We start from the raw sequence: 46735 nt of genomic DNA, 5'->3' as shown, positions 1-46735 counted from the left end.
CTAAAGCCAGTAAGCCGGTTAACCCTACAATTAAATGTTTCATCATTATAGTTTCCCGTGAGTTTGTGGCTAATACCAATTGTATTAAATAACTGATCTAAATTTTGCGCCGGAAAAATGGCTTAGTTAGAGGCGTAAGTTGATGTAAATGGTTGTTCCCTATACGAAACTTACAACGAAAAAATAAGTTGTTTTAACAAGTAAAATAGATCAGTTACTTACTATGATTGGTATCATTATAGCCAGAGCGACATAAGCCAACTGTTTTTTGTCTAGCTTAATTGCCTTGTTATATTTTCTGTACCATAATCCAATATATATTGGTACAAACTAAAAGAGTAAATTATGGCTAAAAATACTAGCGTAACCTTAGGTGATCACTTTGATCAATTCATAAACCAACAGCTACACTCTGGACGCTATGGTTCTGCGAGTGAAGTTATTCGCGCTGGCTTGCGTGCTCTAGAAGACCAGGAAGCTAAACTACATAACTTACGTAACATGCTTGCTCAAGGAGAACAAAGTGACACAGTCGATTACAGTTACGACTCTCTTATCGCTGAACTTGATAAAGATAACCATTAATGAATAAGTTTGTATTATCTGCTAAAGCAAAATCAGACTTAATCAACATTGCAAAATATACCCAAACGACTTGGGGACAGGCTCAACGAAATGACTACTTAAAAATATTAGATAGTTCATTCCAATTGTTGTCTGAAGATCCTGAAATTGGACTGCGTTGCGATTATATAAAAGAAGGATATAGTAAATATCCTCAAGCCAGTCATGTAATCTACTATAAGGGTCACAAAGAAAACCAAATATTGATTGTTCGTGTTTTACATAAAAGCATGGATGTAAATCGTGCACTATGAGAAAAATATAGCGGCCAATTCAGCTGCATCGAAGGCTTCAGCTGAAATCATGGTAATGCTGACCCCTCATTCATTTTGACCAGAACGAACCTAACCAACACCCTGTTTAAGTTTGCTAAAAGCAATGTATGATTTGGGAAGACTCTACGACGAGGAATTATAGCCGCATTGAGCATCAAATTACTCACTAACTCTTTGATATAAATAATTTTAATATCAAGGTACCCAGCACTTTAGCACTGCGCTAAAAAGAAGATACTCACCGCTTTTAAAGTTTGCAATTAATGGTTAAATTATAAAAGCAGTGAGTCTCAGGACATGTTGTTATGTTTCTGTACGACGGAGCCCATAAATTGCATGATCGACAATTCGTCCATTTAGGTTTTCTGCATTAGAAATCACTCCCTCTAACTTCATTCCTAAGCGCTCACAAACAGCCCTGCTAGCGAAGTTTTCAGTAGCTGCTGATATTTCGATTTTATGTATTTCTAAATCACTAAATGCAATATCTATGAGTTTTTTACAAACTCGGGTCATTATTCCATTGCCTTGAACTGATTCTATCAGCCAATAACCAATCTCGACTTTTTTCAATTCATGATTAATTGTATTGAAGCTGACATTACCCACTAATTTTTCATTGAACCAAATTCCACAGACCATTGATTTGCCATCTGCATAATCATGTAGAGATTTACGAATAAATGAAATAAAGTCCTGCTTATTCTCACAATGCGGAGGCCAAGCTAGCCACTTTTCAAGATAGGTAAAATTCTCCTTAACCAATTCCAAATACATTGGAGCAAAAGATTCTTGTAACAATGACAATTTAATTTCTTCATCTATTATTGTGCTGAACAATGAACACTCCTTGAAACATAACGAAGCTGTAGAATTTCTCATTTCCAGCCTGATTATTTAAAATAAAAACCACATTAATTTATATTTAATTGATATGCCAATAGATTATTCGGTTTTCAATAAATGATTGCTCATGGTGAAGCTGGGCCCCATTCATTTTAACCAGAACGAACCTAACCAACACCCTGTTTAAGTTTGTTAAAAGCAATGTATGATTTGAGAAAGCCCTATTGCCGCATTGAGTAGTGAATTATTCATTAACCCTTTGATATACAAAGTTTCAATGTATGTGCGTCCAGTATTTGGTATTTGAAACGATTGATTTGTTGGCTAGCATCATTAAGTAAAACCATTCTGCTCGATGGGCAGAGTCATTGGATATAGTTGGCGAAAATATAAAATAATAAAAACGCTCCTTTCTTACTGTTAATCAATGCTAGCTAAACTCTTTTTCTGGTAGAATCCAAAACTTAATATCTCATCTTTTCATCCACATAAGAGTGAATTACATGACACATCCAATTTTAGGTACGGCAACATCGGCCAGTGCAACTAAGGCATTACTATTAGGCTCAGGCGAATTAGGCAAAGAAGTAGCTATCGAACTACAACGTTTTGGCATCGAAGTGATTGCTGCTGATAGCTATGCAAATGCACCAGCAATGCAAATCGCACATCGTTCACATGTTGTCAGCATGCTAGATGGGAAACGCTTAGAAGAAATCATTCGCTTAGAAAACCCAGATTTTATTATTCCTGAAGTAGAAGCAATAGCGACTGATACCTTATTGGAGTTAGAGCAACAAGGTTTTAATGTTGTCTCGACTGCGCGTGCTGCAAAATTAACCATGGATAGAGAAGGCATTCGTCGTTTAGCCGCTGAAACGTTAAGCGTAAAAACGTCACCTTACATTTTTGCCGATACTAAAGAAGAGTATTTACAAGCCGTTAAAGAGATTGGCCAGCCTTGTGTCATTAAGCCTGTAATGAGTAGCTCAGGTAAAGGTCAAAGCGTGGTAAAAACGGACGCTGATTTAGATAACTCTTGGACTTATTCTCAAGAAGGTGGCCGTACTGGCGAAGGTCGTATTATTATTGAAGGCTTTGTTCCATTTGATTATGAAATCACTTTATTAACGGTTAGCGCGGTTGATGGCATACACTTTTGCGCCCCTATTGGCCATCGTCAAGAAGACGGTGATTACCGTGAATCATGGCAGCCACAAGCGATGTCAGAAGCAGCTTTACAGAAAGCTCAAACTATTGCGACCAAGGTGGTTACTGAATTAGGTGGCTTTGGTTTATTTGGGATGGAATTTTTTGTAAAAGGTGATGAAGTTTACTTTAGCGAAGTCTCGCCTCGCCCACACGATACAGGCTTGGTGACTTTGATTTCACAGGACTTATCTGAGTTCGCTTTGCATGTGCGCGCTATTTTAGGTTTCCCTATTGGTAACATTACGCAATACGGCCCTTCAGCTTCGAGTGTTATTTTAGGTAATGGCACATCTCAAGATATCCAATTTGAAGGTGTAGCCACTGCGCTAGGCAAAGTAGCCGGTTCGCAGATACGTTTATTTGCAAAACCCAATATTAACGGTAGTCGCCGTTTAGGGGTCGCGATTGCTCGTGGTGAAAATATAAAACAAGCCATTGAGGGTGCAAAATCTGTCAGTACTGCTGTAAACATTGTTTATTAAATAAAAATTTATTGCTGAACCTTGACATAGCCTCTACCTATTTTTCCACAAATAACAAATGAAAAGCCAATATTGCCAAAGCAGTATTGGCTTTTTTATACGGTTTTTATGGAATGTTATTATCAGGAAAAGCACTAGAGGTAATACCAATCACACTAATTAACTGATCTATTTTACTTGCAAAGTACTCCCGCATTAGTTGAATTAACAAAAACCAACCAATTACGATAACACCTTATTCAAGGCTACTACGTCCATTTTTCCCATTGAGTTTTTCTTAATGAGTAACCACCTTTAGCAAGCTCAGGCAAGGAGCTAATTATACAACAGCATAGTTTTATAAAGGCCGAAATCTACATAAACTAGCAAGACGGCATATACCAAAAAGGCAAATCAACATGATTTGCCTTTTTGGTATCTTATTAACTTATTTTTGGAATTTAGAATTTGTATTCAAGACCAACTGATGCGTATTTCATGTCCGTTGAAAAATCAGAATCGCTGTCCGCGCTATCAACATCTAAATCATTATCATAAACGGTATAATCGACTTTAACTGCCCAGTTTTTATCTAAGTGGTAACTCACTCCTACCCCGGCAAATAACCCAGTGTCATCTTCGTTTCCATCAACACCCAAAACAGAGTAATCTGTTTCATACCAGAGCTGACCGCCTTTAGCATAAATTTCGATATTGTTTGTCACTGGTAAACCTAATTTTAAACCAAGGGTATATCCATCCGTTTCTGCACTTGCCACAGAGTTTCCATAATCACCAAAATCTACATAACTCCCCTCAACAGCAATATATTCATTCAAAGAGTAACCTAGAAATAGTTGATAAGCGTCTTTATCATCATCAAATTCATCATCCCCATCCACTCGTAAATAACCATAATTACCACCTACATAAACACCTGCCGCATCGGAATCTGGGTTATATGCTTCTGCATGCACCAATGTTGCAGTGCTTAAAAAACCAGTTGAAATTAATGCGTATGCTAAAATTGACTTTTTCATTGTATGCTCCATAAGTGTTTTATTATTTAATACTCATACTGAATTACTTTGTTAGTAGAGTTGCTCTTTAAACTATTAAAGCTGTTTAAGCTGTTTATCTAATTACAAAGTATGTACTACAAAATATGTGCCAACATTTATCCCCTAAAAAAGGCTAATTTTCGTTCTAAAAATGTACAATCTATTGTTTTCATATGAATTTTTTATAATCTACTATGAAGAAATTACATGCTGTAATCGTTCAAACACAGTTTTGGATACACATGTTTAAATAAGAAATATCAACTAGTTAAAACAAAACCTTACTCAATACGGCTACGCCACTCCTCCCGTTGAGTTTTTCTGAATTAATCACTGTTTTTAGCAAGCTAGGGCAGGCAGGGATTTATGCGACCGCAAAGTTATATGAGCAGGCTAAGCTCAGCGTGTACTTTGTTCGTTCCTCGCTGAATTCAGAACATGAACGTCGCCTATGATAAACAATGCGTTAAGACAATAGTGTTGCTTTACTTCAAAGGAATAGATCAAAAGTAGATCTTTTAACCTTTTACCAACGTAAAAATTCCTAGATACCCCCTTAGGAGTGATTATGGATACCTTAGCAATTGACTTAGCGCGATTTCAATTCGCCTTTACCGTAGCTTTTCATATTATTTTTCCTTCCTTTACTATCGGCCTGGCTTCATACTTAGCTGTATTAGAGGGACTCTGGCTCAAAACCGGTAAAGAAAAATATATCCAGCTGTACAAATATTGGATAAAGATATTTGCCATCAGTTTTGGTATGGGGGTGGTGAGTGGCATTGTTTTAAGTTACCAGTTCGGTACTAACTGGAGTGTGTTCGCCGATAAGACAGGCCCAATTCTTGGCCCATTAATGGGTTATGAAGTTCTTTCCGCCTTCTTTTTAGAAGCGGGTTTTCTTGGTGTGATGCTGTTTGGTATGTCTCGCGTTGGTAAAAAACTGCATTTCGCTTCTACCTGTATTGTTGCGTTTGGGACGTTTTTATCGGCCTTCTGGATCCTCTCAGTAAATAGTTGGATGCAAACTCCTGCAGGTTATGCGATCAACGAAGTCGGACAATTTATTCCTGAAGATTGGTTTGCTGTGGTGTTTAATCCCTCTTTCCCTTATCGCCTAGTGCATATGTTATTGGCTTCTTACTTAACCACTGCCTTTGTGGTTGCCGCCGTCGGTGCATATCACCTTATTAAAGCGCCCCACAACCCATTGGCCAAAACTATGTTTTCGATGGCCTTATGGATGATTACTATCGTTACACCACTGCAAATTATCGCCGGGGATTTCCACGGTTTAAACACATTAGAGCATCAACCTGCCAAATTAGCAGCGATGGAAGGACACTATCAAACTCATAAAGGGGCACCACTCATTCTATTTGGTATACCCGATGATGAAGCCAAGCAAATGAACTATCAAGTTGCGATTCCTAAGCTTGGTAGCCTTATCTTGACTCATGACCTTAACGGTGAACTTAAAGGTCTCGATGCTTTTTCGGAAACAGATCATCCACCAGTCTCCATTGTATTCTGGAGTTTTCGAGTCATGGTCGGTATTGGCTTTGCGATGTTAGTAATAGGCTTATTCAGCTTGTGGCTACGTAAAAAAGACAAACTATACCAGCCAAGCCTATTCCACCGACTATGTGTCGCCTTCGGGCCTGCAGGCTTTATTGCCATATTAGCCGGCTGGATAACGACTGAAGTTGGAAGACAACCCTTTACCGTTTATGGGCTATTACGCACGGCAGATTCTGCTTCACCGATTGATGCTACCGCGATTAGTACCTCTTTAATCGCCTTTATTGTGGTCTATTTTTGTGTGTTCGGCGCTGGCTTCTTTTATCTGCTCAGACTCATGCGGAAATCACCAACTCGCTATGAAGAGCCCTTAGAACCGCGTCTGCCTGAAGGTGAAAATGTACCAGCTGCTATTCACCCTAACCGATTAACAGAGAGGTAACAATTATGGATTACGCACTTATTTGGTACGGATTAATTGGCCTAGCGGTATTGATTTATGTGGTTCTTGATGGCTTTGACTTAGGCATTGGGGTGCTTTTCCCCAATGCAAAGAGTGAAGGTGAACGCGACCTAATGATGAACAGTATTGCGCCAGTGTGGGATGGTAATGAAACCTGGCTAGTACTTGGAGGCGGAGGATTATTTGCTGTGTTTCCTCTCGCCTATGCGGTGGTGATGCCAGCGCTCTATGCCCCGCTAACTATCATGTTATTAGGTTTGGTGTTACGCGGTGTTTCCTTTGAATACCGATTTAGAACCAAACGAGGAAAATTTATCTGGGATATCGCGTTTTTCCTCGGATCATTCGGTGCAGCCCTAATGCAAGGGGTGATGCTTGGCGCAATGCTACAGGGTATTGAAATCTCAGGACGCAGTTACGCCGGTGGTTGGTTCGATTGGTTAACCCCATTCACATTATTTTGCGGCCTTGCCACTGTTTGCGCTTATATTCTACTCGGTGCCTGCTGGTTAATAATAAAACTGCCTGAAGAGCTCGCTAGTCGCTACTATAGAATTGCTAAACGCTGGGCGGTTGCATTGGTGTTGAGTATTCTAGTGGTTAGCGTGTGGTTACCATTACACAACCCAATCGTATCTGAGCGATGGTTCAGCTTTCCTAACTCAATACTCTATTACGCCCTACCAATACTAGCTGTTCTTTGTAGCTGGCAACTATTTAGAGCGCTTAAGCTTTATCAAGCAGTACGTACTTACCTTTTAGCGATGGGCTTATTTTTAGTTTCAGCGATGGGATTTGCAGTGAGCACATTCCCTTATCTGGTGCCATTTGCATTAACCTATCAACAAGCAGCAGCTCCAGATTCAAGTTTGAAGTTTTTACTTGTCGGTACTGCTGTTCTGTTACCGATGATCATTGCCTATAGCGGTTATGCTTATTGGGTGTTTAGAGGAAAACTAAAACATGATGAGGGGTACCATTAATGAAACCTATCACTAAAAAATGGGCTTGGTTTATCGCTATTTGGTTTAGCAGTGTCTTCGCTCTAACTATGTTTGCTTATTTACTACGTTTTATTATTAACTGATGTTGCGTGGTATAAATTAAGCTTTAAACGCCTTTTAACCTGTATTTCAGCCGCCAATCATCTATCAATTATTGGTAGATGATTAGCATTAAGGGATTTAGCGCCTTTTATATAGACCGCTTTTATTGTTTTAAAATGATTATATAATTTAAAGTGTTTCTAGGTTCTGTTACTCATTTGCGTTTAAATTTTGTAAATTAAAATGCTGCCCCACACATTTAAGTAAACAATATCAAACGCTTAAAATAAAACCTTACTCAATATGGCAGCGATTGATACGACAGTATCGTGTTTATGAGCAGCCGTTGCTAGCTCAAGTCTGAGCGGTGCGTTAAGAAGGAGCTCATTACTCTTACCCAAAGGAATAGTTTAAAAACGAATTAGGAGCCTGTTTTTTTGCTTACTTTATTCTTCTGGTAAGAAAAAGTATGTCGCCCACAGGGCGAAATAAATGTAAATAAAAGTGTGAATGACTAGACAAGCAGAGACGAGAATTTACACTTATCACTCTAGTTAATATGCACTCCCACGGAGGACCGTGGGAATGAAGTAAAAATATACTTGAAAGATCAACTGCCCCTGGTTTATTCTCAAAAACATATTGTTCCAGCGAGTATTTATTCAAAAACCAAGTTTTCAAGGAAGGTTAAATTTGGAAGATACAGTCAATAGAGTGATTAAAGTTCGCCCAAGTTCTAAACGTAATGCACTGACGCTTATATGCCTCGGCTTTACATTGATATTTATTTTTTGGCTTATCAGTTTATTTCTTTGGCAAACCTTTAAAATTCAATTGATTTTACTCATATGCATTAGCTTGATGATTGCGTTCATTGGGTTCCTCAAATATATAGAGCCTGAAACCAGCTTTTTTATCACCCCTGAAATGATTAAGTATTGTCACCTGAATGGCAAATGGTCTCTACGATGGCAAGATATTATTCGTTTTGGGGAAATTAAAGCGGATGTTAGAGGTCAGCATACACAATTACCTTACCTCGGTATCAAGCTAAATAATTTAGATCATCTCGCCAAAAACATATCCCCAAGACTCGCCAACAAGTTAATTCACGAACAACAAGAGTTGATTGTTTTAGCGATTATTAATAAAGAAATTAGTGCTGAAGAAGACCTGATTAATTTTGAACCCTATACGTTAAATGACGTGGTATATAAAGGTCCAATCGCAGCATGGTTACATCGTAGTGAACAACTCGCTAAAGCCTATGGTTACCACCTCTATTTACCAGAGAGCAGTTTGGATCGAGATATAAACCAATTTTTAAGGTTATTAAAAGAGTGCCATCACTACATTATTGTAAATGGACCTGCTTAGTTTTTAGTCGTCATTAATCGGCTGCATAGGCATAATGAGATGTATTAAGTTTATAAAACCCACCTCTCACACCCAAGCTCCTCCTTGGGAGTGCATATTTACCTAGAATGATGATTTTTATCACCTCGTTCCCAAAGTTCTCCGAGGAAACGCATATTCACCTAGATTACTGAGAGTTATTTCTCGTCTGCGCTCGTCAAATCAGCTTTAATATTAATATCAGTAATTTCGCCCTGTCGGCGACTTTACTTTCTCTAGACCAGTAGAGAACGTAAGCAAAGAGAGCTGGCACCGAATCGCTTTCTGATCCAAATCATAGATTGCTTTTAAAACGCACCGGCTCTTGCTGGCCATCCATGGCCAGAACGAGCCTAAGCCAAACATCCTGTTTGGCTTTGCTAAAAGCAATCTATGATTTGGGAAAGCTCAACGGCGGGGATTTGTCGCAGCCGCTTTGACTAAGGTTTTGTTATAGCTAAATCACCTCGTTCCCAAAGTTCTCCGAGGGAACGCATATTCACCTAGATTACTGAGAGTTATTTCTCGTCTGCGCTCGTCCAGTCGCTCGTCCAGTCATTGACGTGTTGATTTACCACACGTAAAAGAAAGTAACTGGCTGACAGGGCGATACAACAGTTAATAAGTAACGAAATACAGCGATGAGCAAAGACGAAATAATTCACACCTGATTTGCTAAACCCCCATACACAATTAAAGAACCCCAGATTCAAATACTTGTTTTAGTAATGCGATAAATAGCATCACAAATACTAATATAGGTAAGATTTTACTGTATTTAGCTTGTTGTTTTGCACTAATAGGTTTGGCATAACGTTCACCTAACACCACCATCAAGGCAACAGCCACAAATAATGCGATTAAAATCCAAATAATAGTCATAATGCCCCTTAAAGATATACGTCACCACGAAGGACCATGGGAACGAGATTAATAGTTACATCATGTATTCAACATATCAAATTATTCAATATGAACGAGTATTACTTCAGTATGCATTTACACCAAAAGATTACATGAGAAGACTTATTTGGGGGGATTTTACCTTTAAGCTAAAACACACAATGCAAAATATATTCAATGAACAATAGATGGTTTCATCTATTTAGCTATGCCGTTATTTCAATATTAACTTCTTCATCGAAAATAAGTTTATGTAAAAGAACAACATATAATTATTCAAAGAATAAGGTATAGGATACATTTTTTGATACAAATCAATAATAAAACATGATGCAACACTAATGATTGTAACTCCTTATTCGTAACCATTATGACCTTGGGTTAGTGTTGCCAGCTTGAAAATGTTAACACTTTCACGCAATAACTCAGGGAATAAAAATGAATAAAAAAGCTAATTCCTCACAAGAACAACAATCAGCATCTCAACAAGTTAACGATAAATTGAATTACGAGCAGAAACATAAGCCGAGCTCTGACTTTAATACCCGAGAAGAATACCTAGAGCATGAATTACAAATAATGTCGCCTAAACGTTGGCGCCCTAACTGGCCGTTTAAAGATTATCGATTTGAGATAGAAGATACTATTCCAGCGATGGCTGCCACCATAGGTAAAATAGTGATGGTCGGTGCGATAGCCGCAACGTTTGCAGCACCGCTTGGCCTTGATGAAGGCTTTGTGTTGGAGAATGTGCGTTATGAGCTATTAATTGTCTCTGTTTTTATTGTTCTTTTTTCCGGGTTTTTACTGCCAACTGCTAACTTAGCGGGTACTCATGGTCCCTTAATTCCACTTATTCCTATTGTGGTTGCAGCAGGTGGCCACCCTATGGCATTTGGCCTACTTATTGGTGCCTTTGGTTTGATTCTCGCCATTAGTAAAGGTGGTAGTCGATTAGCCAACCTAACCAGTAAAGGTGTTTGTGGCGGGTTACTATTATATCTCGGGTTTGTAGGGACTATTTCTCAAGTTAAAAAATTATTAGCTTGGGGGGATAGCATTGGTATGTCACATATCCCTTTTGTCGTCATTATCAGCACGATTTTGCTGTATGCACTACTCGAACATTGGAAAAAGCGTTGGTTAGCGGTGCCGTTAAGCTGTTTACTAGGCGGCTCGATTGCCTTTGCAATGGGTGCCCCTTTTGAGTTTATTACTGACCCAGGCTTACCTAACCTGAATCCAGCCTATTGGTGGGGAGACAATACGGGTTGGATGTTAGGTTTGCCAACAATAGAGAGTTTTGTAGTGGTATTACCTTTTGCGATTCTAGCCGTCGCGATGTGGTCACCTGATTTCTTGGGCCATCAAGTATTTCAAAAGATTAGTTATCCAGAGCGTACTGAAAAAGTACAAATGAATATAGACGACACCATGACCACAGCCTCTATTCGTCAAGTCTTTGGTTCGCTTTTAGGTGGATCTAATTTTACTTCATCATGGGGAACTTATTTAATACCGGCAGCCATTGCTAAACGCCCTATTACGGCAGGTGCTTTATTAACTGCTCTATTTTGTGTAATAGCCGCGGTATGGGGATACCCTATGGATTTAGCCATATGGCAACCTGTGTTGTGCGTTGCATTAATCGTAGGTGTGTTTATCCCTTTACTTGAAGCTGGAATGGAAATGACACGTGAAGGTAAAACAACACAATCTGCCGCGATTGTAGTATTTGCATCGACTCTTGTTAACCCTGCTTTTGGTTGGTCGCTTACTATGTTACTGGATAATCTTGGTTTAATCGGCTGTAAAGAACGTAGTGCGAAATTGAGTAAAATGAATCGCTGGATTATACCAAGTGTTATGTTTGTGATATTAACCACTGTAATGGCAGCTGTTGGTATGTTGCCAGGTATCCCTGCATTAATATCGAGTTTTCGTCATTAATTGTATATAACCTTAATATAAGTCCAAGGCATTTAACGCATTGGACTTTTATATTTTTATTGGATAAAAGTTGCAGATTGAAAAGACTTGATTGATATTTTACGATCCAATGGACACCATATAATTAAGCCATAAATATCAAACAGTTAACAAAAATAAAGAGTGAGACTTTCTTTACCTTATCATGCGCTAGACTAAAGGAATCAAAGGTGTACGTTACCACGGAGAGCCGTGGGAACGAGATAGCGTCACATTGAAGATGAATAACTATGGCTCCCCTCCTACATTACTCACTGCATGAAAACCTTTCAATTGGCCCTGTAATAGTTACAGGGTAAAAATCAAACTCTTTTTGCCCGTCACAAAATAAACATTAAAATCAATAACCTAAGTTTTGGCATATAACTTGTAACACTCCTTACTGAGAACATTGACGCAATCACTATATTGCATTTATCCAAACTAGCTTAAGGAGCTATCTTATGAATAACGACATTATGAAAGGTCAGTGGAAACAAGTATCAGGTTCTATCAAAGAGAAATGGGGTAAGTTAACAGATGACGACTTACAAGAGATCGACGGTAACTTAGAAGTCTTCCAGGGTAAAATGCAAGAGAAGTACGGCATGGAAAAAGATGAAGCAGAAAAAGAGTTTAATAAGTCATTCTAATAGGTCTCACCCTTCTTAACTCTTATTAAATAATCAAAGCAAAGGCCAATTCAATTGGCCTTTTTTGTATGACCACGGTGGAATGAGGGACCGAGATAAAGCCCATTACTCAGTATACTTTAGAGGTCACAAAAATAAGGATAGTGTTTATGATCATTTTATCAGTATTATTTTTTATTATAGGTTTAGCTTTATTAATTGGCGGTGCATGGTTAATAGCCTTAGGTGGCAGCTTATATTATTGCTTCGCAGGTGTTGCATTTATCGCCGTTTCATTATTACTACGTAATAGAAATGCATTAGCAAATCTTGTCTACGCTATCCTTTTAATGGCGACATTAATTTGGTCGGTTCTTGAGTCAGGTCTGAGTTGGTGGCCCTTGGCAACCAGAATGGGACTTTTCCTCATTTTAGCAATCCCCCTTCTCTTAATTGCTTTTTTCAAACATCGCCAGGGTTGGATATTTTTATTACCAGCTTGGATAGCAGCCAGTGCAACGACACTTTCACCTTTAATGGTTACATCACCGACAACCGTAGAAGGTGAATTGCCGAGAGTGGTTAGTGCACCTTTTGCAAGTGATGTAAATGAAAGTGATTGGAATGCCTATGGTAGAAGCAATTTAGGGCAACGATTTTCGCCTTTAGCTAACATTACCCCGGAGAATGTCGATCAATTACAATTAGCATGGCAATATCAAACCGGAGATAAAAAAGGCCCTAAAGATGTCGGTGAAACAACCTACGAGGCAACCCCTCTTAAAATAGGTAATGCACTTTACCTTTGTACGCCTCATAACTGGCTTATTGCTTTAGATGCAGATACAGGTGAAGAGCAATGGGTTTACGATGCTAAAGTACCGGCTGACAGTCAGCGCCAACATCAAACTTGTCGTGGGGTTTCTTATTTACCACCGAGTGATAGTAAACAACCTCCTTTAGTAGAAACAGTCTCTACCCCTTCAGAAAATCTAAGTACATTACAGTGTGATGCTCAATTATTCTTACCAACATCAGATGCCCGTTTGATCGCTGTTGACCCAAGTACCGGAGCTCGTTGTGCTAACTTTGCTGAGAATGGAGAGTTAGATTTAATGCATAACATGCCATTTAAACAGTCAGGTTATTATTACTCAACCTCGCCTCCATTGGTTGCAGGTGGTGTTGTGATCGTCGCGGGTTCAGTCAATGATAATTACGATATTAATTCTCCTTCTGGTGTGATCCGAGCTTATGACGTGAAAACTGGTGAGTTAGTATGGAATTGGGACTCTGGTAAGCCAAATAAAACAGCGCCAATTGGCGAAGATGAAGTGTATGCTACGAGCTCACCGAATAGTTGGTCTGTCGCCAGTGCAGATGAAGAGCTAGGATTAGCTTACTTTCCTATGGGTAACCGAACTCCAGATCAATTAGGTGCTTATCGTTCGCCAGCAGAAGAAAAATATGCAACATCCGTTGTGGCATTGAGCCTTAAAACAGGTCAAGTTGCTTGGGTACAGCAGTTTGTTCACCATGACCTGTGGGATATGGATACACCTGCTCAACCTTCTTTATTGGATTTAGAAACCGATACTGGGAAACAACCTGCTTTGGTTATTCCAACTAAACAGGGCGACATTTATGTGCTTAATAGAGCAACAGGTAAACCTATATTGCCGATCACTGAAGAAGCAGCACCACAAGGTGCGATCCCAGGCGATTATACTGCGCAAACGCAACCAACTTCTGCTTTGTCTTTCAAGCCTGAGAAGTTAACAGAGTCGGATATGTGGGGAGCAACGCCCTTAGACCAGTTAATATGTCGAATTAATTTTAAACAATTACGCTATGAAGGACGTTACACTCCGCCATCAGAGGAAGGGTCGATTATATTCCCAGGTAATTTTGGGGTTTTCAACTGGGGTAGTATTGCCATCGATCCTAAACGTCAGCAATTATTTGGCATGCCTTTATATCTTGCTTTTACTTCTACGTTAGTGCCAAAAGAAGGCGCAGATTTGAGTGGTTCAAATACCGGAGAGCAAGGCGTAAATTCCAATGAAGGGGCGGATTATGCGGTAGATTTGAAGCCATTCCTTTCGCCACTAGGCATTCCTTGTCAACAACCACCATGGGGATATGTGGCAGGCGTAAACCTTAATAAAGGTGAAACAGCTTGGAAGCATAAAAATGGCACCATTGAAGATATGACACCGCTTAAATTACCTATTGAGATGGGTGTACCTGGTATTGGTGGTCCTATTATTACCGATAGCGGCATTGTGTTTATGGCGGCGACTGTTGACAATTATTTACGAGCTTACAATCTCGCTAATGGTGACGAGTTATGGAAAGCGCGATTACCAGCAGGTGGACAAGCCACGCCAATGACCTACTTAAACAGTAAAGGCGAACAAATGGTGGTACAAGTTGCAGGCGGCCATGGCTCTATTGGTACAAAAATTGGAGATTATGTGATGGCTTATAAACTAAAAAAATAACGTTAGATAATTACATTAAATATGGGCTAGCTATAACTCAATAATGCTGGGTTATGGTTAGCCTATTTATTTGTTGAATCGGTCTAATGGTATTTGTTACAACTCTGCATTACCACGGTGGACCGAGGGAACGAGATGTAATGTTAGGTTATGGCTAGCCTATTTATTTGTTGAATGAGTTAAATGATATTTATGACAATGATCCATTACCACATTGCCCCCTGAAAACGAGATAACGAGGTCCCTTCAAAAACGTCCTCTACATCCAAACAATAAAATAACCAGCAGCATTATATTGTTGATATAAATAGTTTATGTTATTAAACATCTTCAAAGTCTAATTAAACGCATTATCGAATTCAAAATAGACCTCTCTCTTTTTAGAACATAAGGATGATTATGTTTGCTCAAGTTGTTGGAATACTTTTCCCTGTTTTTGCAATAACCCTTGTTGGATTTTTTATTGGGCGCTGGTTAAAACCTGATTTCAAACCAATCAATCGCATCAATATGGATGTACTTGTTCCGGCACTTGTATTTTCATCTTTGGCAGTGATGCCAATGGAGATGGGACAACTCCCTTTAATTACTGCATCAGTTGTTGCGGTATTATTACCGGGCCTATTAATGATCCCCATCTGCAAAATTCTTAAGTTAAATTTTAAAGTTTGGGCCCCCTCTAATATGTTCAGAAATAGCGGTAACTTAGCTATTCCTCTGTTTACTTACACTTTTGGTAATACCGCACTTGCGCCTGCGGTACTGCTTTTTGTTATCTCTTCCTGTGCGCACCTTAGTATCGGTGTTGCTTTATTAAGTGATGGAAACCCCATTAAAAAAATGCTGACTATGCCAGTATTTTTAGCGGCTTTATTAGGGTTGCTATTAAACTTGAGTGGGATAGGAATATGGAAGCCACTTTATGACGCGACTCATTTACTCGGCGGTGCTTCTATTCCAATTATGCTGTTATCATTGGGTTCACAGATGTGTAATATTCGGCTTAGTGGATTAAAAGTTGGCATTATGTGTACGATATTGTCATTTGTCACAGGGGCCATTGCTTTTATAGCAATCTACCTCTTTATCCCGTTACCAACACTACATTTACAAATGTTACTTTTATTCACAATGCTGCCACCAGCTGTGATGAATTATATGCTTGCCGAAAGATTTGATATTGGACCTGAAAAAGTCGCGTCGATGGTATTATTCAGCAATTTTTTCAGCATTATCACACTGCCAATCGTGCTGGTCATCGCTTTGTCACTAGGTTAAAAAGGAAGGCCGAAATGATTGATAAAACCCTAGGTACATTTAATACTGTTATTTATTGGAGATAAATGGACTTTATTACGTTAATTTTAGTGGTGCCAATACTAGTCATCGGGCTCAACCTGATCTTTTGCATTCTGTTTAAGCGAATCTTTGTATTCGGGCATCATCATAAGCTAAATAGAAATATGAGCATTTCAGAGCTAAAAATGAAAGTTAACAAGCCATTTATATTCGGTAATTGGTACCGTAAAGGGGAAGCAAAGTATGCCAGCGCAGTGTTTGCGAACTCACTCCTGTTCGCAGCCCTTTTGTTCGCAACGGCGATACTCACCTAAATTTATACCGATGCCCTTTCATCAATATCACCATAGCGCACTGAATATTAGGCAGGCTTTGCCCATTAATCATGGGCAACCAAACCTAGCTAGGTTATACCCATCACGATGAACAACTAAGGTGTGCTACGCCGCCGACATTGAATAACTCAAGTGGTCTCAATTGATAAAACTTATCTTCCACTGCTTGCGATTGCTCCTCGTATGGAGATGCCATTACTGCTTGTAACTCGTGAATCAAACTGTAATCCCCTCTTCCGGCTTGCTGATAAGCAGGTTTAAGGAACCACTCTCGTAGAATATATTTAGGGTTAACTTGTTTCATTTCCTTGGAAACTGTCTCAAGCGTTCTACCTGTATTTTCCTCACAATCATTATTTAGTAAGGCTTTCCATTTAACAAACCACTCAATCCAACGTGTATCTACTTGTTCATTTTTTGCATCCTGAGCTGCATTTTGATTGATTAAATTACTGTAAAAGCTCTTCTTAAGTGGGCGTATATCCTTAGGGATTGACGATAACTCACGGAAGAAAATAGTGTAATCAATCGCTGTTTGCATCATTAACATCTGTAGTTCACGAAATACTGCCATATGAGTAGGTTTATCCAAGCTGCTAAGGCCCAACTTAGCTGCCCACATAGCTTGCATTTTCGACTCCATCACAGTTGAAAACTCGCTTTGAATCTCTTCCAATGCCGTTAAAGCCTGTTCCTCTGTCGCCAATAGCGGTTTTAATGCTGAACAAAACATTTCAAAATTGCTTTGTGCTGCTTTAGGTTGGTTCATGAATGAGAAATGATTACCACCGCCCGTCCAAGGCTGATAATGAGGGTTAAATAGATCGCTGAACCCAAACGGACCATAATCCAGTGTATAACCACCAGCGGCACAATTATCACTGTTAAAGTTCCCTTGGCAGAATCCCACACGGATCCAATTTGCAATGAGCGTAGTAAGACGCTCACGAAACTCGCTAGCTAACTGGATTACTTTTTCAGATAGGCTGAGCCCGCTATCAATCGCTTTGCTATACTCACGATCAATCAAGTGCAGTACTATTTTTTGCAGCTCTTCTAGGGCGATATGATTATCATCTTCACGGGTGCGTCGCGCAAACAACTCTATTTGTCCAACCCGTAAAAAAGAGGGAGCCACGCGCGTAGAAATAGCAACAGGTTCAGTAACCATCATATCTGGGTTTTCAGAGCGTGAACCTTCAGCGTACCAACCACGTTGCACCGTTTCAGTTTTTGAAAAATACAAGCTTAAAGAGCGTGAAGTCGCCACACCCAATGCATGCATATGATCCTGCGCTAAAAACTCACGAACACTAGAACGCAAGACCGCACGACCATCGGCACCACGACAATATGGTGTACGACCACCACCTTTTAACTGCATCTCCCAACGTTGACCATTAATCACCGCCTCAAGGATGGAAATAGCGCGGCCATCACCATAACCATTACCGGTTTGGAACGGACACTGATGAATAAATTCAACACCATAAATGGAAAGCGCGTATCCCGTGGCCCAACCATACTGACGCATGGGTTCAGGCACTTGACTGGCATCACCAGAAAAGAGTCGCATAAAATCATCAGACTCAGCTAGGCTGTCGGCTAAACCAAGCTCCGCAAAAAACTGCTGGCTGTGTGCTACATATTGCGGATCTTGAATAGGAGTTGGTTTAACTGGAACATAATGCCCTGAGAAAACTTGTCTTGCTCTATAATCAACACCATCTTGTGTTGCATCTGGGTCACAATTAAGCGACTCCATCAACGAATAATTTGCTAACTTAGCAAGTTCATCGAAGGTTGAGATAATAGGTTTAGTCGAGGTATTTTTCTGAGACTGAGATGTTTTCATAATGATTGATACCAAGGTTGAGCTAGATAAAAGTGTATAGCTGATATCTTACCCCGATCTGCCTAAGACTTCTGTACTTATTATAATCGACTGGTTTTATCTTGAGCTTTTAAGCCGTCATACTGCACTCACTATTTAAGATCGTTTAATTTAAAACAGCCAGAAACTAATCATCGGCATCATGATTAGTTTCTGAATATAAAGCTAATTACTCGCTATTGAATATATCCACCAACCGCTTGGATCGGCGCTAAGCTAGTTTCGTTACTCACCCATGCACTAATTGCCTGCGCTTGTTCTTGATGCGCATCTTTAGATAAATTCAATGTTGCTACCCATTGGTTATTTTCAAAGGTCATCGCAACTTTTTGCCAATCTAACGCTACAAATTCATGACGTAGTTGTCGATTACGATTTTCACCACGTTTAACGTGACTTTGTAAATCCATACCCAATGGTGCAACGGATAAGATAAGGGGTTTATTTGGATCGGCAGTAAAACCCTGCTCTGGAGAGAACACCGCTTTTACCTGATGCAGAGAACCTGATGATTGGTAATCAATTTGTAGATTACCAATGGCACTTTTGCGCATCGCTCCTACTGCGCCTTCTATAGGATGCCCTCTAAAAAAACCTTTCCACTCATTACCTGAGATAATGAAGTTGGGAGTATAAACGCTACGTTGCTTACCCGTTGATGACAAACTATATTGCCTAGCCGTGTATTCAGGTGAAGCAAAACGGTCTGCCCACCCTAGCCTATCCCAGTAATCAACATGAAAGGCAACTGGTACAAATGTTTTAAATAATTGCGGGCTCTCCACTAATTCACTTAGCTTTTTCTCCGCAGGAGGGTATGAGCTACAACCTTCGGAACTAAATAATTCAACTAAGGCAACTGAGTCGATGCCACTGTTAAAGGTTTCAGCGAGCGCTTGTTGCTGGCTGAACATGGCAACAGCTAACAAACCAGATGTAATTAGTTTTTTCATAGATGTCCTCTTTGATTATTAAGTGATTTAACTTCAACTAACTTATCGATTTTCAAACCTCTAACATCGATGATGTGGGTCTATTGTGTTTAGAAGACCTAATAAAAAGAGATTTGATTGCATTAAATATATAAAGGAGGCTAATGCGCAAAGGTAGCTAAAAGTGCGAGCATCCAAAATGCTTGTAAACTATTCCCTTACTTCGCATAATGAAGTGGTCAACAATTAACCTCCAACATATTTATCGTGATGTATTAACAGTGTAATGTTCAAATCAAAGTAACGGCTTTCAAGGAGTGAAGTGACAATGAACAGATATGTACAGGCACTACTATTTATTTACCTTAGCTTTTTAGTTTCAACGGCGCAGGCTGAACATTCATTGCCGATGACTGAAGATAAATCAGCTTATCAAACACACGTAATTTGGCCTGATATCATTATCCCTTGGGGACTGGTTCAATTGCCTGATGGTAAAATACTAGCAACAGAGCGTTCAGGTAAATTATGGTTATTAACTGAAGGCAAACCTTCTATTGAAATCACTGGTTTACCTGAGATACATGCGTATGGACAAGGTGGTTTACTTGATATTGCTTTGCATCCTGATTTTGCAAACAACCAGATAATCTACTTCACCTATGCTAGCCAATATACCCATAACAATAAAATAGCCAGTAACACAGCTTTGATGCGAGCTAAATTAGATATAAATAATCATCAGTTAATTGAGCATAAACAGCTATATCAGGGCGAAGGTGATTCTAATAAAGGCCAGCATTATGGTAGCCGAATTGCCGTGACTGATCAGTTTGTTTACTTTTCTATTGGTGACCGAGGACAACGAGATAAAAACCCACAAAATCTATCATTGGATGGCGGTAAAATTTATCGATTAAACCTTGATGGTAGCATCCCGACGGCTAACCCTTTTTACCAACAAGCCAAGGCTAAAAAAGCGATCTACTCCTACGGACACCGTAATCCACAAGGTTTAATGATACTCGCCAATACTAACCAGCTTTGGTCTCATGAGCATGGTCCAAGAGGTGGTGATGAAGTGAATTTGATTGAAGCAGGTAAAAACTATGGTTGGCCTGTGATTGGTTACGGCATTAATTACATCGGCACTAATTATACTGACATCACTGAAAAACCGGGAATGGAACAACCTAAATTGTATTGGGATCCTTCCATCGCACCTTCTGGTATGGCTTATGTCAGTAGTGATAAATACCCGCAATGGCAAGGTAAGGTGTTACTCGGTGGAATGAAATATGGGCATTTAGTCTTGCTAGAGATAAATAACAACAGAGTGTTGAAACAAACTAAGTTATTAGCCGGTATCGGTAGGGTCAGAAATGTAATACAAGGTAATGATGGTTATATTTATTTAGGCATTGATGGTAAAGGTATTTTAAGGCTGCTCCCTCAAGACAGTTAAAGAATAAGCTACCATCAACAGGATTTATCTCACAATTAGTTAATTGTATTACAAATATAGCAAGCGTTAAGGTTACACTGAATTTATCTATTACTTACATTAATTCAGGAAGCTTCTATGACGCGTTATCCACCTCTAAAATATCTATTGAGCAGTGTCAGTCTATCTTTGCTTGTCTCTGCTTGTTCTCTTCCTCCTCCAGAAAGTGGTGTTTTACCTGCCGATATCATTGATTTAAGTTATTGGAAAATCACACTGCCTATGGAGGGCAATAGCGGCAAAGTAAGAGAGGTCAGTGTTAATGATATTAAAGCCTTTTATAACGCTGATTTTTTCCATGCCAATACAGAAGGTGAAGTGATCTTTGCGGCACCGAACAGAGCAGCAACAACCACTGGTTCCACCAATACACGTAGTGAACTAAGACAGATGATGAATGGTGCATCTGGCGGCAGCCCTAAAGATGAGATGAATAACTTTGCACTTGCTTCAAACCACGATTCAAAGGATTTTGCCGATATCGGTGGACAATTAAAAGCCACATTAAAAGTAGATGCCGTGTCTGTGCATGCTGGTTACCCGAATAAACCACCTGCTTACTCTATGGTTGTGGGGCAAATACATGCAGGAAAAGATGAATACCTTTTATATGACACAGATGATCAATTTGGTTGGGGTAATGAACCCATTAAAATTTATTATAAAAAATGGCCAAACCATGCCACGGGCTCAGTGTTTTGGACCTATGAGAAGAACCTACCAAGAAAAGATCCTAATCGTAGCGATGTTGCCTATCCAGTTTGGGGAAATACTTGGGAAAACCCAGTTGATCCGGCTGCTAAAGGAATCGCATTGGGGGAAGTCTTTAGTTATGTAATTAACGTGCACAACAATATTATGCACCTCACCTTTACCACCAATAATCAAGCTGAAGTTAATTATCAAATTGATTTATCTAATAATATCGATGCTTACGGTAAAGTAGATGCATTAGATAACCCAGACGGATATCAACAGGATTGGTTTTACTTCAAAGCAGGTGCATATAACCAATGTAGTACTAAAGATGCACCTGGTATTTGGTATACAAACTGCCCTGGCACAGGCGATTGGTTAATAGATAAAGCCAATGGTGATTACGCCCAAGCTACTTTTTATAATATTGAGTTAAGTCCTTCTGAAGCGCCTAGCAAGCAGTAATTAATTTGCTCAGTGATAAAAACTGTTTAAATAACGGTTTTTATCACTTCTGTCTAAAAACAATAAACCTACCTAGCATTAATAAAACCTTTTAATCACCACAATTTTTTATCTGTAATACAAAAACTCCACTCCGCCGAATTGTCACCTTCTCTAACCAAGTTAATTTAACTTTTTAAATTCAACAGCTTGAGAAATACAGCACAAAATAAAACACAAAAACCTATCAATTTATAAATAACCACACAAAAAACCTATCAATTGTATAGAAACTACCCATTTTACTTAATGAGAATAACTATCAATAATAGCCACACATAACAGAGACATACTTTAAGAGGGACACACAATGGCTAAAACAATTACTTTTGCAGGCATCCACTTCAGCATCGCAACCTTAGTTGCTTTTGCATTAACTGGTAACTTTTTATTAGGCAGCTTGATTGCGGTTATCGAACCATCAATCAACACAGTTGCTTTTTACTTCCATGAAAAAGTTTGGCAACACGTCCCTTTCCTTAAAAAACGTGAGTCAATGACTAAAGCGAAAACAATCAGCTTTGCGGTTATTCACTTTAATGTTGCCTTTGCAGTGACTTACGCTTTAACTGGCGATGCATTCATCGGTGGACTAATGGCTACCATTGAGCCAACAATTAACTCTTTTGCTTACTTCTTCCATGAAAAAGCATGGGGTAATAAAAATAAACAAGCAGATTACGACATTGAACACGCTATTGTTGCTTAATACCACTGAATTAATCATTTAAGAAAAGCTTCACCCCCCATCCAGCTCTCCTTTATTGTTTACCTAAAGGTTGAGCTGGAAAACCACTTACTCCAAATCCCAACTATTTTCAGAACAGACCCAATCTTTGCAAAAAGAGATAAAATATTGAAAATATGGCATGCTCTTAGGTTGTTTCCTCTTAGTTTACTAAAGGATATTTAATAAAATCGTGAATACCAAAGAGAAATAACACATGGCAAAGAAGAAAAAATCAAGTTTATTAGGCAAGATCTGGTATGTCCTGTGGCGGTTACTGGTATTGATGACATTAACCTTGTTGCTGTTTCGTTTTGTACCATTACCAACCTCTGCATTTATGCTACAAAGCCCTTATCCTGTCACTCAAAAATGGATCAGTATTGATAAACTGCCCGCTTCTATGTCATTGGCGGTAGTGGCTTCTGAAGATCAGCGTTTTCCAATCCATTATGGTGTCGATTTTACCGCGATTGTTGATGCACTTGAGCAATATGATGACGGTGATGGATTACGTGGCGCGAGTACCATTACTCAGCAAACGGCAAAAAACATCTTCCTTTGGTCGGGTAGAAGCTTTATCCGTAAAGGGTTAGAGGCAGGTCTAGCGGTCAGCCTTGAAGCTGCTTGGGGCAAAAAACGTATTTTGGAAGTGTATTTAAATATCGCTGAGTTTGGGAAAGGCATTTATGGTGTAGAAGCAGCCAGCCAACATTACTTTGGTAGATCAGCAAGCCGGTTAACTGCGCACCAAGCTGCACAATTAGCCGTCTTATTACCTAGCCCACGTACCCGAGATCCACGCAATTTAACAGCTAAACTTAGTCAACGAGTGATTTGGGTTGAACGTCAAATGCGACAACTAGGTGCAGCTTACCTTAACCCCATTCTTGAAGATTAATCATAAGCAGATGAATATATAAACTTCAGACAGCAAAAACTCAATGTTCAAGATTACACATTGAGTGTTAACTATTTCATATTAACAGACTAGGCGGTTAGTTCTTGGCGAACAATCGCGGCGCCAGCACTTAGTGCATTTAATTTAGCGTTTGCAACTTCGCGTGATAAAGGTGCCATACCGCAATTGGTGCAAGGATAGAGTTTATCGGCATCAACATACTTAAGTGCTTCCCTTAAAGTATTGGCGACTTGCTCTGGTGTTTCAATTTCATTGGTTGCAACATCAATCGCCCCCACCATTACTTTTTTACCACGTATAAGTGCTAATAATTCCATCGGTACATGGGAGTTGTGACACTCCAGAGAAACGATATCGATATTAGAGGCTTTCAATTTAGGGAACACAGCTTCGTATTGACGCCATTCATTGCCGAGTGTTTTTTTCCAATCGGTGTTGGCTTTAATGCCATAACCGTAACAAATGTGTACTGCAGTTTCACACTTAAGCCCTTCAATGGCTCTCTCTAAACAGGCAATTCCCCAATCATTCACCTCATCAAAAAACACATTAAAAGCGGGCTCATCAAACTGAATAATATCAACGCCAGCGGCTTCTAACTCTTTTGCTTCTTGATTCAAGATGATTGCAAATTGCCAAGCTAATTCTTTACGACTTTTATAATGATCATCATATAAAGTATCTATCATGGTCATAGGCCCAGGTAAGGCCCATTTAATTGGCTGGTCCGTTTGTTGACGTAAGAACTTAGCGTCTTCAACAAATACTGATTTTTGTCGGCTAACAGGGCCGATAACAGTTGGAACACTGGCATCATATCTGTCTCGTATTTTAACGATTTTACGGTTTTCAAAATCCACGCCATTAAGGTGTTCGATAAAAGTCGTCACAAAGTGCTGACGGGTTTGTTCACCATCACTGACAATATCAACACCAGCGAGTTGCTGTTGATGTAACGACAAACATAATGCATCTTTTTTACCATCAACTAATGTTTGTTCTTGTAACTTCCAGGGTGACCATAGTGTTTCTGACTCCGCAAGCCATGAAGGTTTTGGCAAGCTGCCCGCTGTAGAGGTGGGTAATAATACGTTCATCAATATATCCTATTTAGATTTCTTAAATTCGTGTTTACAGTTTTCTTAGATCATTAAGCTAAACAAACAGCTTGGGTATTCAACTGCTCAAAAAGTTTTTGATGGGGTTTAATAAAGTGCTGCTCAGCAAACTTACCCTGTGCTATACCTAAACGGTTACGCTCTTCACGGTCATATACAATATGCGTTAATGAATAATCCAAGTGTTGTAAATTAGGTTGATAAGTCTCACCAGCCACCGTATTAGCGTTATATATTTCAGGTCTATAAATCTTCTGAAAGGTTTCCATGGTGCTGATGGTGCTTAATAACTCCAGATTGCTGTAATCGTTTAATAAATCCCCCATAAAGTAGAACGCCAGTGGTGCAGTGGCCTGTTGAGGCATGAAATAGCGCACCTGCAAACCCATTTTGTTAAAATATTGTTCTGTTAAAGAACTGGCATTAGGCAAATACTCAACACCTAATATCGGATGCTGATTGCCCACTCGTTGGTAGGTTTTAGTCTCAGCGACACTTAAACAAATCACCGGTTTTTTAGAAAAGTGTGCTTTATAAGCAGAAGAGTTCAAAAAAGACTGAAACAGTTTCCCATGTAGCTCACCAAAATTTTCAGGTGCAGTGAAGGAAGGTTTATCTTTGTTATGTGCCGATAACAAAATACTGAAATCGTAATCTCGGATATAAGATGAGAAGTTATTACCAACAATCCCTTCAATACGCTGACCTGTTGTATGATCAACGATATTGGTTTTTAACATTTCGATAGAGGGAAAAGAGTGACCGCTCTTTTCAAGATCCATTTCAACAGAGATGATCTCAAGTTCAACCGAGTAACGATCGCCCTTAGGATTATCCCAAGAAGCTAGACGGTTAAATCGATTATCGATCATCTTTAATGCATTACGTAAATTATCTTGACGTTTTTCTCCGCGCGCTAAATTAGCAAAATTAGTTGTCGCTCGTGTATTGTCAGCCGGTTGATAATGCTCATCTAACGTTGTGCTATTAATCTTAAATGTAAAATCTGTACTCATCATTTTAACTCCAATTCTCTATCATATAGTCTGCACAGTCCCTGTTTATAAGGCTCCTAGCCAATATTTTTAGTAATATCGATAGCCTAAAATGAAAAAATAATGGCAATATTGACTAGCATTAAACAGCAGTAGGTATTTTATACGTGAAAATAAACATGAATAAAAATGATTAATATTAAAATTAACATGAAAAAAATTAATGCAAAGTAGTTAACAACGGTAAATAGATAACACAGAAACATCAGGCTTAATGTATGGCTTCCCTCTCAAAACGTTACAATAACCTTGATACTTTCAAAATATCGATGAACTGATTTATATTGGAATTGTTATCATTAGCAAGCTGTTAATTGAACATAACGAAAAGGATAAACACATGGAAACGAATCAACTTGGCTTCCAACCTGAGTATCAAGAAGAAACCATTACCTTTGCTGAAGTAAGTAAGTTAACAGGACTTACCTTGCTTGAATTTGGCGCTCCTTGGTGCCCACATTGTCAATTAGGTAGCGAATTAGTCCAAGCCACTTTCGCTGAATATAAGGAATTTAATGCATTAAGACATATCAAAGTCTTTGATGGAAAAGGCAAACGGTTGGGACGCGCATTTAAGGTCAAGCTGTGGCCGACACTAATTTTATTAAAAGATGGGGATGAAGTCGCACGCGAAGTCCGTCCAACACAATTACAATCTGTACAACAACTATTACCCACAAAGTAACTAGTTAAACTTCATTGCTTTCGGGGCAAGTTAAGCCCCCCTAAATCGACTTTCAAGGAGAACAGCCACCATTAAGGTGAATAACCTCTCTTTAATGGTCCCCCCTCACCTTTTTAGACGCTTTAAAGGTCATATTTTCAGTGTATAACAGGTTATTTAAGTGTTTTTTATTGCTGAAAAACAACTTAATTCAACCTTATTAACGCATATTAAAAGTAAGTGCATATTAGCAAAAAACAACCAGATGCCACCTACATTTTGGTAGATAGTTTAAGCCTATAATCAAGCACTAAATGCAACAGAAAAAACAATGAAAAAAGATAATAAAAACATGAACAAGTTCTGATTTTACAAAAAAGATATTTCTACCTCAAATAATTTCTTGTGAAAAAAAAAGCTAAAATAATGTTTGCATTTCCTATAAAACAGAGCTGAACTGAAACCATTTGTTAGTGACTACTAACCAACTTAAATCATCTCTATTTGTCCACAATTTTATCCACTAATTTAACAAAACTTATCCCTTGAAAAATTCTCAAAAAGCTTTATCTTGTGTCTCTTCTTTTAAAGCAACACTACATGTTGTGTTCTATTTGAACAACACACACTAGAGCAAAGATAGCTTAAATCGCTTACCGCTTTACTCTACTAACATCAAGCAAAGGCCTCTAAAAATGAATAAAAACCTGTCTGTCACTAAGCGTAATGGGAAAAAAGAGCCCATTGACCTTGATAAAATCCATCGCGTCATCACATGGGCTGCAGAAGGTTTAAACAACGTTTCAGTTTCTCAGGTTGAGTTAAATTCTCACATTCAATTCTATGATGGTATTCGTACTGACGACATCCATGAAACGATCATTAAAGCGGCTGCTGATTTAATCTCAGAAGAGTCTCCAGATTACCAATATCTTGCGGCACATTTAGCAGTATTCCACTTACGTAAACGCGCTTACCAACGCTTCACGCCACCAAGTGTATTTGAACACGTGAGCAAGATGGTTTCTAAAGGTAAATATGATGAGCATTTACTAGAAGATTACACTAAGCAAGAGTTTGAAGAGATGGATCAGTTTATTGACCACTCTCGTGATTTAAACTTCTCTTACGCAGCGGTAAAACAGCTTGAAGGTAAATACCTAGTACAGAACCGTGTAACGGGTGAAATCTACGAAAGTGCGCAGTTCTTATACTTAATGGTAGCTGCTTGTTTATTCTCTGATTATGATAAAGAAACACGTTTAGATTACATTAAGCGTTTTTACGATGCGACGTCACAATTTAAAATTTCACTACCGACACCTATCATGTCTGGAGTGCGTACTCCAACTCGTCAATTCAGTTCATGTGTATTAATTGAAACGGGCGATAGCTTAGACTCTATCAATGCAACCTCTAGTGCGATTGTTAAATACGTATCGCAACGTGCAGGTATTGGTATCAATGCAGGTCGAATCCGTGCAATGGGTAGTAACATTCGTGGTGGTGAAGCTTACCACACAGGTTGTATTCCATTTTACAAACACTTCCAAACGGCTGTTAAGTCTTGTTCACAAGGTGGTGTGCGTGGTGGTGCTGCAACTGTCTTCTACCCAATTTGGCATTTAGAAGTTGAGTCACTACTGGTACTTAAAAATAACCGTGGTATTGAATCAAACCGTGTCCGCCACCTTGATTACGGTGTACAACTGGGTCGTTTATTCTACCAACGCTTAATTGATAAAAAAGAGATCACCCTATTCAGCCCTTCTGATACACCAGGGTTATACGATGCTTTCTTTGAAGATCAAGATGAGTTTGAACGTTTATACCACCTATACGAAGCAGATGAGTCTATTCGTAAGAGCTCAATCCCTGCGGTTGAGCTGTTCTCTCTGTTAATGCAAGAGCGTGCAAGTACAGGCCGTATTTACATTCAAAATGTTGACCACTGTAATACACACAGTCCATTTGATAGTAAAGTAGCACCAGTACGTCAAAGTAACTTATGTTTAGAAATTGCGTTACCAACTAAACCGTTAACGCACATTAAAGATGAAGAAGGTGAAATCGCGCTTTGTACTTTATCTGCAATTAACTTAGGGGCCATTGAGTCACTAGATGAGATTGAAGAGTTAGCTGAACTTGCAGTAAGAGCACTTGATAACCTGTTAGATTACCAAGATTACCCAATTCTTGCGGCTGAAAAAAGCAGCATGAGCCGCCGTACATTAGGTATAGGTGTAATCAACTACGCTTATTACTTAGCGAAAAACGGAGTAAGATACTCTGACGGTAGTGCAAACAACCTAACACACAAAGCCTTTGAAGCGATTCAGTTCTACCTATTGAAAGCATCAAACAAGTTAGCTAAAGAACGTGGCGCTTGTGAGAAGTTTCATGAAACACGTTATTCACAAGGTATTTTACCGCTAGATAACTACAAAAAATCTTTAGATGCGATTTGTGATGAAGGTTACCACCTAGATTGGGAACAACTACGTGCAGACATAGTTAAAGATGGTTTACGTAACTCAACATTGTCAGCCTTGATGCCGTCTGAAACATCAAGCCAAATTTCTAATGCAACTAACGGTATTGAGCCTCCACGTGGTTTCATTAGTGTTAAAGCAAGTAAAGATGGTATTTTGAAGCAGGTTGTTCCTGAGTTTGATAAATACAAAGAACAATACGAGTTATTATGGAACATTCCAAATAATAAGGGTTATTTAGAACTAGTAGGTATCATGCAGAAATTTGTTGACCAAGCTATCTCTGCAAATACTAACTACGATCCAAAACGTTTTGATGACGGTAAAGTACCGATGACAATTCTACTTAAAGACCTATTAATGGCTTACAAGATGGGATTAAAAACACTTTACTACCATAACACCCGTGATGGTGCTGATGATGAGAAAGTCATCGAAGATGATGGTTGTGCAGGCGGCGCTTGTAAAATCTAGTCTAGCTAGTTTCAATTATTAATGAAAAATCAAAAGGATGCCTCAGGGCATCTTTTTTTGTTACCGCTTAAAAAACACAGTTAAATTTTTACAATATCTACAACCTCTTCTAGACTAAAAATACCTCTAATTAAATAAAGGTTAAATAAGCAACATTTACCACCCATTTAAAAGTTAATTATAAATAATTGTAATTATTTAAAAAATTAAGCAATTAAATTAAACCTTCTCGGGTCTTGGTATGAGAGCTTTAAATAATGACATCATAAATTATTGCTCACACATACTAATAACGGACAACAACCCGCAGTTAATGCTTAGCAAGGACCAGTAATAAAGCATTAACGTGCAATTATATAAAGGCTAATAAATTATGTTAAAAAAGATAGTACTCTTGATACTAGCAATCGGATTAATAGGGTTGTTTTTTCACTTCAACCTACATCAATTGCTCACCCTTGAAGGGTTAAAAGGTTCAATGGATCAGTTCACCTCATTACGTGAACAATCTCCAGTGTTAGTGATTGGTGGTTTCTTTCTATTATACGTATTAGTCACTGCATTAGCTTTGCCTGGTGCGGCTATTTTAACCTTAGCTGCCGGTGCTCTATTTGGTTTATTTGAAGGCTTAGTGATTGCATCATTTGCTTCGAGTATTGGTGCATTATGTTCGTTCTTAGTATCACGTTACCTGTTACGAGATTCACTTAAGCAACGCTTCCCTGAACGTTTATCTGCTATTGATGAAGGTATTAAAAAAGAAGGCGCATTTTATCTATTCACTTTACGTTTAGTGCCAATCTTCCCTTTCTTCCTAATCAACCTACTAATGGGTGTAACCGCACTTAAATCGTGGACATTCTACTGGGTAAGCCAAATTGGTATGTTAGCCGGTACATTTATCTTCGTTAATGCAGGTACACAATTAGCTAAAATCGATAGTCTGTCAGGCATCTTGTCTTTTGGCTTAATCGTCTCATTTGTTTTACTCGGTATATTCCCACTTATTGCAAAAGGTATTGTTAATATGATTAAAAAACGTCAAGTCTACAAAAACTGGACTAAACCAGCTAAGTTTGACCGTAACATGGTTGTTATTGGCGCCGGTGCAGGTGGCCTAGTAACCAGTTACATCGCAGCCGCTGTAAAAGCGAAAGTAACTTTAGTTGAAGCCGGAGAAATGGGGGGAGACTGTCTAAACTATGGTTGTGTACCAAGTAAAGCGATCATCAAAAGTGCAAAAATTGCAGAGCAAATTAGAAATGCTCACCATTACGGTTTAGAAGATACAACACCACAGTTTTCATTCAAAAAGGTAATGGAGCGTGTACATCAAGTGGTTGCTGATGTAGCACCACATGACAGTGTTGAACGTTACACAGACCTCGGTGTAGAAGTAGAAAAAGGTTACGCAAAAATCCTTGACCCTTGGACAGTAGAGATTAGCTACGAAGATGGTACTAAGAAGAAGTTAACAACACGTACTATTGTTATCGCAACCGGTGCTCGTCCATTTGTTCCACCATTACCTGGTATCGAAGAAACAGGTTACGTGACTAGTGATACATTGTGGACTGAGTTTGCTAAATTAGAGACACCACCAGAAAAACTAGTGGTATTAGGCGGTGGTCCAATCGGTTCTGAATTAGCACAAAGCTTTGCTCGCTTAGGCTCAAACGTGACGCAAATTGAGATGGCTGAACGCATCATGATCAAAGAAGATCTTGAAGTGTCTGAGTTTGCTACCGAATCATTAAAAGAGAGTGGCGTAAACATCTTAACCTCACACCAAGCATTACGTTGTGAAACTAAAGATGGCAAAAAATACATCATTGTTAAACATAACGATGAAGAGATTGAGATTGAATACGACCAACTATTATGTGCTGTGGGTCGAAGTGCACGCTTAACAGGTTACGGCCTAGAAGAGCTAGGTATTGAAACCAACCGAACTATCGTCACCAACGAATACTTAGAAACACTGTACCCTAATATCTTTGCTGCAGGTGATATTGTTGGCCCTTACCAATTCACACACGTTGCTGCACACCAAGGTTGGTACGCTGCAGTAAATGGTCTGTTTGGTAACTTGAAGAAATTTAAAGTGGATTACCGCGTTATTCCTTGGACGACCTTTATCGACCCAGAAGTAGCACGCGTTGGTATTAACGAAGATGAAGCAAAACAAAAAGGTATCGATTATGAAATCACTCGTTTTGATTTTGAAGAGTTAGACCGTGCAATTACAGACAGTGCAACCAAAGGTTTCATCAAAGTAATTACACCAAAAGGTAAAGATAAAATTCTAGGTGTGACAATTGTTTCTGAACATGCTGGTGACTTAATTGCAGAGTTTGTATTAGCCATGAAACATGGTCTAGGACTGAACAAAATCCTAGGTACGATCCACAGTTACCCAACATGGGCTGAAGGTAATAAATACGCTGCCGGTGAATGGAAAAGAAATCATGCGCCACAAACCGTTCTAAATTGGTTAGAAAAATACCACACTTGGAGACGCGGATAATGAAATCAGCAATCCAACACACGACAAACAAGGTAAGCGCCCTAGTGCGCTTCACCTTGGGAGCAGCAATATTAAGTGGTTCAATGTTAAGCACCGCTTACGCTGAGACAACGACTAATTTACACAGCACTTGGACTAACTTGTTAGCAGAGCATATTACGCCAATCAACCAAGGTCATAGTACCGCCGTTGACTATGCAGGCTTTAAACAACAAGAAGATACACTACAAACGTACCTAGACTCACTAGCTGAGACAACACGCACAGAGTTTGATGCTTGGTCAAAAGAGAAACAGTTAGCTTTTTTAATCAATGCTTACAATGCGTGGACAGTTGAGTTTATCTTAACGAAATACCCTGACTTAGATTCAATTAAAGACCTCGACAGTTTATTTAGCTCTCCATGGGACAAAGAGTTTGTCCCATTGTTAGGTAAAACCATCAGTTTAAATGATATTGAACATGGTTTGATTCGTGGCAGTGGTCGTTATAACGACCCACGTATCCACTTTGCAGTAAACTGCGCCAGTATTGGTTGCCCAGCTTTACGCGAAGAGGCATACACAGCGGATAAATTGGAGCAGCAATTAACTCAACAAACCGAACGTTTTTTGACTGATTCAAGCCGTAATTACATCAAAGGTAACAATCTCAACCTGTCGTCTATTTTTAAATGGTACGACGAAGATTTTGAAGTAGGATTTCGAGGAACGAAATCTATCCAGGGCTTTATAAACTTATATGTTGATGCACTGCAATTAACTGAAGCACAACAATCGACACTTAAAAATCAAAAGTTTAAAGTTAAATATTTAGATTATGATTGGAATCTTAATGCAAGCCGTTAATAAAATTTGCCAGCATAGTTTTGCTGGCTTTTATAAAGCACTTTGTTATTTATTACTTCTTTTATTACCCCAACAAACTGTTTTTGCCGCAGAGTCGCAGTCTAATGCTGCGGCGATGTGGGAAAATATTGAAATGCGTGGCGCTAAACAAAGTGTCTACTTTCATGCTTGGGGTGGTGATCAGCAAATAAATAATTACATTCAATGGGTTGCTCAGCAAGTGAAGCAACAATATGACATTGACCTACACCATGTGAAACTCACCGACACCAGTGAAGCGGTAAGCCGGGTTCTCGCTGAAAAATCAGCCAGTAATCACCGTAACGGTCAAGTTGATTTAGTTTGGATCAACGGAGCTAACTTTGCTTCGATGGCCAAACATAAATTATTAGCCTTAGACTGGGCCGATAAACTGCCTAACTTTGCCCTCACTAATCCAGAAAACAACCCGGCCATGACACGTGACTTTGGTGTACCAACCGAAGGCATGGAAGCACCTTGGGGACAAGCAGCCCTCACCTTCTATTACGACAGTCTAAAAGTCCAACAACCACCACAAACCTTAGCCGAACTATTAAGCTGGACAAAACAACATCCAGGTCGATTTACTTACCCTAAACCACCAGAGTTTTTAGGGATGAGCTTTTTAAAATATGCCTTAATTATTTTAAATGAGAACCAACCAGAAGATATCAAGAACAAACTATACCAAGCAGCTACGGCTGAAAGTGAAGCGCAAATATTACCAGCCTTATGGGATTTTTTAGATCAATTACACCCTAACTTATGGCGTCAAGGTCATCACTTTGTATCCAATGGTCTTGCCTTACGCCGTTTAAGTGGAGATGGAGAGTTACAAGTTTCCTTCACTTTTTCTGCTGCAGAAATTCCTTCTGCCATTGCTCGATATGACTTACCGGATAGTACACGTAGTTACCGTATGCTCGACGGTAGTTTAAGCAATATTCACTTTGTTGCTATTCCCTATAATTCACCACATTTAGACAGCGCTAAAGTCGTTGCTAATTTCCTATTAAGCCCTGAGGCACAAGCAAAAAAACAACAAACGTCAGTGTGGGGTGATAGTAGTGTATTAGATTTATCGCAACTGACACCCACACAACATGCTTACTTCGATATGACCGAACAACAACATTTAAGTGCGACTATTATTAATGTTGATAACACCCGTCTATTAAGTGAGTTGCACCCTAGCTGGTCTGCTGTGATCACTAAGCAATGGCTTGCCCGTTATGGAGTACAATAATGATTGTTGCTAATACATTTTTTACGCGTACCGTTCGTACTAGCCCAGCAGTGATGATCGCCCTACTGGTTGTCCCTGTATTGGGAGGGTTATTAGGGGTGTTGTTACCCGCTTTTGGTTGGTTCCCAGCCTTGGGCGCCACTGAATTTGGTTTATTTGGTTTCACTGAGCTATTTGCCACACCAGGCATTGAACGCATGTTGCTGCTCAGTTATGGCACAAGCTTGGTAAGTACGTTACTCGCTTTCGTTATAACCGTGTTAATACTTGCCAGTTACTTTAATAGCCCATGGTTAAAACGCATTCAACGTTTACTGGGCCCTATTTTAGTGATTCCACATGCGGCGGCAGCGATTGCCATTGGTTTTTTAATTGCACCATCAGGCTTTTTATCACGTCTTTTTTCACCTTGGTTAACCAGTTGGGATACACCACCAGATTGGTTATTTCCCCATGACCCTTATGGTTTAAGCATCATTTTAGGCTTAGCCTTAAAAGAGTTACCCTTTTTACTATTAATTGCGTTGGGTGTATTGGCTCAACCAGAAATAGGTAAAGTACTTAGACAACAACACAAGGTAGCTTCGAGTTTAGGTTACTGCCCGATGACTGGGTTCTTTAAGGTTATCTTACCTAGTTTATACGGTTATATGCGCTTACCTATTTTAGCAGTATTAGCTTACTCAAGTGCCAGCGTGGAAATCCCATTAATTTTAGGACCAAACACACCACCAACCTTAGCGGTGGCGATTATGCAATGGTTTAACGATGTAGATTTAAGCCTGCGTATAAAAGCCTCTTCTGGCGCTATCGTACAAATCCTAGTGACTTTATCTTTATTGGTTACTTGGTGGGGTATCGAGTTATTGGTAAAAAAATGTAGCGCAGCCTGGTTAACAAATGGTGAACGTGAACACGGTGGCATGATCATCAAACTTATTACTGATGTGATCACCTTTGTGATGGTCAGCACCATTATCCTTGCTTTACTAGGCATGGTTTTTTGGTCTTTTGCAGGTTTCTGGTCTTACCCTAACCTACTGCCAGATCAGTTTATGACTATGCATTGGCAATCAGCCTTAACTCAGATGCAAGCACCTTTATTCAATACCTTAGTGATTGCCTTTAGTAGTACTCTACTCGCCATCGTATTAACCCTGTTTGCCTTAGAGTCTGAGCAACAAAGCAATAAAACTATTTCTGCAGTGAGTGGATTAATTATCTATCTACCCTTGTTGATTCCAAGTATTGCTTTCCTATTTGGATTAGTCTGGTTATTCGAGCAAGTGAATAGCCAAAATACCTACTTGAACGTGATCTTTGCTCACTTACTGTTTGTTTTACCTTACGTATTTTTATCTTTGGCTAATAGCTACCGTCGCTTAGACCCTCGCTTTAGTTCGGTAGCAGCTAGCTTAGGCGCTGCTCCTTCAAAAATATTCTGGCAGTTAAAATTACCGTTATTAATATCGCCCATTTTAATCGCTAGTGCCTTAGGGTTAGCCATTAGTTTCAGCCAATATTTACCGACACTGTTAGCCGGTGCTGGTCGAATTAATACTATCACCACTGAAGCCGTCACTTTAGCCAATGGTGCAAGTCGACGTACCAGTGCAGTTTATGCCTTGATGCAAATGTTACTGCCAGCTTTATTCTTTATTTTAGCTTGGTTAACACCGAAAATTTTCTCACGTGCACGTGTATAGGACAAAAAATGAAATCAATAACAATACCGTCACTGGTTATCGAAAAACTACAATTGAAACAAAAAGATAAAAAATTACTTTCATTAGATGAAGAGATTATTGGTGGGCAAGTATTAACCATCATGGGTCCATCTGGGAGTGGTAAATCAACCTTACTAAACTGGTTAGTAGGTATGTTGCCTAATGAGTTTGAAGCAACAGGCAAACTGTACTTAAATGGTGCAGATGTGTCTGAAACGCCTAGTCATCAACGTCATATTGGCTTGTTATATCAAGATCCATTGCTGTTCCCACATTTAACCGTGGAAGGTAATATCGCTTTTGCTATGCCTAAAGGAGATAAGCAAGAAAGACTCGATCAAATAAGCGATGCATTAAAGCAAGTTGGCTTGGAAGGAATGGAAAAGCGTTGTCCAGAAAGTTTATCCGGTGGGCAGCAAGCACGTGTCGCTTTATTACGTGTATTATTAAGTAAACCTAAGGCTATTTTATTGGATGAACCCTTCAGTAAATTAGACAGTCAGCTTCGCCAAGAAACACGCCAATTAGTGTTTGAGCAAATTCAACGCTACAGTCTGCCTGCTGTGATGGTGACCCATGATCAAAGTGATGCTACTGCCGCACAGGGTAAAGTGATCACCCTAGACAAACTTATTTAATCGTAGCAAAACGGGAAGTCGATGTTAGATAGATTTATCACACCAGTTATCAAACCTCTGTTAATGCCAGTGGTGAAAACTTTAGACAAACGAGGTGTTACACCTGACCAAGTGACCTTAGTGGGTTTCTTTATCGGTATGATTGCGGTGCCATTACTTGCTAATAAAATGTGGTCAGCGGCATTAGTGATGATTGTTCTTAACCGTATCTTAGATGGCTTAGATGGTGCCTTAGCTCGTTACCAAGGTAGCAGCTCTAGCGCCGGTGGTTTTTTAGATATCTGCGTGGACTTCTTATTTTACGCGGCAATACCGCTTGGTTTTGCCATGGCTGAACCAGAGTTTAACGCCTTACCCGCTGCAGTATTATTAGCAGTATTTATTGGTACCGGTTCTACTTTTTTAGCCTTTGCAATTCCCGCTGAAAAACTTAATTTAGACAGACCGCAATTTGCCAATAAGAGTTTTTACTTTATTAACGGCTTAACAGAAGGCACTGAAACCATCGCGTTTTTTGTGGCTTTTTGTATCTGGCCACAGTACTTCCCTGCTCTAGCTTACCTATTTGCGTTACTAGGTGCGATGACAGTATTTACCCGTATTCATGGTGGATACAAAACATTGAAATCACATCAAACTGAGACCAAGGAATAACCATGGTTGTTGACGATGCCCTACTTAGATTAATTGTATTTGTTAGTATTCTAGCGGTGATGTTTACCGTTGAAAGATTATTTCCTGCTCGACAATTGTCAAAGGAGCCTTCAGCACCTTCACAAAAGATGCGTCTAACCGGTAACTTTGGCATTGTATTTTTATCTGGTCTATCGGCAAGATTAGTTTTTCCTTTGGGGTTAATGGGTTTAGCCCTATTTTTTACCGAGCAAAAAATAGGACTATTCAATATTATTAATTTACCTGAATGGTTAGTTATAACGCTAAGTTTATTGCTCTTAGATATGCTTATTTATTGGCAGCATAGGTTATTCCATAAAATCCCTGTTCTGTGGCAATTACATAAAGTACATCACGCTGATACCCATGTAGATAGCAGTACTGGTTTGCGTTTTCATCCTATCGAGATCATTGCTAGCTTAGCGATCAAAGGGTTGGCTATTTTCCTATTAGGTATTCCCGCCTTTGCTGTGATTTTATTTGAAGTATTGCTTAACGGCTTTGCCATATTCAACCACGCCAATATTCGCTTACCTGCAAAAGTAGAAGCCGTCACTAGATTGTTTTTAATGACCCAAATTCTACATCGTATTCACCACAGTCAACTATTTAAAGAGAGTAACTCTAATTATGGTTTCAGTGTGATATGGTGGGATCGTTTATTTGGTAGCTATTCTGCCGAAGCCACAAAACCAGACCTAGAGATTGATATTGGTATTAGTGAATTTCCAGAAGCAAAAGACAATGCGCATTTATGGGGATTATTAGTGATGCCTTTTAAACGGAAGAAATAATTTAACTAATATTTTTCTCTTTAAAGTGATAGAAAATGCAGGCTCATCCGTATAGTATACCCATCAATAATTTACCACGGAGAGTCACATGGCTTACACAACTTTCTCTACCCTTTCCAACGATGCAATGAAAGAACCTATGTTCTTTGGTAACCCGGTTAACGTGGCTCGTTATGACCAACAAAAATTTGAAGTATTTGAAAAATTAATCGAAAAACAGTTATCGTTCTTCTGGCGTCCAGAAGAGATTGACGTAAGCCGCGATCGCATTGATTTTTTAAACTTACCAGATCATGAACAACATATCTTCATTTCAAATTTGAAGTACCAAACACTTTTAGATTCGATTCAAGGTCGTAGCCCTAACATGGCGTTACTACCAATTGTCTCTTTACCAGAATTAGAAACATGGATTGAAACATGGTCTTTCTCTGAAACAATTCACAGCCGTAGTTACACGCACATTCTGCGTAACCTATTTACTGATCCAAATGAAGTGTTTGAAGATATTGTTAATAATGATGAAATTCAAAAACGCGCCACTGACATCTCATTTTATTATGATGGTTTAATTCATGCCGTGCAATTTATGCAACTACATGGCTTAGAACAAAACGATGTTCCTTACGTTAACCTAGACGGTAAAACGGAAAAACTAACTTTACGTGATATTAAAAAGAAACTGTATCTATGTGTTTGTTCAATTAATGCATTAGAAGCGATTCGTTTTTACGTATCATTTGCTTGTTCATTTGCTTTTGCAGAGCGTGATTTATTGGAAGGTAATGCAAAAATCATCAAACTTATCGCACGTGATGAAGCACTGCACCTTAACTCAACTCAACAAATGTTAAACCTGTGGGCTGATGGTAAAGATGATCCAGAAATGGCTGAAATCGCTATCGAATGTTTTGCTGAAGGTCGTGATATCTTCTTAAAAGCGGCTGAACAAGAAAAAGAGTGGGCGCAATACCTATTTAAAGATGGCTCAATGATCGGTCTTAATGAAGAAATCCTATGCCAATATGTTGAGTACATTGCTAATCAACGTATGCAAGCAATTGGTTACGAAGCACCATTTAACGTTAAGAGTAACCCTATCCCGTGGATTAACCACTGGTTAGTTAGTGACAATGTTCAAGTAGCGCCGCAAGAAGCTGAAATCAGCTCTTACTTAGTAGGTCAAATCAACAGTACCGTTGATAGTGACGACTTAAGCAGCTTTGAACTGTAAGCATAGCCAACGATATGTCCTCTAAACTCATTTATAATGGTCAACAATATACTTTGGATGAAGAGGCGACACTGCTTGAAAATTTAGAAAAGCAAGCAGTGTCCGTTGAATTTCATTGCCGAGATGGGCATTGTGGCGCCTGTCGTTCACAGCTTGTTTCTGGCGATGTTTCCTACACAACTTTCCCTATGGCTTACCTAAAAGATGGTGAGGTATTACTCTGTTGCAGTAAAAGCCAAAAAGACATAACAATCAACTCCCTGTCTTAATTCTCATAGTATTCAAACAGTAAAGTCAAACACTCATCAAGGCTTATGTTAAAAATATAAACCAGATCACTCTTACCTGATAAATTTATATTGCCAATATAAGTAATATATATCTGTTTTAATTTTTATCTAATGGCATAATCAATAATATCATATTTTTATCACATGGAACCTAGTGCTTATACTATGAAAATATTGTCTCCATTAGTTTTTTTAGCAGTTTCCTTGCCCCTTTTATCAGGACAAGTTATTGCACAAGTAAAATTTTCAGAAGGTTATGAAGCTGCGCATTCAGGCAACTATAAGAAAGCCGTTAAAATTTGGTTACCTTTAGCTGAAAAAGGCGATGCTCCGGCGCAATACACTATCGGCTGGATGTATGAAAGTGGTCAAGGCGTGAAAAAGGACCTAAAAAAAGCCGTTTATTGGTATAAAAAGTCAGCGGAACAAGAATACGAAGCAGCGCAGTATGTACTTGGTACCCTCTACGAAAAAGGTGAAGGTGTTGAGCAGAACAGTGAAGCCGCGTTAAGTTATTACCTTTTAGCAGCAGAGCAAGGCGATCCTATCTCCCAATTCCAAGTAGGTAATTACTACCAATATGGCATTGGCACCTACAAAAACAACGATAAAAGTATATTTTGGTATGAAAAAGCAGCCGAACAAAGCCACGTTAATGCACAAATAGATCTCGGTAAAATCTATCAATCTGGCGAAGCCCTAGAGATAGATTATGAAAAAGCAGTACATTGGTACCAAGCAGCAGCTGCGCAAAACAATGCAGTGGCGCAATACCAACTTGCCTACATGTATGAACATGGGTTAGGCAAACCACAAAATTATACCAAAGCCATTCAACTCTATTCCCGTTCAGCTAATAATGATTACTCACAAGCGGCATTCAAACTGGGCACCATTTTTGAGTCTGGTGCAAGCGGTGAAGTCGATAATGCTAAAGCACTAAGTTGGTATCGACGCGCGGCTTTGCAAGGCAATACCGACGCGCAATTCCAGCTTGGATACCTGTCAGAAATTGGCAAAGGTACAGAGAAAAGCATACAACGTGCTATAGACTGGTATACCCAAGCCTCACGAAGAGATAATGCTGAAGCCTATTATATTCTTGGTCAAATTTATGAGAAAGGTACCACGGATTACCGACACAATATCGCGCCTAATTTACAAAAAGCGGTGAAAAACTATCAGTATGCTTCTGAGCTTAATTACCCACTCGCTCATGCTAAGTTAGCTTACTTTTATGAAACGGGTATTTTTACTCATCAAGACAAAGAAGCAGCCATTGCTCTTTATCAAAAGTCCCCTCAAAAGTGGGCAAAAGAGAGGCTAACACGCTTAGTTAGCCACGATAACTGCCTAAAAGAAGCAAGCACTAAACTGTTTGATGAATTGATCAGTTGTGCTAATCGAGATTTATTAAGAGCAAAAATAAAACAGCAATCTATCAAGGTTATTTCTGAAGATGATCAATTGCAATCGGATACTTATTTCACTGGTGCAGTGATTAGAGGCACCAGCGAGTTAACAATGCAATACGATCAGAATAATGGATTTTCCAAAGCCACATATACCTACATCGGCCGCAATAAGCCTGAATTAATTGATCAAGTTAAAGATAAATTAATCGAACAGTATGGACTACCAAGTCATTCCATTGGTGATCCTGCACAGGGTGAGGCAAGCTACCATTGGATATTAAAAGATAACATTATGATCAACGCATATAGGTCTTGGCCTGACACCACAACTTTTGTCGAATATGAACTGCCAGAACAAGTGACTAATCAATATGTGGTTAATGAAGTAGAATAATACCGCTAAACAACTTATGGTGTAGGTGAGACAAGTATTTTATAAATTGCCCCACATAAACCATACTTGAGGACATCAAAAAAACTGAAAATAGCAAAGCAAAAATGAAAGGAACAATATAAATCCCCCTTCTCTATTAAATTAACCGCGAAGTATTAAATTAACCTCGACATTAACGAAATTGCCCCTTTCGCCTAATAACAGGATAAAATAACATGAAGCAATCAAGGAACAATTAAAGAGCATGCTATAAATTTAATCGAGCATCTTCTAATTATATAAATAAGCGAGTTCATGGACACCACAATCTTACTCTTTATCGGCATGGCTTTCAGCTTTGGCATGATCATCAATTTAACCGGCTTACCCCCTATGGTAGGTTTTTTATTAGCAGGTTTTACTCTCAACTTCATGGGCTTCGAGTCCTCCGACGTATTAGTTACACTAGCCAATTTAGGCGTGACACTATTACTCTTTTCAATTGGATTGAAACTTAACATACGTACCTTGTTGAAATCCGAGGTGTGGGCGGGAGCAAGTATACATATTGTCGCCAGTATCCTATTTTATACGGCGATTTTATTAGTCATTAAACAGCTCGGTGTGGCTTTATTTTCTGAATTAGATATTTATGGATTATTACTGATTGGCTTTGCTTTGAGTTTTTCCAGTACTGTATTTGCAGTTAAGATTTTAGAAGAAAAAAGTGAAGCAAACTCGCTTTATGGACGGATCGCCATTGGCATCTTGATCATGCAAGATATCTTTGCCGTATTATTCTTAACTATATCCGTCGGTAAAATCCCTTCGATTTGGGCGATTGGTTTACTTGCTTTGCCATTAATTAGACCACTGTTATACAAAATATTAGATAAAGCCGGTCATGGTGAGCTATTAGTTTTATATGGTTTTGTATTAGCCTTGATCGTAGGGGCAGGATTATTTGAAAGCTTGGGTATGAAAGCGGATTTAGGTGCTTTAATTGCAGGTATGTTATTAGCAGGACACCCAAGTGCCAAAGAGATGGCCCGTTCATTATTTAACCTAAAAGAGCTGTTCCTTGTTTGTTTCTTCCTAAACATTGGTTTTGGCGGGTTACCACAATTTGATCACTTAATGATTGCCCTAGTATTATCTGTGTTATTAGCGGGTAAAATTGTGCTGTACTTTTTAACGCTGAGTAAATTTAAATTACGCTCTCGTACCTCCTTATTTGCCGCATTTAGCTTAGCCAATTACAGTGAATTTGGATTAATCGTTGCTTCGTTAGCGACCTACAAGGGCTGGTTAAGTCGAGATTGGTTAATTATCACTGCCATCGCCGTATCACTGAGTTTTATCATTGCAGCGCTTTTAAATAAATATGCTGATGCTATTTATGACCGTTACCGTTTAGCCTTAAAACGCTATCAAGCCACTCGCTTACATTTAGATGACCGCCCTGTTCGTGTGGGTGATGCACAAATCTTAGTAATGGGTATGGGACGTATCGGTGTGGGTGCCTATGACGCGCTAAAAACCACCTACGGTGAAAAAGTAATGGGTATTGATTATAACCACCTCACGACCTTACAGCACCGAGAAGCAGGCAGACGTGTGATCACTGGCGACGCATTAGATTCGGACTTTTGGAATAAGCTCCAGCTGACAGATAAAATTAAACTGATTCTATTAGCTATGCCAGATCACAACGGTAACCGTTATGCTGCTGAACAATTAAACAATATTGAAAACTGTACTTTCAAAGTCGCCGCCTTAGCGCATTATAAAACCGATGAAGAGGAATTAAATGCCTTAGGCGTTAATTTAGTGTTTAATATGTATGAAGAGGCGGGTGCAGGATTTGCGCGACATGTTTGGACAGATTTCCAAACAATTTTAGAAAAAAGTCCGCACAAATTGGACTTATAGTAAGAAATATCAGGCTATCGATGTTTTTTGTTAGTAAATTGTACTGATTTCGTGTGACTTTTGATGTTTATTCTGCAAAAATCAAGTCTCTCAGTATGTTGATCTAATTTGATCACGAAGCATTTTAGTTAATAAACTAATGCTTAAAAGTAATTCAAGAAGTAACGAATAACCTTATTATTCGTTTACAATATAAAAGGTAACCCTATGTGTTCTATTTTTGGTGTGCTCGACATTAAAAGCGATCCTATCGCATTGCGCCAACAAGCAATTGAAATGTCAAAACTGCTTCGTCATCGCGGCCCAGATTGGTCTGGTGTTTATTCTTCTGATAAAGCGATCCTTGTTCATGAACGTCTTTCTATCGTTGACGTGAATAATGGTGCACAGCCTTTATACAATCAAAATAATACACACATCCTTGCTGTTAATGGCGAAATCTACAATCACCAAGAGCTAGCAGCTGAACTAACTTGTGGTTACCAGTTTAAAACTAAGTCTGACTGTGAAGTTATCCTAGGTTTATACGAAGAGAAAGGTAATGCATTCCTAGATGACCTAAACGGTATCTTTGCTTTCTGTTTATATGACCAAGAAAAAGACAAATACCTAATTGGTCGTGACCACATGGGTATCATTCCACTATACCAAGGTTGGGATGAGCACGGTAACTACTACGTAGCATCAGAAATGAAAGCGTTAACGCCTATCTGTTCAAAAGTATCTGAGTTCCCACCAGGGCATTACTTAGACAGTGAAGTAGGTGAATTAACTAAATATTACGTTCGTGATTGGATGGAATATGATGCAGTTAAAGATAACGGCGGCAGCGCTGCAGAAATCGGCCAAGCATTAGAAGAAGCGGTTAAACGCCAACTAATGTGTGATGTACCTTACGGTGTATTACTATCTGGTGGTCTAGATTCTTCAGTTATCTCTGCTATCACGCAAAAATTTGCTAAGCAACGTGTTGAAGATAACGATCAAAGCGGCGCATGGTGGCCACAACTGCACTCTTTCTCTGTTGGCCTAGAAGGTTCTCCAGATTTAGCAGCAGCGCAAAAAGTAGCTGACGAATTAGGTACGGTTCACCACCCTATTATCTTTACTGTACAAAACGGTATCGATGCACTTAAAGAAGTTATCTACCACCTAGAAACTTACGATGTAACAACTATCCGTGCATCAACGCCTATGTACCTAATGGCACGTAAGATTAAAGCGATGGGTATCAAAATGGTACTTTCAGGTGAAGGTGCTGATGAAATTTTCGGTGGTTACTTATACTTCCATAAAGCGCCAAACTCTCAAGAGTTCCATGAAGAGTTAAACCGTAAACTAAGCAAACTACACATGTTTGACTGTTTACGTGCTAACAAATCAATGTCAGCTTGGGGTGTTGAAGCACGTGTACCATTCTTAGATAAAGAGTTCATGGACGTAGCAATGCGTACTAACCCAGAACTTAAAATGATCAAAGATGGCCGTATCGAGAAAAACATTCTACGTGAAGCTTTTGATGGTCAACTATTACCAGAAGTACTATGGCGTCAAAAAGAGCAATTCTCTGATGGTGTTGGTTACAACTGGATTGATACACTAAAAGAGCATGTTGACACTCTAGTGACGGACCAACAACTAGCAACAGCTGAGTTTAAGTTCCCAATCAATACACCAGATACAAAAGAAGCTTACTTCTACCGTAGTATCTTTGAAGAGCACTTCCCACTAGATAGTGCAGCAGAATGTGTACCACACGGTAAATCTGTTGCTTGTTCAACAGTTGAAGCATTAGCTTGGGATGAAAGCTTCCAAAACAATGCTGACCCGTCAGGTCGTGCTGCTGGCATCCATAACGATGCTTACGCGCAAAAATAATTTCAGCTTAAACTGAAACCATTAAAGCGCTCAATGAGCGCTTTTTTTATGGGACAAAGAAAATGAATGCATGTTTATGTAAAAGTGGTCAAGCTTATCAAGATTGTTGTCAGCCGTTGAATCAAGGCCAACAAATAGCGGATACCTGTGAGCAACTAATGCGATCTCGTTATAGCGCATTTTGTTTACAACTGGGTGAATACCTATTTTCTACTTATCATCCAGAGTATCGTGGCGACTTAACCGTTGCACAACTATCTGAACAATCACTTGATTGGAAAAACCTTGATATCGTCAATACTGAGACAGGAGTCGAAAAAGGGTTTGTAGAATTTAAAGCCTGGTACCATATGGACGGTCAACTACATTGTCACCATGAACACTCAAACTTTGTAAAACAGCAAGGACAGTGGTTTTATTGTGACGGAACTTTTTATCCTGAACAAAAATCAGGTAAGATACAGCGCAATGATGGTTGCCCCTGTGGTAGCGGTAAAAAATATAAAAAATGTTGTGGCTAAACGATTCATTATTAAATGAATATTCCTAAACACAGCATGTTTTAATCAATAGAGAACAAAATGCAAAAGAAAACACTATTAACAACCTGCCCTGATTCTAAGGGTCTGATTGCACAAATTACGAATATCTGTCAAAAACACCAATTAAATATTGTTAAAAATAATGAGTTTGTTGACCATCAATACAACCGCTTTTTCATGCGTACTGAAATTGAAGGTTATTTCAATGATGAAACGTTATTAGCAGACTTAGATTACAGCTTACCGGCAGGCGCATCACGCTCATTAATCAACTCAACAGAGCGTAAGCGTATCGTTATCCTAGTAACTAAAGAAGCACACTGTATCGGTGATATCTTAATGAAAAGCACCTATGGTGGTATCGATGTTGAGATTGCAGCTGTTATTGGTAACTACAACACACTAGAGGACCTAGTGAGTAAGTTTAATATCCCTTACCACACAGTCAGTCACGAAGGGTTAACGCGCGAAGAGCACGAAGAGAAAGTATTAGAGGCGATTGCACCTTATACGCCTGATTATGTTATCTTAGCGAAATACATGCGTATTTTAACACCTAAATTTGTTGAGACTTATGCAAACCGCTTAATCAATATCCACCACTCGTTCTTACCAGCATTTATTGGTGCTAAACCATACCAACAAGCCTTTGACCGTGGTGTGAAGATTATTGGCGCAACGGCTCACTTTGTGAATAATGACCTAGATGAAGGACCAATTATCACACAGGACATAGCACATATTGACCACGCTTACAGTGCAGAACTACTTGCAAAAGCTGGCCGTGATGTTGAAAAGTCAGTATTAAGTCGTGCATTACAACAAGTACTAGATGATAAAGTCTTTGTGTACGCTAACCGTACTGTCGTATTTAAATAATCGAATAGCTGAAAAATTATTTATACCAATTGTATTAAATAACTGATCTAAATTTTGCGCCGGAAAAATGGCTTAGTTTGAGGCGTAAGTTGATGTAAATGGTTGTTCCCTATACGAAACTTACAACGAAAAAATAAGTTGTTTTAACAAGTAAAATAGATCAGTTACTTACTATGATTGGTATTAGAT

At 39.1% G+C, this 46735-nt stretch carries 38 protein-coding genes; 31 read left to right on the top strand and 7 right to left on the bottom strand.

Features of this window, described 5'->3' with window-relative positions:
• Positions 1-345: 345 nt before the first annotated feature.
• Together DS885_RS08185 and DS885_RS08180 are read left to right on the top strand one after the other, a co-directional pair.
• Entirely contained in the window at positions 346-585 is a 240-nt protein-coding gene (locus DS885_RS08185) for a type II toxin-antitoxin system ParD family antitoxin (RefSeq protein ID WP_113818948.1), read from the top strand.
• Entirely contained in the window at positions 585-878 is a 294-nt protein-coding gene (locus tag DS885_RS08180) for a type II toxin-antitoxin system RelE/ParE family toxin (protein ID WP_113818947.1), read from the top strand. Before DS885_RS08185 ends, DS885_RS08180 begins: the two co-directional genes overlap by 1 nt.
• A gap of 324 nt (positions 879-1202) precedes the next feature.
• On the opposite strand, the gene DS885_RS08175 is transcribed toward DS885_RS08180, so the two are convergent.
• Positions 1203-1739, bottom strand: coding sequence for a GNAT family N-acetyltransferase (locus DS885_RS08175; RefSeq protein ID WP_113818946.1), 537 nt, complete (start codon positions 1737-1739; stop codon positions 1203-1205).
• A 509-nt stretch (positions 1740-2248) separates the two neighbouring features.
• On the opposite strand from DS885_RS08175, the gene purT reads away from it, so the two are divergent.
• On the top strand, positions 2249-3439 hold the full coding sequence (gene purT / locus DS885_RS08170; protein ID WP_220149674.1) for a formate-dependent phosphoribosylglycinamide formyltransferase: 1191 nt from the start codon (positions 2249-2251) through the stop codon (positions 3437-3439).
• Between the two features lie 440 nt (positions 3440-3879).
• Here the strand turns inward: purT and DS885_RS08165 are convergent, their stop codons facing one another.
• Complete coding sequence (locus DS885_RS08165; protein WP_258546871.1) at positions 3880-4458, bottom strand: porin family protein; 579 nt, start codon at positions 4456-4458, stop codon at positions 3880-3882.
• A 586-nt stretch (positions 4459-5044) separates the two neighbouring features.
• On the opposite strand from DS885_RS08165, the gene DS885_RS08160 reads away from it, so the two are divergent.
• The 4 genes from DS885_RS08160 to DS885_RS08145 all read left to right on the top strand — a co-directional run bounded on the left by DS885_RS08160 (position 5045) and on the right by DS885_RS08145 (position 8886).
• On the top strand, positions 5045-6442 hold the full coding sequence (locus tag DS885_RS08160; protein ID WP_441344259.1) for a cytochrome ubiquinol oxidase subunit I: 1398 nt from the start codon (positions 5045-5047) through the stop codon (positions 6440-6442).
• Positions 6443-6447: 5 nt separating this feature from the next.
• Positions 6448-7446 (top strand): cytochrome d ubiquinol oxidase subunit II, encoded by a 999-nt coding sequence (gene cydB / locus DS885_RS08155; RefSeq protein WP_113818943.1) that lies wholly within the window; start codon positions 6448-6450, stop codon positions 7444-7446.
• Positions 7446-7550 (top strand): DUF2474 family protein, encoded by a 105-nt coding sequence (locus DS885_RS17900; RefSeq protein ID WP_113818942.1) that lies wholly within the window; start codon positions 7446-7448, stop codon positions 7548-7550. Before cydB ends, DS885_RS17900 begins: the two co-directional genes overlap by 1 nt.
• 652 nt (positions 7551-8202) lie before the next feature.
• Positions 8203-8886 (top strand): DUF2982 domain-containing protein, encoded by a 684-nt coding sequence (locus DS885_RS08145; protein WP_113818941.1) that lies wholly within the window; start codon positions 8203-8205, stop codon positions 8884-8886.
• 711 nt (positions 8887-9597) lie between these two features.
• Here DS885_RS08145 and DS885_RS08140 read toward each other — a convergent pair.
• Positions 9598-9786 carry a hypothetical protein gene (locus DS885_RS08140; protein WP_113818940.1) on the bottom strand — a complete coding sequence of 63 codons (189 nt, stop codon included), beginning with the start codon at positions 9784-9786 and terminating at the stop codon, positions 9598-9600.
• 459 nt (positions 9787-10245) lie between these two features.
• On the opposite strand from DS885_RS08140, the gene DS885_RS08135 reads away from it, so the two are divergent.
• The 4 genes from DS885_RS08135 to DS885_RS08120 all read left to right on the top strand — a co-directional run bounded on the left by DS885_RS08135 (position 10246) and on the right by DS885_RS08120 (position 16189).
• Entirely contained in the window at positions 10246-11757 is a 1512-nt protein-coding gene (locus DS885_RS08135; RefSeq protein ID WP_113818939.1) for a DUF3360 family protein, read from the top strand.
• A gap of 482 nt (positions 11758-12239) precedes the next feature.
• Positions 12240-12428 carry a CsbD family protein gene (locus DS885_RS08130; RefSeq protein WP_113818938.1) on the top strand — a complete coding sequence of 63 codons (189 nt, stop codon included), beginning with the start codon at positions 12240-12242 and terminating at the stop codon, positions 12426-12428.
• A 149-nt stretch (positions 12429-12577) separates the two neighbouring features.
• A complete protein-coding gene (locus tag DS885_RS08125; RefSeq protein WP_113818937.1) occupies positions 12578-14911 on the top strand; it encodes a glucose/quinate/shikimate family membrane-bound PQQ-dependent dehydrogenase in 2334 nt (777 codons plus the stop codon).
• 399 nt (positions 14912-15310) lie between these two features.
• The gene (locus DS885_RS08120; RefSeq protein ID WP_113818936.1) at positions 15311-16189 is read left to right on the top strand and encodes an AEC family transporter; all 879 of its coding nucleotides are present in this window, start codon (positions 15311-15313) and stop codon (positions 16187-16189) included.
• Positions 16190-16627: 438 nt separating this feature from the next.
• Here the strand turns inward: DS885_RS08120 and DS885_RS08110 are convergent, their stop codons facing one another.
• Together DS885_RS08110 and DS885_RS08105 are read right to left on the bottom strand one after the other, a co-directional pair.
• Complete coding sequence (locus DS885_RS08110; protein ID WP_113818934.1) at positions 16628-18400, bottom strand: protein adenylyltransferase SelO; 1773 nt, start codon at positions 18398-18400, stop codon at positions 16628-16630.
• Between the two features lie 215 nt (positions 18401-18615).
• Positions 18616-19392: a DUF1223 domain-containing protein gene (locus tag DS885_RS08105; RefSeq protein WP_113818933.1), complete on the bottom strand. Its 777-nt coding sequence runs from the start codon at positions 19390-19392 to the stop codon at positions 18616-18618.
• 307 nt (positions 19393-19699) lie between these two features.
• On the opposite strand from DS885_RS08105, the gene DS885_RS08100 reads away from it, so the two are divergent.
• The 4 genes from DS885_RS08100 to mtgA all read left to right on the top strand — a co-directional run bounded on the left by DS885_RS08100 (position 19700) and on the right by mtgA (position 23703).
• Positions 19700-20836, top strand: a complete 1137-nt coding sequence (locus DS885_RS08100; RefSeq protein ID WP_113818932.1) for a PQQ-dependent sugar dehydrogenase — start codon at positions 19700-19702, stop codon at positions 20834-20836.
• A gap of 117 nt (positions 20837-20953) precedes the next feature.
• A complete protein-coding gene (locus DS885_RS08095) occupies positions 20954-22036 on the top strand; it encodes a polysaccharide lyase family 7 protein (protein WP_113818931.1) in 1083 nt (360 codons plus the stop codon).
• A 349-nt stretch (positions 22037-22385) separates the two neighbouring features.
• Positions 22386-22784, top strand: a complete 399-nt coding sequence (locus tag DS885_RS17935; RefSeq protein WP_113818930.1) for a DUF2061 domain-containing protein — start codon at positions 22386-22388, stop codon at positions 22782-22784.
• Positions 22785-23019: 235 nt separating this feature from the next.
• Positions 23020-23703, top strand: coding sequence for a monofunctional biosynthetic peptidoglycan transglycosylase (gene mtgA / locus DS885_RS08085; protein WP_113818929.1), 684 nt, complete (start codon positions 23020-23022; stop codon positions 23701-23703).
• 89 nt (positions 23704-23792) lie between these two features.
• Here the strand turns inward: mtgA and DS885_RS08080 are convergent, their stop codons facing one another.
• Positions 23793-24821: a methionine synthase gene (locus DS885_RS08080; RefSeq protein ID WP_113818928.1), complete on the bottom strand. Its 1029-nt coding sequence runs from the start codon at positions 24819-24821 to the stop codon at positions 23793-23795.
• 53 nt (positions 24822-24874) lie between these two features.
• Positions 24875-25858, bottom strand: coding sequence for a DUF1852 domain-containing protein (locus DS885_RS08075; RefSeq protein ID WP_113818950.1), 984 nt, complete (start codon positions 25856-25858; stop codon positions 24875-24877).
• A 379-nt stretch (positions 25859-26237) separates the two neighbouring features.
• Between DS885_RS08075 and DS885_RS08070 the strand changes: the two genes are divergently transcribed.
• The 16 genes from DS885_RS08070 (at position 26238) to purU (ending at position 46546) form a co-directional block, all read left to right on the top strand.
• The gene (locus tag DS885_RS08070) at positions 26238-26582 is read left to right on the top strand and encodes a thioredoxin family protein (protein ID WP_113818927.1); all 345 of its coding nucleotides are present in this window, start codon (positions 26238-26240) and stop codon (positions 26580-26582) included.
• Between the two features lie 674 nt (positions 26583-27256).
• Positions 27257-29527, top strand: a complete 2271-nt coding sequence (nrdA, locus tag DS885_RS08065; RefSeq protein ID WP_113818926.1) for a class 1a ribonucleoside-diphosphate reductase subunit alpha — start codon at positions 27257-27259, stop codon at positions 29525-29527.
• 373 nt (positions 29528-29900) lie between these two features.
• Positions 29901-32054: an FAD-dependent oxidoreductase gene (locus DS885_RS08060; protein ID WP_113818925.1), complete on the top strand. Its 2154-nt coding sequence runs from the start codon at positions 29901-29903 to the stop codon at positions 32052-32054.
• A complete protein-coding gene (locus DS885_RS08055; protein ID WP_113818924.1) occupies positions 32054-32902 on the top strand; it encodes a DUF547 domain-containing protein in 849 nt (282 codons plus the stop codon). The genes DS885_RS08060 and DS885_RS08055 overlap by 1 nt, the downstream gene beginning before the upstream one ends.
• The gene (locus tag DS885_RS08050) at positions 32889-34169 is read left to right on the top strand and encodes an ABC transporter substrate-binding protein (protein WP_113818923.1); all 1281 of its coding nucleotides are present in this window, start codon (positions 32889-32891) and stop codon (positions 34167-34169) included. The genes DS885_RS08055 and DS885_RS08050 overlap by 14 nt, the downstream gene beginning before the upstream one ends.
• The gene (locus tag DS885_RS08045; RefSeq protein WP_220149673.1) at positions 34169-35875 is read left to right on the top strand and encodes an ABC transporter permease; all 1707 of its coding nucleotides are present in this window, start codon (positions 34169-34171) and stop codon (positions 35873-35875) included. Before DS885_RS08050 ends, DS885_RS08045 begins: the two co-directional genes overlap by 1 nt.
• An 8-nt stretch (positions 35876-35883) precedes the next feature.
• On the top strand, positions 35884-36534 hold the full coding sequence (locus DS885_RS08040) for an ATP-binding cassette domain-containing protein (protein WP_113818921.1): 651 nt from the start codon (positions 35884-35886) through the stop codon (positions 36532-36534).
• 21 nt (positions 36535-36555) lie between these two features.
• Complete coding sequence (locus DS885_RS08035; RefSeq protein ID WP_113818920.1) at positions 36556-37188, top strand: CDP-alcohol phosphatidyltransferase family protein; 633 nt, start codon at positions 36556-36558, stop codon at positions 37186-37188.
• A 2-nt stretch (positions 37189-37190) separates the two neighbouring features.
• Positions 37191-38003: a sterol desaturase family protein gene (locus DS885_RS08030; RefSeq protein WP_258546870.1), complete on the top strand. Its 813-nt coding sequence runs from the start codon at positions 37191-37193 to the stop codon at positions 38001-38003.
• A gap of 88 nt (positions 38004-38091) precedes the next feature.
• A complete protein-coding gene (gene nrdB, locus DS885_RS08025) occupies positions 38092-39237 on the top strand; it encodes a class Ia ribonucleoside-diphosphate reductase subunit beta (RefSeq protein WP_113818919.1) in 1146 nt (381 codons plus the stop codon).
• Positions 39238-39251: 14 nt separating this feature from the next.
• Positions 39252-39506 carry a class I ribonucleotide reductase maintenance protein YfaE gene (gene yfaE / locus DS885_RS08020; protein ID WP_113818918.1) on the top strand — a complete coding sequence of 85 codons (255 nt, stop codon included), beginning with the start codon at positions 39252-39254 and terminating at the stop codon, positions 39504-39506.
• 225 nt (positions 39507-39731) lie between these two features.
• Positions 39732-41336 (top strand): tetratricopeptide repeat protein, encoded by a 1605-nt coding sequence (locus tag DS885_RS08015; protein ID WP_181817734.1) that lies wholly within the window; start codon positions 39732-39734, stop codon positions 41334-41336.
• A gap of 294 nt (positions 41337-41630) precedes the next feature.
• Entirely contained in the window at positions 41631-43247 is a 1617-nt protein-coding gene (locus tag DS885_RS08010; RefSeq protein ID WP_113818916.1) for a cation:proton antiporter domain-containing protein, read from the top strand.
• Between the two features lie 207 nt (positions 43248-43454).
• Entirely contained in the window at positions 43455-45125 is a 1671-nt protein-coding gene (gene asnB / locus DS885_RS08005; RefSeq protein WP_113818915.1) for an asparagine synthase B, read from the top strand.
• A 62-nt stretch (positions 45126-45187) separates the two neighbouring features.
• Positions 45188-45646, top strand: coding sequence for a YchJ family protein (locus tag DS885_RS08000; RefSeq protein ID WP_113818914.1), 459 nt, complete (start codon positions 45188-45190; stop codon positions 45644-45646).
• Between the two features lie 60 nt (positions 45647-45706).
• Positions 45707-46546: a formyltetrahydrofolate deformylase gene (gene purU, locus DS885_RS07995; RefSeq protein ID WP_113818913.1), complete on the top strand. Its 840-nt coding sequence runs from the start codon at positions 45707-45709 to the stop codon at positions 46544-46546.
• The last annotated feature ends 189 nt before the right edge of the window (positions 46547-46735 follow it).

Source organism: Psychromonas sp. B3M02 (genome assembly GCF_003318165.1).
Lineage (GTDB): Bacteria > Pseudomonadota > Gammaproteobacteria > Enterobacterales > Psychromonadaceae > Psychromonas.
Note: the sequence above shows the minus strand (reverse complement) of the source record. Positions and strands in the feature narration are given on the sequence as shown.

Coding starts and splice junctions, on each gene's coding strand:
- DS885_RS08185 (WP_113818948.1), top strand. CDS start 346: ATGGCTAAAAATACTAGCGTAACCTTAGGTGATCACTTTGATCAATTC.
- DS885_RS08180 (WP_113818947.1), top strand. CDS start 585: ATGAATAAGTTTGTATTATCTGCTAAAGCAAAATCAGACTTAATCAAC.
- purT (WP_220149674.1), top strand. CDS start 2,249: ATGACACATCCAATTTTAGGTACGGCAACATCGGCCAGTGCAACTAAG.
- DS885_RS08165 (WP_258546871.1), bottom strand. CDS start 4,458: ATGAAAAAGTCAATTTTAGCATACGCATTAATTTCAACTGGTTTTTTA.
- cydB (WP_113818943.1), top strand. CDS start 6,448: ATGGATTACGCACTTATTTGGTACGGATTAATTGGCCTAGCGGTATTG.
- DS885_RS17900 (WP_113818942.1), top strand. CDS start 7,446: ATGAAACCTATCACTAAAAAATGGGCTTGGTTTATCGCTATTTGGTTT.
- DS885_RS08140 (WP_113818940.1), bottom strand. CDS start 9,786: ATGACTATTATTTGGATTTTAATCGCATTATTTGTGGCTGTTGCCTTG.
- DS885_RS08135 (WP_113818939.1), top strand. CDS start 10,246: ATGAATAAAAAAGCTAATTCCTCACAAGAACAACAATCAGCATCTCAA.
- DS885_RS08130 (WP_113818938.1), top strand. CDS start 12,240: ATGAATAACGACATTATGAAAGGTCAGTGGAAACAAGTATCAGGTTCT.
- DS885_RS08125 (WP_113818937.1), top strand. CDS start 12,578: ATGATCATTTTATCAGTATTATTTTTTATTATAGGTTTAGCTTTATTA.
- DS885_RS08120 (WP_113818936.1), top strand. CDS start 15,311: ATGTTTGCTCAAGTTGTTGGAATACTTTTCCCTGTTTTTGCAATAACC.
- DS885_RS08110 (WP_113818934.1), bottom strand. CDS start 18,400: ATGAAAACATCTCAGTCTCAGAAAAATACCTCGACTAAACCTATTATC.
- DS885_RS08105 (WP_113818933.1), bottom strand. CDS start 19,392: ATGAAAAAACTAATTACATCTGGTTTGTTAGCTGTTGCCATGTTCAGC.
- DS885_RS08100 (WP_113818932.1), top strand. CDS start 19,700: ATGAACAGATATGTACAGGCACTACTATTTATTTACCTTAGCTTTTTA.
- DS885_RS08095 (WP_113818931.1), top strand. CDS start 20,954: ATGACGCGTTATCCACCTCTAAAATATCTATTGAGCAGTGTCAGTCTA.
- DS885_RS17935 (WP_113818930.1), top strand. CDS start 22,386: ATGGCTAAAACAATTACTTTTGCAGGCATCCACTTCAGCATCGCAACC.
- mtgA (WP_113818929.1), top strand. CDS start 23,020: ATGGCAAAGAAGAAAAAATCAAGTTTATTAGGCAAGATCTGGTATGTC.
- DS885_RS08080 (WP_113818928.1), bottom strand. CDS start 24,821: ATGAACGTATTATTACCCACCTCTACAGCGGGCAGCTTGCCAAAACCT.
- DS885_RS08075 (WP_113818950.1), bottom strand. CDS start 25,858: ATGAGTACAGATTTTACATTTAAGATTAATAGCACAACGTTAGATGAG.
- DS885_RS08070 (WP_113818927.1), top strand. CDS start 26,238: ATGGAAACGAATCAACTTGGCTTCCAACCTGAGTATCAAGAAGAAACC.
- nrdA (WP_113818926.1), top strand. CDS start 27,257: ATGAATAAAAACCTGTCTGTCACTAAGCGTAATGGGAAAAAAGAGCCC.
- DS885_RS08060 (WP_113818925.1), top strand. CDS start 29,901: ATGTTAAAAAAGATAGTACTCTTGATACTAGCAATCGGATTAATAGGG.
- DS885_RS08055 (WP_113818924.1), top strand. CDS start 32,054: ATGAAATCAGCAATCCAACACACGACAAACAAGGTAAGCGCCCTAGTG.
- DS885_RS08050 (WP_113818923.1), top strand. CDS start 32,889: ATGCAAGCCGTTAATAAAATTTGCCAGCATAGTTTTGCTGGCTTTTAT.
- DS885_RS08045 (WP_220149673.1), top strand. CDS start 34,169: ATGATTGTTGCTAATACATTTTTTACGCGTACCGTTCGTACTAGCCCA.
- DS885_RS08040 (WP_113818921.1), top strand. CDS start 35,884: ATGAAATCAATAACAATACCGTCACTGGTTATCGAAAAACTACAATTG.
- DS885_RS08035 (WP_113818920.1), top strand. CDS start 36,556: ATGTTAGATAGATTTATCACACCAGTTATCAAACCTCTGTTAATGCCA.
- DS885_RS08030 (WP_258546870.1), top strand. CDS start 37,191: ATGGTTGTTGACGATGCCCTACTTAGATTAATTGTATTTGTTAGTATT.
- nrdB (WP_113818919.1), top strand. CDS start 38,092: ATGGCTTACACAACTTTCTCTACCCTTTCCAACGATGCAATGAAAGAA.
- yfaE (WP_113818918.1), top strand. CDS start 39,252: ATGTCCTCTAAACTCATTTATAATGGTCAACAATATACTTTGGATGAA.
- DS885_RS08010 (WP_113818916.1), top strand. CDS start 41,631: ATGGACACCACAATCTTACTCTTTATCGGCATGGCTTTCAGCTTTGGC.
- asnB (WP_113818915.1), top strand. CDS start 43,455: ATGTGTTCTATTTTTGGTGTGCTCGACATTAAAAGCGATCCTATCGCA.
- DS885_RS08000 (WP_113818914.1), top strand. CDS start 45,188: ATGAATGCATGTTTATGTAAAAGTGGTCAAGCTTATCAAGATTGTTGT.
- purU (WP_113818913.1), top strand. CDS start 45,707: ATGCAAAAGAAAACACTATTAACAACCTGCCCTGATTCTAAGGGTCTG.